Raw genomic sequence first — 57,671 nt, 5'->3', positions numbered from 1 at the left:
TGGAGGCCGTCGGTCACGTGGTGATCGCGTGGATGTGGTTGGAGCAGGTGCTGGTGCTGCCGTCGGATGGGGGCGGCGACGCGTTCCACGCCGGCAAGCGGCAGGCCGCCCGCTACTTCTTCCTGGTCGAGTTGCCCCGGACCGGCCCGCAGTTCGACCTGCTGGAGAGCCGGGACCGGACCACGCTCGACATGCGCCCGGACTGGTTCTGACCGGCCCCGTCGCCGGTCACCGTCGGCGGGACTGGTGGCTCACGGCCTGCCGCCCCTTGACGACGCCCCAGACGATCACGATCACCAGCGCGATCACACCGATGATGATGAGCCAGCGGACCGCCTCGAGGATCAACCCGAGCAGGATCAGCACGCCGGCGACCACGCCGACGACCCAGAGCAGTGCACGCATGTCGACCTCCAGTAACCGGCCGCGCCTGGTGCGGCCGACCCGGTTTATCGTTCCCCGTCCGGCCGACACCATGCGCGAGTGGCGTACTCGAGTCGATCAGGGGCCGGTACGCGCCACGTAGACGGTGTTGGCCGACTCCCCACCGGTCAGTGGGTTGGCGAACGGCACGACATGCGCGCGGACGCTCGTGAACACCTCGGCAAGCGCCGCGGTGAACTCGGCGTCCGGCGGGTCGTCCGACCAGAGCGCGAAGACGCCCTCGGGGCGCAGCAGGGCGGCCAGGCGGCGCAACCCGGCCGGCGGGTAGAACGCCGCGTGGCTCGGGTGCAGGACGTTGCGCGGGGAGTGGTCGACGTCGAGCAGCACCGCGTCGAACCGCCGACCGGGCACCTCGGTGTCGAAGCCGGTGTCACCGGCCACCGCCGCGAAGAAGTCGGCCTGCACGAAGCGGGTCCGGGGGTCCTCGGCGAGGCCTGCCGCGAACGGCAGCAGCCCTCGTTGGTGCCAGTCGATCACGTCCTCGATCGCCTCCACCACGAACAGCGAGCGCACCCGGGGGTCGCCCAGCGCCGCGCAGGCGGTGTAGCCCAGCCCGAGACCGCCCACCACCACGTCGAGCGAGTCACCGGCCACCTCGGCGAGACCCAGCCGGGCCAGCTCGATCTCCGCGACCGGGAAGAGGCTGGACATCAGGTACTCGTCGTCGAGCTTGACCTCGTACACCTCGACCTGGAGTGCCGGGTCCTGGCGTCGGCGCAGGCTGATCGCGCCGATCGGGGTCTCCCGCCAGGCCAGCTCTTCGAAACGCGCGCCCACGGGTGCCCTCTCGCCGCCAGATTCGTCCACGGATGGTAGCGGTTGCCCTTCGACGGGCGGCGACGCAGGGTCCGCAGGAGATCGACGCAGCGCATATCCTGTGCCCGGCCGATCCACCGGAGGGGACTCATGCCGTCGCGGCAGGACCAGCTGCACTCTTACCAGTTCAGCGTCCAGCGGGCAGTCGCCGCCCTGGTAATGCGGGAGACCGACCCCGCGCAGTCGCCGTTTCGGCGACTGGCCGGCGCCGGCCTGGCCAGTGTCCTGGTCGCGGCGATCGGGCTCGGTGGTTTCGCCCTCTACGGCCTGTTCGCCGGCGGCGGCAAGGGTTGGCGTGACCCGGGCGCGGTGATCGTGGAGAAGGAATCCGGCGCCCGGTTCGTCTATCGCGAGCAGAAGCTGCATCCGGTGCTCAACTACGCCTCGGCGCTGCTCATCGTCGGCGCGGACCGGTCGAAGACCGTTCTGGTGTCCCGACGCACGATCGACGGGGTCCCGCGCGGGCTGCCGTTGGGCATCGCCGACGCACCCGACTCGCTGCCCGCCCCGGGCCGGCTGGCCGCCTCGGCGTGGACGGTCTGCTCGACGGTCCCGGCCGGCGCGGCCGTCGAGGCGCCCCGCTCGGCGTTGCTGATCGGCACCGAGCCCGACGGCGGTCGGCCGTTGGGCGACGACGCGCTGCTGCTGCGCCATCCCGACGGTGGGCTGCACCTGGTCTGGCACCAGCGGCGCTACCTCGTCCGTGATCCCAGCCGGGTGCTGGCGGCTCTCGCCACCACCCGGGCCCAGGCGGTTCCGGTGGCGCCGGCACTGCTCAACTCGCTGCCCGCCGGCACCGACCTCGCCCCGCTCGATCTGCCCGCGCTGGGTCGGCCCGCCACCCGGGTGCCAGGCGCCGCGATCGGCACTGTCTACCTGGTGAGCAACTCCGGTGGCGGCCGGCAGTACGCAGTGGCGCTCGACGCCGGCCTGGCCGGCATCACCGAGTTGCAGGCGGGGTTGTTGCTGGCCAGCACCGGGCAGGTCGAGCCGGCGCCGATGACGTTGGGTCGGTTCGCGGCGCTGCCCACGGTGCCTGATCTCGCCCCGACCGGCCCGAACGCCCCGCCACCGACCCCGCCCCGGCTCGCGGCCGGCGACGGCGGGGCGCTCTGCACCCGCATCGGCGACGACGGCGGGGTTGGTGAGGTGCGCTGGGGCGTACCGCTGCGGGACCTGACGGCCGTGCCCCGCACCGCGCCGACCGGCGGCGCGGTGCTGGCCGACCACGTGGTGGTGGAACCGGGCCGCGGCGCTGTGGTCGAGGCCGCCGCGGCGCCCGGAGCGACCGGCGGCGCGGTCTCAGTGGTCACCGACCTGGGCCGACGGTACGTGCTGGCCGACCGGGAGGTGCTCCCGATGCTCGGCTACCGCGACGTGCGGCCGGTGCGACTACCGGCCGGGCTGGTCAGCCTGGTGCCTGCCGGCGCCACCCTCGACCCGGCCGCCGCCCGCGCCGTCGCCGCCCCGGACTGAGGACGACCCGGCCCCGCACGGGGCCGGTTGTCAGTCGGCCGGGCGGCGCAGGACGGTGACCGCGAACGGGGCGTCGTCGCGCCACGGGCGCAGGTCCCAGGTGGCGAAGCGCTGCTCCACGCGCAGCCCGGCGGCCACCGCGTCGGCGTCGAACGCGGTCAGCGGGTAGCCGCGCTCGGTGCCGAAGCCCACTGTCAACACGCCATCGGGTCGCAGGTGCGCGGCCACCCGGCGCAGCACCGCCGGTTCGGTGCCGACGGCGACGAAGGCGAGCACGTTGCCGGCCAGCACCGCCGCGTCGAACGGCTCCGCCTCACCCAGTGCCGGCAGATCCAGCTCGGCGAGGTCGGCGACCAGCCACGTCGGGCCGGGATAGTCGGCGCGGGCCGCATCCACCAGCGCGGGATCGGCGTCCACGCCGACCACCGTGTGCCCCCGGTCGGCCAGCGCGGCACCGACGCGGCCGGTGCCGCTACCGGCGTCGAGAATGCGGGAGCCGGGCGCGACGAGGGCGTCGACCAGGCGGGCCTCGCCGGCCAGGTCCGCACCCTCGGCCACGAGCTTGCGGAACCGGTCGATATACCACTGTGAGTGCTCGGGGCCGGTGTCGGTCGCCCAGCGGGTCGGGTTGGCCATGAGGCCACCGTATCCGGGGCGGTGGGGGCCGGGCGGGCGACCCGGACGAGACGATCATCCCTTCTCCGCGCCGCTGGTCAGCCCTTCGGTGAGCAGCCGTTCGCTGGCGAAGAAGAGGATCACGATGGGCAGGGTGAGCACCACCGACCCGGCCATCAGCACCGTCTTGGGGACCTCCACCCCGTCGGCGAGCAGGGACAACCCCAGCGACACCGTCCACCGGTTGGGTTTGTCGACCAGGAACAGCAGGGCGAAGAGGAACTCGTTCCAGGCGATCATGAAGTCGTAGAGCGCGACCGCCATGATCGACGGCATGGCGAGGGGCAGGCTGACGCGCCGGATGATGCCGAGTCGACCGGCGCCGTCGATGGCGGCGGACTCCTCCAGACTGACCGGGATGGTCTCGAAGTAGTTCTTCAGCATGTAGACCGACACCGGCAGCGTCTGCGAGATGTAGACCAGCACCAGACCGAACAGCGAGCCGCGCAGCCCGGCCCGGGTGAAGACCACGAACAGCGGGATCGCGATGACGATCGACGGGAACAGGTAGACCGCCAGGAACAGGAAGTCCACCTGCCGCCGGCCGAAGAACCGCAGCCGGGCCACCGCGTACGCGCCGGGGATCGCGACCAGGAGGGTGAGCACCGTCGCCGCGACGGCGACCAGCCCACTGTTGCGGATGAAGGTGAGGAAGCCCTGGCCGCCGTCGTCGGTGGCCTTGAGCACCTCGGCGTACGTGGCCACTGTCAGCTCACCGAAGCCGACCACCAGCGCGCCGGGGTCGAGCAGCAGCCGCTCGATGGGTCGCACCGAGAGCACCAGCATGTAGTAGAAGGGGAACACCGTGATCACCAGGAAGACGGCGATCACCAGGCGGCGCAGCCAACGCAGGCTCACCGTCTCGACCACGTCCCGGTCCATCAGCCCACCCTCCGTCCGAAGAAGCGCAGATAGATCAGCACGAACACGATGAGCACCACGGCCAGGACGACCGCCTGCGCGGCCGCGGCCCCGATGTCGGTGCGGGCGGTGAGGAACTCGTACACCCGCACGCTGACCACCTCGGTGCCGGCCGCACCGCCGGTGAGCAGGTAGACGTCGTCGAACTTGTTGAACGTCATGATGAAGCGCAGCACGCCCAGCAGGGCGATCACCGGCAGCAGTTGCGGCAGCAGGATGTGCCGGAACCGCTGGGTGGGGGTGGCGCCGTCGACCCGGGCGGCCTCCTCCAACTCGCCGGGCACCGCCTGGAGCCGGGCCAGCAGGAACAGGAACGCGAACGGGAAGTACCGCCACGCCTCGAAGACGATCACCGTGGCCAGCGCTGTCGACTCCTGGGTGAGGAACGGCACCGGGGCGTCCCAGCCCAGCAGGCGTTGACCCCACGCGTTGACGATGCCGAGCTGTGGGTCGAGCATCACCTGCCAGACGAACGTCACAGCGACCACCGGCGCCACGTACGGCAGCAGCATGGACGCCCGGACCAGGGTGCGACCCCGGAACGGCCGGCGGACGACCAGGGCGGCCACCAGGCCGAGCAGTATCGACCCGACGGTGCCGCCGATGCTGTAGATCAGCGTGACCCACAGCGTCTCGGCGAAGCCGGGGGTGTGCAGCACCCGGTCGATGTTGTCCATTGTGAACTCGCCGAACAGACCGGTCTTGCGCAGCGTGGCCAGCCGGACCCGCTGGAAGGCGAGCACCACCGTCCACACGATCGGGATGCCGATGACAGCGATGGTGACGAGCAGGGTCGGTGCGACCAGCGCGAGCCCGGCCCGGGATTCGCGGCGGCGCAGGGTCAGCGGTCGGCGCCGGGGTGGCGCCGACCGCTCCCTGGTGGGGGAGCGGCCGGGGCCGGGCGCGGTGGTGGTCAATTGACGCCCGCCTTGATGGCGTCCACGTCCTTCGTGGCGCGGCCGGCGGTGGCCGCCGCGTCGGACTTGCCGGAGACGAGGTCGCCCAGCACCTTGGGCACCGGCAACTCGCCGAGCATGGCGCCGACGAGTTTGCCCTGCCCCTGGGTGAGGCCCCAGCGCCCGAAGGTGTCCGGGCTGCGGCGCAGCGTGGCCAGCACCTCTTCGCCGTACACGTCGGTGAGGGGCTTCTTCGCGTCCACGCCCGCCTGGCTGGTGTTCCAGGCGGTGAGGTACGCCTCGGGCTCGGCCGTGGTGCCCTTGCGCACCGGGAAGCGGCCCTCCGGGGACATGCCGAACCAGCGCGGGTAGCCGTCGCCGAGCATGTACTCCACGAAGGACTTGGCCGGGTCGGCCGCTGCGCCGTCGAGCACGGCCCACGAGCTGATCTCGCCGTACTGGGCCGGCTCGGTGCCGTTCGGGCCCTTGATCGCGGTCACGAACCCGCTGTTCTTCGCGAGGAACGCCGGGTCCGCCTGGCACTGGGGGCAGGTCGGCTTGGCGTCGTTGCGCAGCCCGGCCAGCTCGTCGAGGATGAACGGCGACCAGATCACCATGGCCGCCTTGCCCGCGAAGTAGGTGGCCCGAGTGGTGTCCACGTCCTGCGCGCCCTTCACCGAGCTGGTGCGGATCAGGTCACCGTAGAAGCGGAACGCCTCGACGCACTGGGGCGAATCGAGTGTCACCTTCCCCGAGTCGTCGGTGAGCTGGCAGCCGTTGGCCAGCGCCAGGTGCTCGAAGGTCTGCTGGGTGAACACGTCGCTGGGGGCGGTCGCCGCGGTGATGCCGGCGACGCCGCCGGTGTTCAGTCGGGCCGCGGCGGCGGTGATCCGCTCGTACGTGTCGGGGGCGGGCAGGCCGGCCGCGGCGAACAGGTCCTTGCGGTAGACGAGCAACTGCCCCCACCCGTCGCTGGGCACGGAGAGCTGTTTGCCGTCGTCGGAGGTGAGCTCCAGCGCTCGCGGGGAGAACGTCTGCCTGCCCAGCTTGTCGACGACCTCCGCGTTCGCCGAGGCGTGTAGCAGCTCGTTGCCGGCGAGCGTACGGATGCCGGCGAGGGAGACCGACCCGACCACGTCGGGCAGGTCACCGGCGGCGGCGTTGGCGGCGATCAGTGAGGGGAACTGGTCCTCGTTGACGGTCACGAGATCGACCTGGATCCCGGTCTTGGCGGTGAAGTCGGCGATGATCGCCTTGGTGGCGGTGACCCGGTCGGCCACGTCTTCCAGGCTCCAGACGGTGATCTTCTTGCTGTTGCTGTCGGATTTATCGTCGCCGCAGGCCAGCAGGGTGGACGTGGTCAGTGCCAGGATCAGTGTGGTGGCGAGTATCCGCCTCGGAGGTGCTGACATCGATGGCACTCCTCTCGAAGGGTACAAGAATGATCCAACACGTTCGATTTATCAATAGCAAGACATATCGCGATTTTTTGCTATCCTGGAGCCCAGTGCTACCGGGATGTGACACATGGGCAACTGGGTGGTCTCTCTCGCCGGGCCTCGACGCATCAGCCTCGAGCCCTGCCCGCCGGATCCGCTCGGCCCCGGCCAGGTCCGAGTCCGCACCTGCTACTCGGGCATCTCCGCCGGCACCGAGCTGACTCTCTACCGGGGCAGCAATCCCCGGCTCAGCAAAGACTGGGACGACGCCGCCCGGATGTTCGTCCCCCGACAGACGCCGGTGCCCTATCCGTTGATCGGCTTCGGCTACGAAGAGGTCGGGGAGGTCATCGAGGTCGCCCCGGAGGTCACCGACCGGCATCCGGGGCAGCTCGTCTGGGGCATCTGGGGGCACCGGGCCGAGGCCGTGCTCGCCGCCGACGCGGTCCGTGCGCTCCCCACCGGGCTGGATCCGCTCGCTGCGGTCTTCGCCCGCCCCGGCGCCATCGCGCTGACCGCCGTGCTCGCCGGTGACCTGCACCTCGGCGACTGGGTCGGCGTCTTCGGCCAGGGCGTCATCGGGCTGCTCGCCACCCGGCTCGCGGTGCTCTCCGGGGCCCGGGTGGTGGCCGTCGACACGGTGCCCGACCGGCTGGAGCACGCCGCCCGCTACGGCGCGCGATCCGCAGTGGACGCGACTGTCACCTCCGCTGCCGCCGTGCTGCGTCAGGCCACCGGCGGTCGGGGGGCCGACGTCTGCCTGGAGCTGTCCGGCGCGTACCCGGCGCTGCACGAGGCGATCCGCTCCACCGCCCACGCCGGCCGGGTCGTGGCCGCAGGCTTCTACCAGGGCCAGGCCGACGCGCTCGGCCTCGGTGAGGAGTTCCATCACAACCGAATCCAGTTGGTGGCCGCCCAGGTCTCCGGGCCCACCCCCGCGCCGAGCATGGCCGGCCGGTGGACCGGAGACCGGGTCGCGCAGACCTTCATGGACCTGGTGGCCGACCGCAGCGTCGACCCGCTGCCGCTGGTCAGCCACATCGTCGACGCCAGCGCGGTCGCCGACGCCCTCGCGCTGCTCGACCGCGGCGCCGGTGACGTCCTCCAAGTCGTGCTGAGGTTCCCATGACCACCATCGCGCTGGCCTGTCAGGAACAACTCCTGCCGGGCACCAACCTGATCCAGAAGTACGCCCTCGCGGCCGCCCTCGGCTACCAGGGCATCGAGCTACGCGGCCGCGGCGACCTGGCGTTCGCCCGTCGGCTGCCCGAGCTGCGCCGGGCCCGCGCCGCCGGGGTGGTGATGCCCACCGTCTGCGTCGAGATGGACCACTTCATCGGCGACTTCGACAGCGCCCGGTCCGCTGACGCCGTCCGCAACCTGCGCTCCCAGCTCTCGGTGATCGCCGAGCTGGGCGGCGTCGGGGTGATGACCCCGGCCGCCTGGGGGATGTTCTCCCGGCGACTGCCGCCGTTCGAGCCGCCCCGCCCGCCGCACGGCGACCGGCAGGTGCTCCTCGACGCCCTCGGCGAGCTGGGCGAACACGCCCAGGCCGAGGGGGTCGCCCTCTTCCTGGAACCCCTCAACCGGTACGAGGACCACATGGTGAACCGTCTCGACGAGGCGGTGGCGCTCTGCGCCGCGCTCGGGCTGCCGTCGGTCCGGGTGGTCGCCGACACCTTCCACATGAACATCGAGGAGGACGACGTGCACCGCGCGCTGCGCGCCGCCGCGCCGTACCTCGGGCACGTCCAGGTCAGCGACTCCAACCGGTACCAGCCCGGCGCCGGGCACCTGGACTGGCCGGCGCTGGTGCGTACCCTGCTGGAGCTGGACTACCGGGGCTGGCTGGCGCTGGAGTGCCGGCTCCGCGGCGACCCGGTCCGGGCCCTGCAACAGGCCGCCACGGTGCTGCGACACGCGCTGCCCCGGCGGGCCGCCGCGTGACCGCCGCCGCAGCCCGCACCGGCGGCCCGACCGACCTGGCGGGGTTGCGTCGGCTCGCTGTCGACACGCTCGACGCCAACTGGGAGCACGACCACACGGTGCCCTCGCGCACGCTCTACCCGCACCAGTGGAGCTGGGACTCCGCGTTCATCGCGATCGGGTTGGCCCAGGTTCGCCCCGACCGCGCCTGGCGGGAGCTGGCGAGCCTGTTCCGGGCGCAGTGGGCCGACGGACGGGTGCCGCACATCGTGTTCAACTCGGCGCTGCGGGTCGGCGCGTACTTCCCCGGGCCGGAGATGTGGCGTTCGGCCGACGCGCCGGGCGCGCCGACGGTCGCCACCTCCGGCCTGGTCCAGCCGCCGGTGCACGCGCTCGCCGCGTTGCTGGCGTACCGGCGGGCGCCCGACCCCACCGGCCTGGCCGCGCTGCGCCGGCTCTACCCCGCGCTGGTCGCCCAACAGCGCTACCTGGCCGACCGGCGGGACGTCGCCGGTGACGGGCTGGTCTGCATCGTGCACCCGTGGGAGTCCGGGTTGGACAACAGCCCGGCGTGGGACGAGCCGATGGCCGCGGTACCGGCCGAGGCGGCCGTCATGCGCGCGTACCGTCGGCACGACACCACGCACGCCGACGCCACGCAGCGCCCCACGGACCTGGACTACGCGCGCTACCTGGCGATCGTCGCCGCCTACCGCGACCAGTGCTACTCCGACCGCGACCTGGCCGCCGGTCACCCGTTCCTGGTGGAGTGCCCGCTGTTCAACGCGGCGTTCGGGGCCGCCGAACACGCCCTCGCCGAGATCGCCGCGCTCGTCGGCGGCGACCCCGGGCCGCACCGGGCCCGCGCGGCCCGCGTCACCGAAGCCCTCCTCCGCCGGCTGTACGACAGTGACACCGGCACGTTCCAGCCTCGTGACCTGCGCACCGACCGGCTGGTGAGCGCCCGTACCGTGCTCGGGCTGACCCCGCTGATCCTGCCCGACCTGCCGACCCGGCAGGCCGACGCGCTGGTCGTCGAGGCCCGGTCGGCGCGCTTCGGGGTGGCCCAACGGATGGACCGGCCGCTGCCGACCTACGACCGCACCGCACCCGACTTCGAGCCGCTGCGCTACTGGCGTGGGCCGAGCTGGCTCAACATCGGCTGGCTGGTCGGGCGGGGGCTGCTCGGGCACGGGCACCCGGAGTTGGCCGCCGGCCTGCGCCGTTCGATGATCGGTCTGGTCGCCGGGGCCGGCTGCCACGAGTACTTCCACCCCGACACCGGCGCCGGGCTGGGCTCACCGGCGTTCAGCTGGACCGCCGCGCTGCTGCTCGACCTGCTCGCCGACTGAGCGCGCCGCCGGGTGGTAGCGTCCCCGATCCCGGCGGCTGAAGGAAGCATCGTGCGCGAGATCGACAAGGTGGCCTGGATCCTCGTCGAGGATGGTCGGGTGCTGAGCACCCGGTCGGTGGGCAAGGACGTCTGGTACCTGCCGGGCGGAAAGCGCGAGCCGGGCGAGAGCGACCTGGAGACCCTGCGTCGGGAGATCGACGAGGAGTTGAGCGTCGAGGTCGACGTGCCCGGTGCCGTGCACCTGGGCACCTTCTCCGCTCAGGCGCACGGCCACACGGCCGGCATCACCGTGCGGATGACCTGCTATCGGGCCGGCTATCGGGGACAGCTCCGGCCGGCCAGCGAGATCGCCGAAATGGCCTGGCTCGGGTACGCCGACCGGCACCGCACCTCGCCGGTCGACCAGGTCATCTTCGACCACCTGCTGGCCGAGGGTCTGCTGCGCTGACGGCCGAGGTTGCCGGCGCAGTTTGGCGGCGCAGTTTGGCGGCGTCGGCCGGGGGTAACCGCCGGGGCGTGACGGACGGCGACGGGTTTCCGCACTTCATCGACGCGGTGTCCCGGCGGTCCGGCCTGCCGACCGAGCAGGCCGCCGCCCTCGCCCGCGCCGTGCTCCAGACGATGGCCGAGCGGGTGACCGACGGCCCGCCCGACGACCTCCCCGGGCACCTTCCGAACTCGGTCGGGGGATACCTCACCGGCTCGGCCCCGGATCCGGCCGGGGCCGTTGGTCCGGATCCGGCCGGGGGCTCACCCCCGGATCCGGGCGGGGCTGGTGGTCCGGATCTCGGCGTGGATCCGCTTCTGAGCGGTGAGCCGGAGCCTGGCGTGGGCGGGCTGAACACCGGAGTGGGCCTGGAGGTGGGTGGTGCGGTTCCACCGCCGGCGGACGCCGGCCCGGCGGAGTTCCTCCGCCGGGTGGGACAGCGCGCCGGGGTGGATGCGGCCACCGCCCGGGCCGGAGCCGGCGCCGTCTTCGCCACGTTGCGGGAGGCGATGACCGTACGGGAGTTCCGCGATATGGTGGCGCGACTGCCGCGCGACGGCGGAGGCGGCGGTGCCGCGTCCGATCCTCCCGTTTGGCCCGACCCGTACCTGCCCTGAGTCGGCCCGTACTCCGTCGTACCCGGCCGCTGCGGCTAGATCCACTCCACATCGCCGACATCGTGGGGCTGGCCAGCAGCCGCGGCGCTCACCATTCGTACGGGCGCTGATCCGCCGTGGACCAGCGGGCTGTCGATCAACCGACCTCACTGTGGCTGTCGCGAAATCCACCCGCGCAAGGATTGTCATGCCGAAAGATTCGCCGGATTTGGTCGCGTTAGGTGAAAATCCGCCGCAGGGCCAGGGGGGATGATCGGACGAAGTTCGACGTCCCTCGTCCGAGCCCCGAGTCGACCCTTTGGTCCGACTCTAATAGATGATCTTCCTCAACGGCCATCGAACTCTATGCTCCTTCCATTGTGAAGTCCTGGGGGGGGATAATGATCACTGTCATCTATCGCTGTGCGTATGTCCGTTGTAGACGCCCGCGCGCGTTCTGAGATGAAGACCTCGGCACTGGTCCACCGCTTCGTCGACGTCGCAGCCACCCGTTCCGACCAGCCTGCCGTGCTCGGCGACACCGGCCCGCTCGACTACGCCACCCTCGCCGGCCTCGCCGGTGGGCACGTCGACCTGCTGACCGCAGCGGGCGTCCAGCCCGGCGACCGGTTAGCCCTGCTGACCGCACACGGGGCCGCCACCATCGCCGCCATCCTCGGCACGCTCGCCACCGGCGCCACCTACGTGCCGCTGGACCCCGGCTTGCCCGAGCAGCGGCTGCGCCAACTGCTCGACGGCGCAGACGCCACCGCCCTGCTCTGCGGGGGCGAGCACACCGAGTTGGCCCGACGGCTCGCCGCCGACCGGCCGGGCCTGCGGATCGTCCCGGCCATCGACGTGCGACCCGCGCCGCTGCGCCCGGTGCGGGTAGACCCGGACGCGCTCGCGTACGTGCTGTTCACCTCCGGGTCCACCGGGCGCCCCAAGGCCGTCGGGCAAAGCCACCGCAACCTCACGCACGTGGTGAACAACCAGATCGCCACCCTCGACCTGCGGCCGGGCGACCGGCTCAGCCTGCTCGCCTCGTTCAGCTTCGACGCGTCCATCCCCGACCTGTACCCGGCGCTGCTCACCGGTGCCGCCGTCGTCCCGGTCGACCTGCGACGGCACGGCCTGGCGTACGCCGTCGAGCACCTGGCCCGCCACGATGTCACCGTCTACCACTCCACCCCGACCGTCTACCGGTACCTGCTGGACACCCCGGGCGTCGAACGGCTCGACCGGGTCCGGGTGGTGCTGCTCGGCGGCGAGCAGGCCACCTACGCCGACGCCGCCCGGTCCCGAGGTCGCTTCGCCCCGGGCTGCGTCCTGGTCAACGGCTACGGGGCCACCGAGATGACCTTCGCGGCCCGATACGCGCTGCCGCTCGCCGACGTCGACCCGGCAGCCACGGGCCCGCTGCCGATCGGGACGGCCCTACCCGGGTACGCGCTGCGACTGGCACCGGACGGCGAGATCGTGGTCCGCAGTCAACACCTCGCGCCGGGCTACCTCGGTCAGGCCAGCGACACCTTCGGCCGCGACCCCGACGGCGTGCGGACGTACCGCACCGGTGACCTGGGTGAGCTGCTGCCCACCGGCGAGCTGCGCTGCCTCGGCCGGCTCGATCGGCAGGTCAAGGTGCGGGGGTTCCGGGTCGAGCTGACCGAGATCGAGGCGGTGCTCGCCGCCGCGCCGGGCGTCGCGGAGGTGCGCGCCATCGCCCGCGACGGTGATGTGTTGGCCTACGTCCGGTCGGCCGGGCCGCCGGTGGACCCGGCCGTGCTCCGGGCCACCCTGGCCCGGCACCTGCCCGAGTACGCGTTGCCGCGCGCCGTCGTGCCGGTCGCCGAGTTCCCGCTGACCGTCAGCGGGAAGGTCGACGAGCGGGCCCTTCCCGACCCTGCCCGAGCCGGGTCGGTGGGGGACCAGCCGGCTACCCCTACCGAGCGGATCGTGCACGACATCTGGTGTGCCGTGCTCGGGCGGGAGGCCGTCGGCCGCTCCGACAGCTTCTTCGACATCGGCGGGCAGTCCCTGCTGCTCGGCCAGGTGCAGCAGCAGCTGGCCGAACGGTTCGGCGTCCGGCCGCCGCTGCTCCGGCTCTTCGAGCATCCGACGGTCGCCGCCCAGGCTCGGCTGGTCGACCCACCCGCACCGGCCGTCGAGCCGGTACAGGCCGTCGGACCCGCACCGGCCGTCGTGGCCTTGGCCGCCGTGCCCCCGATGCCCGCCGGCCCGTCCGCCGCAACCGTCGGCGTACGCGAGTACACCGGCGACGAGATCGCCGTGATCGGTCTGGCCGGGCGATTCCCCGGCGCGGCGGACGTGGCCACGTTCTGGTGGAACCTGTGCGCCGGCGTGGACGCCATCCACGACCACAGTGACGAGGAGTTGGCGGCGCTGGGGGTCGGCCCCGGACTTCGCGCCGACCCCCGGCACGTCAAGGCCACCGGCCGGCTCGACGGGGTCGCCGACTTCGACGCCGAGTTCTTCGCCTTCGGCGACCAGGAGGCCGCCCGCACCGACCCTCAGCACCGACTGTTCCTGGAGACCGCGTGGGAGGCGCTGGAAGATGCCGGTCACGACCCGGCCCGGTTCCCCGGCCCGGTCGGCGTGTACGCCGCCACCTCCGTCAACCGCTACTTCCTGTTCCACCTCATGGACAACCCGGCCGTGGTCGGCGACGTCGACCCGGACGACTGGGAGGCACGGTTGGTCGGTCGGCAGCTCGCCGACCACCTGCCCGGGCAGGTCGCGTACCGGCTTGGGCTGACCGGGCCGGCGGTGGCGGTGCAGAGCGCCTGCTCCAGCTCGCTGGTCGCCGTGTGTCTCGCCGCGCAGAGCCTCGCCGACTACCAGTGCGACATCGCCCTGGCCGGCGGAGTGAGCGTGATGTGGCCTCGACACCGGCACATCCCGGGTGGTCTGGCCTCGCCGGACGGCCGCTGCAGGGCCTTCGACGAGGCCGCCCAGGGCGCGGGCTTCGGCTCCGGAGTCGGAGTGGTGGCGCTGCGCCGCCTCGGCGACGCGCAGGCCGACGGTGACCGCGTCCTCGCGATCCTGCCCGGCTGGGCGGTCACCAACGACGGCGCCGACCGGGCCGGCTTCGCCGTCCCCGGCCCGGCCGGGCAGGCCGCCGCGGTGGCCGGCGCGCTCGCCGCCGCCGAGGTCACCCCGGGCGAGGTCCGCTTCATTGAGGCGCACGGCAGCGGCACCCCGCTCGGCGACGCGATCGAGGTGGCCGCGCTGCACGAGGTGTACGAGGGCACCGCGCCCGCCGAGACCTGCGCGCTCGGCTCGGTGAAGACCAACATCGGCCACCTCGACGCCGCGGCCGGCATCGCCGGTCTGATCAAGGCGGTGCTCGCCGTGCAGCACGGCGTCATCCCGCCGAACCTGCACTTCACCCGGCCGCACCCGGAGATCGACCTGGCCAACGGCCCGTTCTACGTGCCGACGAAGGTCCAGGAGTGGCCGAACGCGCCGCGTCGCGTCGCCGGGGTCAGCTCGTTCGGGCTGGGCGGCACCAACGCGCACGTCGTGGTGGAACAGCCGCCCCCGGCGGAACCGCCCGACGCGGGGCCGAGCGGGGCGCAGGTGCTGCCGGTCTCGGCGCGTACCCCGGTGGCCCTTCGGGCGGCGTTGACCCGGCTGCGGCGGCACCTGGCCGGCTCCGCGCCTGCCCTCGCCGAGGTCGCCGCGACGCTGGCGCTGGGCCGGCGCGAGTTCGGCTGCCGGGCCGCCGTGGTCGCCACCGACGCGGCCGGCGCCGTCGCCGCGCTGGACGAGCTGCTGAGCACCGACGCCCGGGTCGCCGGCCCGGCCGGCGCGCTCCGCGAGCTGGCCGCCAGTTGGGTGGCCGGCCAACACCTGGACTGGACGGCCCTGCACCCGGCCGACGCCATCCGACGCACCTCGCTGCCCACCTACCCCTTCCAGCGGCGGCGGTACTGGATCGACCCCCCTCAGAAAGGCGAGCGGTGACCTGGTTCCTCTCCGCTGGCAGCCGCGATCCGGCGCCGGTGCAACTGTTCTGCCTGCCCTACGCCGGCGCCGGCGCCAGCGCGTTCCGCCACTTCCCGGGCCGTTTCGCCCCGGACGTCGAGGTGCTGCCCGTGCAGCTACCCGGCCGGGAGAACCGGATCAGTGAGGCCCCCCGCTTCCGGGTGGCCGACGTGGCCACCGCCATCGCCGAGCGGGCCGACGGTCCGTACGCGATCTACGGCCACTCGATGGGCGGCCGGCTCGGCTTCGAGGTGATCCGCGAGCTGCGCCGAAGCGGAGGTCCGCTGCCGCTGCGGCTCTACGTGGGTGGCGCCCGCGCCCCGCACATCAACGCGCCCAGCGTCTTCGACGGGCTGTCGCAGGTGGACGATGAGGAGCTGCTGCGCCGGCTGCGGGTCAGCGGCGGGTTGCCCGGCGAGGTGCTGGGGCACCCCGAGCTGGTCGAGCTGCTGCTGCCGCTGCTGCGCGCCGACTTCGAGCGGGTGGACGGCTACCGCTACGGACCCGAGGAGCCGCTGCCGGTGCCGATCGTGGCGTTCAGCGGGCGTCACGACGGGGCGGTCAGCCGGGAGCAGAGTGACGCCTGGCGGGAGCACACCTGCGCCGGTTTCACCCTGCACGAGCTGGACGGCGGGCACTTCTTCCTGCACGACGCGCTGCCCGGGCTGGCCGCGGCGATCCGCGCCGACCTGCGCGCCGCGCTCGACCGGGAGACCGCTCGCTCCCCGACGACGGGCGGGCCGGCGCGCGCCGCGGCGGACGGGCACCGGGTGCCGCTGGGCGACACCGGCTGGTCGGTGTGGCGCGACGCCATCCTGCGCAGCACTGGCTTCCCCGCCGAGGGCTTGACCATGTTCGCCGCCCCGCAGGCCGCCGCCGCGGCCGACGAACTGCTCGCCAGCGGCACCGGTGCCGACCTGTTCGACAAGGAGTTCGCCGCGGCGATCACCGCCACCGGCCGGGGGCTGAGCGAGCTGGCCGCCGACCCGCTGCTGCGCGAGGCGGTCACCTGGCAGAATCGGAGTGCGCTGGTCGCCCTCGACGGCCTGGCCCGGGGCGGCCCCGATGCCGCCCGCAACGTGCGACGCCGGGAACGGGAACGCGCCCTGCTCAAGTACTGGCAGCGGTACTGCGGCAAGAACGAGACGGTCGGCTTCTTCGGGCCGAGCTGCTGGGTCACCATCGACGCCGAGCTGCCGGTGGCGGCACGGGTGCGCCCCGGCGCCGCGCTGACCCGCAGCCGCTGGGTGTGGTTCGAGTCCTGGGCGCTGACCGCGTACGCCGAGCGGATCGGTCAGGACTTGGCGGTGCGCCGTTGGTGGTCGCCCCGGCTCGCCCCGCACCTGTGCCTCGTCGGCCGGGAGGTGCGTCGGCCGGGCCGGCCCCCCGTCCCGCTGTCCCCGGTGGAGGCGGCCCTGCTCACCGCCGCCGACGGAAACCGCACCGCGCGCGACGTGGTGACCGACCCGAGCATCGGGCTGCGCCGACCGGAGGACGGGTACGCGCTGCTGGACCGGCTGGTGCAGCGCGAGTTGGTCACCTGGGACGCCGAACTGCCGGTCAGTCCGGCCGCCGAGGAGGTGCTGCGGCAGCGGATCGCCGCCGTCGGCGACGCCCCGGCCCGGGCCGCCGCCCAGGCCGGCTTCGACCGGCTCTGCGCCGCCCGGGACGCGGTGGTCGCGGTGGCCGGAGACCCGGACCGACTGCGGGTGGCGCTCGACGCGCTCGACGCGACGTTCACCGACCTGACCGGGCAGGCCGCACAACGCCGGGCCGGACAGATGTACGCCGGCCGGACCCTCTGCTACGAGGACACCAGCAGGGACCTGGACGTGGTCTTCGGAGCGCCGCTGCTGGACTCCGTCGCCGCGCCGCTGGCCGTGCTGCTGCGGGCCGCCCGCTGGCTGGCCGTCGCGCTCGAGGACGCGTACGGGGCGGTGTTCCGGGAGCTGTACGAGGAACTGCGCGCCGAGGCTGGCGACGCCCCGGTCGCCCTGTCCGACCTGTGGTTCCTGGTCCAAGGGCTCTTCTGGGGCACCGGGGAGCGCCCGGTGGACACGGTCGCCGCTCAGTTCGCCGCCCGCTGGGCGGAGCTGTTCGAGCTGGATCAGCAGCCTCCCGGCACCACCGAGGTGCGTCTCGACGTGGCGAACCTGGCCGCTCGGGTCGACGAGGCCTTCCCGGCCGTGCGGACGGACTGGTCCAACGCCCGGCTGCACAGCCCGGACCTGCAGATCTGCGCGGCCGACGCGGCCGCGCTGGCCCGGGGCGACTACACAGTGGTGCTCGGCGAGCTGCACGCCGCCTGGCCGTCGTTCGACTGTCAGGTGTTCACCCCGTCGCACCCGGACGTGGAGCGGCTGCGCGACGCGCTGGCCGCCGACCTCGGTCCGCACCGGATCCGGCTGCTCTTCCCCACCGACTGGCCGCGGCGCACGAGCCGGGTCGCGGAAGCGCTGATCGGCCCGACCGACCGGCAGTTGGCCTTCGCCCCGGCGCCCAACGCCGACCCGGACCGGGTGCTGCCCACCGTGGCGCTGACCGTGCACGACGAGGCGGGTCGGCTGGTGGTCGCCGCCGCCGACGGACAGCGTTGGTCGCTGACCGAGGTCTGCGCCGGGCTGCTCAGCACACACGCGGTCGACGGCTTCAAACTGGTCGCCGCCGCGCCGTACACCCCGCGGATCACCCTCGACCGGCTGGTGGTGGCCCGGCAGACCTGGCGGACCACGGTCGGCGCGTGCGGCCTGGGCGCGGTGACCGCGGAGCGGGCCCGCTTCCTGGCCGTGCGGGCCTGGCGGCGCCGGTTGGGCCTGCCGGAGCAGGTGTACATCAAGCTCGGCACCGAGACCAAGCCCTGCTTCGTCGACCTGAGCAGTCCCGCCTTCGCCACGATGTTCTGCGCGATGGTGCGTGCGGCCCGCCGGGACGGCGGCGACGCCACGACGCTGGTGGTCAGCGAGATGCTTCCCACCCCGCAGGACGCCTGGGTGCCCGACGCGGCGGGCCGGCGCTACTTCAGCGAACTACGACTGCACATCGTGGACACCGACAAGCCGGAGCTGATTCGATGAACCACCTGTTGCCCCTCGGCACGACGGGCTGGTCGGTCTGGCGCGACGTGGTGCTGCGTACCGCCGGCTTCCCGGCCGACGGCCTGGCCGCCTTCGCCGCCCCGGAGGCCGCCGCCGCCGCGGACGCGCTACCGCCCGGCGAGGACACCGCCGACCTGTTCGACAAGACGTTCGCCGAGGCCCTGGCCGGGGCCTCGGTGACCGCCGGCGAGATCGCCGCCGACCCGCTGCTGCGCGAGGCGGTCACCTGGCAGAACCCGGCCATGTTGACCGCCCTGGACGGGTTGCTGCGTACCGACCCGTCGGTGCGCAACCACTGGCGGCGCCGGCGCGAACTGAGCCTGCTGCGCTACTGGCAGCGCTACTGCGGCAAGGCCGAGACGATCGGCTTCTTCGGCCCGGTCTGCTGGGGCGTTCTCGACCCCGCTGAGGAGTCGACCCGGCTGCGCCCGGGGCCGGGGCTGCTGTCGGGCCGGCTGGTGCGCTTCGAGGCGTGGGCGTTGATCGCCTACGCCGATCGGCTCGCCGACGACCTGGACGTGCGTCGCTGGTGGGCGCCAGCGCTGGCGCCGCACCTGACGGTGGAGGGCCGGCGGCTGCACCGGCCGCTGCACCCCCCGGTGGAGGTGTCCACGCTGGAGGCCCGGCTGCTGGCCGGGTGCGACGGGCGTACGCCGGCACTGCGGCTGGTCGAGGGGATCCTTGCCGACGGCGACGCCGGCATGCGCTCCGCCGCCGACGCGTACCTGCTGCTCGACCGACTGGTCGAGCGTGGCCTGCTGACCTGGGACGCCGGTCTGCCGATCAGCCCCCGGGCCGAGCAGGTGCTGCGGGAGCGGCTGGACGCGATCGGCGCGGCCGACCTGCGCGCCGAGGTGATCGACGGCTTCGACCGGCTCTGTGCGCGCCGCGACGACGTCGCCGCGGCGGCTGGCGACCCGGACCGGTTGGGCGCCGCGCTGGAGGCGCTGAACGCTGAATTCACCGAGGTCACCGGTCGGCCCGCCACCCGGCAGGCCGGTCAGATGTACGTCGGCCGGACCGTGGTGTACGAGGAGACCGCGCGGGATCTCAGCGTGACCGTCGGCGCGGGGGTGCTCGATGCCCTCGCCGCGCCGCTGGCCGTGCTGCTCCAGGCCGCGCGGTGGCTGACCGCGGAGATCGGCGCCGCCTGCGAACGACTCCTCGGCGAGCTGTACGAGGAGTTGCGCGCCGACGGCCCGGTGCGGTTGGCCGACGTCTGGTCCCTGGCCCAGGGGCTGCTGCTCGCCCCGGAGGGGCCACTGGCAGCCGCCGGAGCCGGCTTCACAGCCCGCTGGGCGGAGTTGTTCGACCTGGCCGCGCTGCCGCCGGGGCAGTCGGAGCTGCGGCTCAGCGCCGCGGAGCTGACCGAGCGGGCCCACCGGGTGTTCCCGGCGACCGCGCCGGGTTGGCCGTCCGGCCGGATCCACAGCCCGGACGTGCAGATCAGCGCCGTCGACCTGGACGCGTTGAACCGGGGTGAGTTCCTGCTGGTGCTGGGCGAGCTGCACCCGGCTCACGTGCCCTTCGACAGCGCGGTCTTCGTGCCGTTCCACCCGGACCCGGTGGCGCTGCGCGCCGGGCTGGACGAAGACCTCGGCCCGGCCCGGGTCCGGGTCCTCTACCCCGAGGGCTTCCCGAGGGTGACCACCCGCACCACGTACGGGCTGAACAGCGCGGCCGACCGGCAGCTCGGCATCGACACCGCCCGCGGCGGTGAGATCGACCGGTTGGTCCCCGCCACCGAGGTGCGGGTGGTGCCGGCGGGTGACCGGCTGGAGGCGGTGCTGCCCGACGGCAGCCGCTGGCCGCTGGTGGAGGTCTTCGCCAACCTGCTCGGGTCGTTGCTGTTGGACAGCTTCAAGTTGCTCGACCCGGCGCCGCACACGCCCCGGATCACCATCGACCGCCTGGTGGTGGCCCGGCGGACGTGGCGGACCACTGTGGGGGACAGCGGTCTGGCCGGGGTGAAGGGGGAGGCCGGCCGGTTCCTCGCGGTGCGCCGGTGGCGGGCCCGGCTCGGCCTGCCGGAGCAGGTGTTCGTGAAGCTCGGCACCGAGGTCAAGCCCTGCTATGTAGACCTGACCGGCCCGCTCCACGCCCAGTCGCTGTGCGCGATGGTCGACGCCGCCGCCCGGACCGGGCCGGACGTCGCGATCGTGGTCACCGAGTTGCTGCCGACACCCGACGACAGCTGGGTGACCGACGCGGAGGGCCGCGGGTACGTCAACGAGCTCCGCCTGCAGGTCACCGATCCGAGCAGCTACCCCGGGGGGAACGGGTGACCGGCATCCTGTCCGTCAGCGCCGTACGGGGCGAGTCGCTGCCCTGGCCGGACGCGACGCTCGCCGAGCTGGTCGTGGCGCAGGCCGCCCGCACCCCGGACGCGGTGGCCGTGCGCCAGTGGGACACCCGGCTCAGCTATGCCGAGCTGCTGTCCCGGGCCGCCGGGGTGGCCGCCACGCTGCGTGCCCGGGGGGTCGGTCGGCAGACCCGGGTGGGTGTGTGCGGCACCCGCCGACCCGACTTGGTGGCCACCGTGCTCGGTGTGCTGCTGGCCGGCGGTTGTTACGTGCCGCTGGAGCCGGGCGGCCCGCGTCGGCGGTTGCGCGGGATCGCCGCCGACGCGGGCCTGTCGCTGGTGGTGGGCGATGCCGCGGAGGCCGAGTTCGGCGCCGCGCCCGGCGTCGAGGCGATCGGCCTGCCCGGTCCGGCTCCCCTCGCGCCGTGCCCGGCTCGCCCCGGCGATCCGGCGTACGTGCTGTTCACCTCCGGCTCTACCGGCCGACCCAAGGGCGTGCTCACCACTCACCGCAACGTGGTCGAGTTCGTCAGCGGCGTGGTCGCGCTCAGCGGCGCGGACGCCGGCGTGCGCAGCCTGGGCATCGCCTCGCTGGGCTTCGACGCGGCGACCATGGACCTGTTCGTCCCGCTGCTGCTCGGCGGCACGGTGCAGCTGCTCGGCGCCGAGGACCGCGCCGACCCGGTGCGCCTGGCCCGGTTCATCGTCGCGCACGAGGTGAACTGGGGCTTCATCACGCCCACCGTGCTGGCCATGCTCGACCCGGAGGAGGTGCCCGACTGGCGCACGGTGCTGTGCGGTGGCGAGGCGGTCCCGGCCGCGCTGGCCGCGCGCTGGGCGCCCGGCCGGCGCTTCCTCAACGGGTACGGGCCGACGGAGACCACTGTGCTGGCGGTCAGCGGCCCGTTGAGCGCCACCGAGACCGACCCGGTGCCGATCGGCCGGCCGCTGCCCAACCACCGCGCGTACGTGGTGGACGCCGCGCTGAACCCGGTGCTGGTGGGGGAGACCGGTGAGCTGCTGATCGGCGGGCCCGGGCTGGCCGACGGATACCTGGGCCGGCCCGCGCTGACCGCCGAGCGTTTCGTCCCGGACCCGTTCTCCGGCCTGCCCGGTGAGCGCCTGTACCGCACCGGTGACCTGGTCCGCCACGACCCGGACGGGCGGATCGTCTACCTCGGCCGGGCCGACCGGCAGGTCAAGATCCGGGGGCAGCGGATCGAGCTGGGTGAGGTCGAGGCGGTGCTGGCCGACCTGCCCGGCGTCGCCTCGGTGGCCGTTGAGGCGGTGGCCGGGCCAGCCGGCACCGAGCTGGTCGCGTTCCTCACCCCGACGGACGCGCCCGACGACGCGCGGCTGCGCGCGTACGCCGGCAGTCGGCTGACCGCCGCGATGCTGCCGGCCCGGGTGCTGCGCCGCGCCGCGCTGCCGGTGAGCCCGACCAGCGGCAAGCTGGACCGGCCGGCGTTGCGGGCGCTGGCCGTCACCGCCCTCACCACCCCACCGGCCGAGCCGGGCGGCGCGCCCGCCGACGCGGCGGTGCCCGCCGAACTGACCGACGACCCGGTCGCGGCGGCGGTGGCCGGGATCTGGACCCGGCTGCTGGGCACGCCGCCGGGCCCGGACACCGACTTCCTCGCCGCCGGTGGCAACTCCATCGCGGCGATGCGGCTGGTGGCCGCCCTGCGCGCCGAGCTGGGCCGGCAGGTGGACACCCGGGAGGTGTTCGCGCTGCGCGGCTTCGGCCGGTTGGTCGAGCAGGTCGCCGTCGCGCCGAGCGCCGGCGACGAGTTGAGCACCGGCAACCCGCCGACGCTCTCCCCGCCGCAGCGCCGGCTCTGGTTCGTCGACCAGCTCGCGCCGTCCAGCGCGCCGTACAACATCGCGGTGGCGCACCGGTTGCGCGGGCCGCTGGACACGGCCGCGCTCGGCGCCGCGCTGCGGGCCGTGGCCGTCCGGCACGACGTGCTGCGGTGGCGCATCCCGCAGACCGGCGGCGTGCCGTACGCGGTCTGCGCGGAGCCCACCGACGTGGCGGTGCCGGTGGTCGACCTGACCGACAGCGCCGATCGGGAGGCGGAGCTGGCCCGGATGCTCGCCGCCGGCGCCGCTCACCCGTTCGACCTGGCCACCGGGCCGCCCTGGCAGGTGACCGTCTACCGGCTCGGGCCGGACGAGCACGTGCTGGCGGTCACCTGGCACCACGCGGTCTTCGACGGCTGGTCCGAGCGGGTCTGCTACGACGATGTGGCCACCGGGTACGGCCGGGCGGTGGCCGGCCAGCCGCCCACGCTGCCGGAGCTGCGCGCCCGCTACGCCGACTACGCGGTGTGGCGGGACGCGCGGGACGGGCGTCGGGGCGAGGCCGATCTGGCCTGGTGGGCCAGGCACCTGAGTGGCGCGCCGACCGTCCTGGAGCTGCCCCGCGACCGGCCCCGGCCGGCGGTGCAGACCTACGCGGGCGCGGAGGCGTCCGTCCGGTTGTCGGCGCCGGCCGACCACGCCGTGCGGGAGGTGGCCGAGCGGCGCGGCACGACGGTCGCCGCGGTGCTGCTCGCCGCCTTCGGTGAGCTGATCGCCCGGCTCACCGGCGGCGACGACCACGTGCTCGGGGCGATCGTCGCCGATCGGCGGCTGGCCGCCTTCGACGACGTGGTCGGCTTGTTCATCGACACCGTGCCGGTCCGGGTACGGACTGCCGGCGCGAGCTTCGCCGAGCTGGTCGACCGGTGCGCCGGCGAGCTGCACGAGGCCACGGCGCACCCCGGCGCGCCACTGGAACGCATCGTCGAGGCACTGGGCGTCGGCCGGGACACCGCCCGGGCGCCGCTGGTGCAGGTGCTGTTCAACGTGCTCAACTTCGCCCCGCCCCGGCTGGAATTGAGCGGGCTGAGCGCCGAGCCGGTGGCCGTGCCGAAGCCCGGCTCGCCGTTCGACATCACCGTCTACGTGGTGGAGCGCGACGGCCGGGCCGGGGTCGAGGTGGTCTACAACCCCGACCTGTTCGACGCCACCCGGATCGAGGACCTGCTCGCCGACCTGGCGGATCTGGTGGACGCGCTGGCCGCCACGCCGCACGCGCCGGCCCGTGCGGTGGCCGGGGACCTGCCCCGGCCCACCGTGCGGGTGCCGCAGCTCGGCGCCATGACGGTCGCCGGTGCGGAGGCCGCCGGCCCGCCGCCCGGTCTGCTGCCCGCCGGACCGGACGGGCTCACCGAGACCGAGGAGCTGATCGCCGGCATCTGGCGGGAGGTCCTCGAGCGGGACCGGGTCGGCGTCACCGACAACTTCTTCGACATCGGCGGCCACTCGCTGGCGCTCGCCGCCGTGCACGCCCGGCTGATCGCCGCCACCGGCCGCTCGATCCGGATGCTCGACCTGTTCCGCCACCCCACCGTCCGGGCCCTCGCCGCCAGCCTGGACGGCGCCGCCGACCGGCCGGAGCTGGCCCGGGCCGCGATGCGGGCCGCCGCCCGCCGTGGCCGTACCCGCCGTATCCCTCCCCGCCGCCCTGGCGGCACCGCGTGACGAAGGACAGCCTGATGAGCAACCCGACCACACGGCCCGACGACGCCATTGACCTGGCGGACGAGGGCATCGAACCGATCGCGATCGTCGGCCTCGCCGCGCGCCTACCCGGCGCCGCCGACGTGCACGAGTTCTGGCGCAACCTGGTCGACGGGGTCGAGTCGGTCACCGAGCTCACCCGCGAGGAGCAGTTGGCCCGGGGCGCGACAGTCGACGAGGTCGACGATCCGGGCTGGGTCAACCGCGTCCCGCTGGTCGACGGGTACGACGAGTTCGACGCCGGGTTGTTCGGGATGACCCGCCGGGAGGCCGAGCTGACCGACCCACAGCACCGGCTGTTCCTGGAGACCTGCCACACCGCGCTGGAGGACGCCGGCTACGACCCGTCGCGCTACGACGGCGCGGTCGGCGTGTACGCGGGCACCGGCGGCAACACGTACCTGCAGCGCAACGTGCTGCGTAACCAGCGGGCCGGCGGCAACCCGCACACCGCTGTGTCCATCGCCACCGGCAACTCGCCGAACTACGTGGCCACCAACGTGTCGTACCGGCTGGACCTGCGTGGGCCCAGCATGACCGTGCACACCGCCTGCTCCACCTCGTTGGTCGCCTTCCACCTGGCCTGCGAGGCGCTGCGCAACGGCGAGTGCGACATGGCCCTGGCCGGCGCGGCGAACATCGAGCTGCCGCACGTCGGCTACCTGGGGATGGAGGGCTTCACCTCGCCTGACGGCCGGTGCCGCCCGTTCGACGCCGACGCGAACGGCACGGTGTGGGGCAGCGGAGTCGGGGTGACAGTGCTCAAGCGGCTCTCCGACGCCATCGCCGACGGCGACACCGTACGCGCCGTGGTGCTCGGCAATGCGATCAACAACGATGGCGCCGGCAAGGTCGGCTTCACCGCGCCGAGCGTCGACGGGCAGATGGCGGTGGTCGCCCAGGCCGTGGCGATGGCCGACGTCGACCCGCGCACCATCACCTACGTCGAGGCACACGGCACCGGCACGGCGATGGGCGACCCGATCGAGGTGGCCGCGCTCTCCGCTGTCTACTCGAAGGACACCGACGAGCGGGGCTGGTGCGGCATCGGCTCGGTGAAGTCGAACATCGGGCACCTCAGCCAGCCGTCGGGCATCGTCAGCGTGATCAAGACGGTGCTGGCCATGGAGCACGGTCTGATTCCACCGACGATCAACTGCGAGACGCCGAACCCGGCGGTCGAGTTCGCCGACACCCCGTTCTTCGTGGCGAACATGCTGACCAAGTGGGACGCCGACGGCGGGCCGCGCCGGGCGGGAATCAGCTCGTTCGGCATCGGCGGCACCAACGCGCACGTGGTGCTGGAGGAGGCGCCGGCCGCGTACCGGGACGACCGGCGGGTGCGCCCGGCGCACCTGCTCCAGGTCTCCGCGGCCACCCCCACCGCCCTGGACGCGGCGGTGCGGCGCCTCGCCGATCACCTGGACGGCGCGGCCGACGCCGGGCCGGAGTACCTCGCCGACATCGCGCACACCCTGCGCGTCGGCCGCCGGCAGTACCTGCACCGCCGCGCTGTGGTCGCCACCGACCTGGCTTCGGCTGCCGCCGCCCTGCGGGCCCGCAAGCGCGGGCCGGAGCCGGTGACCGACAGTCCCGCCCCGAAGGTGGGCTTCCTGTTCAGCGGTCAGGGAGCCCAGTACGCCGGCATGGGCGCGCAGCTCTACGCCGAGCAGCCCAGCTTCGCGGCCGCCGTTGACGAGTGCGCCGAGCTGCTCCGCCCCGAACTCGGCCTGGACCTGCGTGACCTGATCCTCGGCCGCGACCCGGCGGCGGGGGAGCGCCTCGTCGAGACCCGCTACACCCAGCCGGCCCTGTTCACCGTCGAGTACGCCCTGGCCGTTCTCTGGCAGGCCGCCGGGGTGCGGCCGGCCGCGATGATCGGCCACTCCATCGGCGAGTACGTCGCCGCCACCATCGCCGGCGTGCTGAGCCTGCCCGACGCGCTGCGGGTGGTCGCCGGCCGGGGCCGGCTCATGCAGTCGGTGCCGACCGGGTCGATGCTGGCGGTGGCGCTGGACGAGTCGGTGGTCGCCGCGCAACTGCCCGCGGAGCTGGCGGTCGCCACCGTCAACGGCACGGGCACCTGCGTGGTGGCCGGCCCGACCGCCGCGGTCGAGACGTTCGCCGCCACGCTGGACGGCAAGAGCAAGATGCTGCGCACCTCGCACGCCTTCCACTCGCCGATGATGGACCCGATCCTGGCCGAGTTCACGGCGCTGATGGGCACGGTCACGCTGCGCCCGCCGACACTGCCGTTCCTGTCCAACGTCACCGGCACCTGGATCACCGCCGAGCAGGCCACCGACCCGGCGTACTGGACGGCGCACCTGCGGCAGCCGGTCCGGTTCGGCGACTGCGTCGCCACCCTGCTGGCGGCGGGCACCTGGCAGCTGCTCGAGTGCGGCCCCGGCCGGCAGTTGGCCAGCCTGGCCCGGATGCAGGTGGCCAGGGCCGCACCGAAGCAGCGCCCGCTCGCCCCGCTGAGCAGCCTGCCCGGGCCGGGCGACGGCACCGGCGACCTGGCCACCCTGCTCGGCGCCGCTGGCGCGCTCTGGTCCGCCGCCGTGCCCGTGCGCTTCGACGACGACCCGGCGGCCCGGCGGGTGCCGCTGCCCACGTACCCCTTCGAGCGCCGCCGCTTCTGGATCGACCCGGATCCGGAGCAGCCGGTCGTGACCGCCCCGGTCGAGGTGGGGCCGCGACCGCTGCCGCAGTGGTTCGCGGTGCCGGTCTGGCAGCAGGCCGCGCCGCTGCCGGCGGCCGAGCCGCTGGGCCGCTGCCTGGTGCTGACCGCCGGCCCGCGCGGGGACGCGCTGGTCGCCGGCCTGCGGGCCGCCGGCGCCGACCCGATCGTGGTACGCCCCGGCGACTCCTTCGCCGGGACCGACACCGGCTACCACCTGCGCCCCGGTGTGCGCGCCGACTACGACGACCTCGTCGCGGCGCTCACCGCCGACGCGGTGCCGGCCCGGTTGGTGCACGCGTTCACGCTGGACGGCCCGCCGGCCGGCACCGACATCGCGGCGGTCCGGGCCGCGCAGGAGCGGGGCTTCTTCAGCGCCCTGCACCTGGTGCAGGCCCTCGCTGGCGCCGGCCTGACCAGCGAGAACGACGGCCTCGCCCTGGACCTGGTAACCGCCGGGGTCGGCGACGTCCGCGGCGACGACCTGCGTCGCCCAGAGCACGCCACACTGGCCGGGCTGGTCCGGGTGCTGCCGGCCGAGCTGCCCGGGCTGGCCGTGCGGCTGGTCGACGGGGACCCGGCCGAGGACGACGTCGCCGCCGTGGTCGCCGAGCTGCGCCGCCTCCGGGACCCGGAGCGGGCCGAGGTGGCGCTGCGGGGGCGGCGGCGCTGGCTGCCCGGCTTCGAGCAGGTGACGGTGGACTCCGAGGCGGAGGCGGGAGCCCTGCGTGACGGTGGCCGGTACGTGATCACCGGTGGCCTCGGCGGCATCGGCATCACCCTGGCCGAGGACTTCGCCACCCGGGCCCGGGCCAGGCTGGTGCTGCTGGCCCGCTCCGGGCTGCCGGAGCGTGAGCGGTGGGACGACCACCTCGCGGTGCACGGCGACGACCGGGCCGGCCGGGCCATCGCGGCGATCCGTCGGATGGAGGCCGCGGGCGCCGAGGTGCTGGTGCTCGCCGCCGACGTCACCGACCCGGCCGACCTGCGCCGGGTCCGCGACGCCGCGCAGGCCGCGTACGGCGGCATCGACGGCATCGTGCACGCGGCTGGCCTGCCCGGCGGGGGAATGGCCGAGGTGAAGGAGCGGGCCGAGGCCGAGCGGGTGCTCGCCCCGAAGGTCGCCGGCACGCTCGCCCTCGCCCAGGTCTTCGGTGACCTGCCACTGGACTTCGTGGTGCTGTGCTCGTCGATCACCGCCGTGGTCGGCGGCTTCGGACAGGTCGACTACTGCGCCGCGAACGCGTTCCTCGACGCGCACGCGCGCTCGGGCGCAGGCTGGCGGGCACCGGTGCTGTCGCAGAACTGGGGCGGCTGGGCCGAGGTCGGTATGGCCGTGGAGACCGCCGCGCCGGCCGGCTTCCGGGCGGCCGGCCGGGACACCGTCACCGCGGCGGTCGACCACCCGGTGCTCACCACGAAGGTCACCGGGCCAGACGGCACCGTGCTGCACGGGCTGGTCTCCGCGGCCACCCACTGGCTGCTCGACGAGCACCGGATCGGGGGTGTGCCGGTGGTGCCGGGCACCGCCCACCTGGAGTCGGTCCGGGCCGCGGTGGCCGCCGCGCTGCCCGCGCCCGGCCCGGCTGCGGCGGTGGAGCTGCGCGACGTGGTCTTCCTCGAGCCGTTCGCGGTGCCCGAAGGCACCGTCGCCCAGTATCGGGTGGAGCTGACCGGCACCGACGACGGCGGCACCGAGTTCGCGGTGCGGAGCCTCGCCGGCGGCCGGCTGCGGACCCACGTGCGGGGCGGCGCGGGCTGGACCGACGAGCCGGCACCGCCACCGCAACCGGTCACGGTCGTGGGTCGCCGGGTGGACGACGACGCGTCGTTCGGGCGGGGCCGGACCAGCATGCTGACGTTCGGGCCGCGCTGGGCCGCGCTGCGGGAGCACCACCTGGCCGACGGCGAGGAGTTGGCGGTCGTCGAAGCTCCCGCCGCGGCGGCCGACGACCTGCCCGTCTGGGGCCTGCACCCGGCACTGCTGGACGTGGCGACCGCGTTCGGCCGGGGCCAGGGCAGTGGCACCTACCTGCCGCTGTCCTACGGCCGAATCGTCGTGCGCGGTCCGCTGCCGGCCCGGTTCACCAGCCGGTTGCGGCACCGCACCGGCGGCACCGACGAGGTCGTCGCCGCGGACCTGTCGCTGCGCGACCCGGACGGCCGGGAGCTGGTCGAGATCAGCGACTTCGTGCTGCGCAGGGTGGACCAGGGCGCCGTCACCGGTGGCCTGAGCGGGCCCGCCGGCGACGACGCCGGAGCGGTGCCGGCCCCGTCCACCGAGGACATCCGGCCGGTGGACGGCGCGGAGGCGTTTCGCCGAAGCCTCACCGCCGGTCTCGGCGCCCAGGTGGTGATCGCCACCCGGACGGTGGAGGACATTCGGCACCGTGCCGGCCGGGTCACCTCCGGCAACCTGGCCGGCGACGAGGCGGCCACCGGGCCGGCCGTGACCGGGGCGTCGGCCGGCACCGCCGCGCCGGGCACCGAGTTGGAACTGGCCATCGCCCGGGTCTGGCAGGACCGGCTCGGGGTGCCCGAGGTGGGCGTCGACGACGACTTCTTCGCCCTGGGCGGCAACTCCCTGGTCGCGGTCCAGCTGATCGCGGCCATGCGCAAGGCGACCGGGGTGCGCCTGCCGATGCGCAGCCTCTTCGAGACCCCCACCGTGGCCGGGCTGGCAGCCCGGATCGAGGAACTGCGCGTCGCCGCGGCCGACACCGACGAGCCGGCCACCCCGGCACCAGTCCCCGCCATTCCGCGACTGCCCCGCGCGTGACGAGAAACCAGGAGTGGAGAGAACAATGAGCGACACGATCGCCACGCTGCCCGTGGTCGTCGCATCCGACGGCCGGACACTGACCGAGCTGATCACCGAGCGCCGCGCCGAGCTGCGGGCCACAGTGGCCGAGCAGGGCGGGTTGTTGTTCCGCGGCTTCGACGTGGGCGGGGTGGACGGCTTCGACCGGGTGGTCCGGGCGCTTGCCGGTGAGCCGCTGACCTACACCGAGCGGTCCTCACCGAGACACGCCATCAAGGGCCGGGTGTACACCTCGACCGACTACCCGCCGGACGAGGAGATCTTCCTGCACAACGAGAACTCGTACCAGGCGCGCTGGCCGTTGACGCTGTTCTTCTACTGCATCACCGCGCCGCAGACACTGGGCGCCACTCCGCTGGCCGACATCCGCCGGGTCTACCGGGAGATCGACCCCACGGTACGCGAGGAGTTCGTCCGCCGCCGCTGGATGCTGGTGCGCAACTTCCACGGAGATTTCGGCGCGAGCTGGCAGCACGTGTTCGGCACCGACGACCGCGCCGAGGTCGAGGCGTACGCGGCGGCGAACCGGATCACGCTGGAGTGGGTGGGCCGCGACGGGCTGCGTACCCGTGCGGTCCGCGACGTCGTGCACCAGCGGCCCGGCTCGGACATCCCCCGCTGGTTCAACCACGCCACGTTCTTCCACGTGAGCAGCCTGGCCAAGGACCTCCAGGAGGGGCTGCTGGCCATGTTCGGCGCGGACGGGCTGCCGTCGAACACCTACTACGGCGACGGCGGCGAGATCCCCGTCGATGTCATGGACCACCTGCGCTCCGCCTACCGGGCCGCCAGCGTCCGCTTCGACTACCAGCGCGACGACGTGCTGGTGGTCGACAACATGACCGCCGCACACGGCCGGGAGCCGTTCACCGGCCCCCGCAAGATCGCCGTCGCGATGGCCGAATCGCACACCCCCGACACCGATGGAGCACTGTGATGGTCGAGCCCCGATTCCTGGTCGTGCGCAACGACGAGGAGCAGTACTCCATCTGGCCGGCCGGACGGGACCTACCGGCGGGCTGGTACGACGTGGGGTTCGCCGGCACCCGCGAGGAGTGCCTGGCGCACATCGACACCGTGTGGATCGACATGCGCCCCCGTTCGGTGCGGGAGTCGGCGTCATGACCCAGGAGTGGACCTTCCCGGCCTCCTTCGCCCAGGAGCGGGTGTGGACGGCCAACCAGCTCGACCCCGGTTCGCCGGTCTTCAACATCTCCGTGCCGTTCGGGTTTCCGGCCGGCGTCACCGCGACCCAGGTCGCCGAGGCGCTCACGAAGGTGATCGCCCGGCACGAGGCACTGCGCACCCACCTGGGGATGGCCGACGGGGTGCTGACGCAGGTCGTCCGGGCCGTCGAGCCGGTGGAGCTGCCGGAGCTGGACCTGACCGACCTGCCCGCGGACGAGCAGCAAGCCCGCGCCACCGACACGCTGGCCGAGCTGGCGCGGACGCCGATCCCGCTGGACGCCCCGCCACTGTGGCGGGCCCGGCTGGTCCGCTTCGCCGCCGACCGGCTCGGGTTGCAGTTCGTGGTGCACCACGCGGTCTTCGACAGCCACTCCGCGGTGCTCTTCGACGCCGAACTGGCCGAGTTCACGCGGGCCGCGCTGACCGGCGCGCCGGCCGACGTACCCGAGCTGCCCATCCAGTATGCCGACTTCGCCGTCTGGCAGCGCGACCAGCTCACCGACGACGAGCTGGACCGGCAGTTCGCCTTCTGGCGCGACAGCCTGGCCGGTGCGCCGACGGTGACCGGCCTGCCGCTGGACCGGCCGCGCCCCGCCCAGCTCGGCTTCGCCGGTGACGAGGTGCGCTTCGACCTTCCCGACGGGCTGCTGGACCGGGTCGGGCAGCTCGCCGCTGGCACGACTGCGACTCCGTACATGGTGCTGTTGGCCACCTTCGCCGCGCTGCTGTCCCGAATCTCGGGTGACCCGCAGGTGGTGGTCGGTGTATCCACCGCCGGCCGGGACGCCGCCGAGCTGGCCCCGTTGATCGGTATGTTCGTCAACCCGGTCGCGGTGTCCTGCGACCTGACCGGCGACCCGAGCGGCACCGAGCTCATCGGCCGGGTCCGGGCCGGTCTGGTGGACGCGATGGAACATGGGCAGACGCCGTTCCAGCGGATCGTCGAGGCAGTCGTCGCCCACCGCGACCCGTCGGTGCAGCCGGTGTTTCAGACCGCCCTGAACTTCATCCCGGACTCCGGCCTGGACGTGGTGGCGCTGGGCACCACCAAGGACGACCTGGCGTTCGACTTGACGCGCGGCACCAGCCGCCTGGTCTACCGCACCGACCTGTTCGACCGGGCCACCGCCGAGACGGTCGTCGCCCGCTACCTGCGGTTGCTCACCGCCGTCGTCGCCGACCCGGCCACCAGGCTGTCCGCGCTGCCGTTGCTCGACGACGCCGAACGCGACCTGCTGCGCACGTGGGCCGGCACCGGTGGCGAGGTGGTGCCGACCACTGTGGTCGCCGAGGTGCAGCGGCAGGCCGCCGCCACCCCGGCGGCGACCGCGCTGCTCTGCGACGGGGTGGAGTTGAGCTACGCCGAGATGTCCGCCCGAGCCAACCGTCTGGCCCGGTTGCTGGTCGAGCGGGGTGCCGGCCCGGAGACCCGGGTCGCGTTGCTGCTGCCCCGATCGGTGGAGCTGCTGGTGGCGATCCTTGCGGTGCTCAAGGCCGGTGCGGCCTACCTGCCCGTGGACACCGACCACCCGGCGAACCGGATCGGCTACCTACTCACCGACGCGGAGCCGACGCTGGTGCTGGCCACCCCGCAGACGGCCGCGCTGGCCCCGGCCGACGCGCTGGTGCTCGACTCCACGACCGCCGCCGACTTCGACGACACCGACCTGCTCGATGACGACCGCCGGTCGCCGCTGCGCCCGGAGCACCCGGCGTACGTGCTCTACACCTCCGGTTCCACCGGCCGGCCGAAGGGTGTACTGGTGGAGCACCGCGCGGTCACCGCGTACCTGGCCTGGGCCCGGGACACCTACCCGGGGCTGGCCGGCACGGCCCTGCTGCACTCGCCCGTCACGTTCGACCTGACCGTGACCGGGCTGCTCGGCCCGCTCACCGTCGGCGGCACGATCCGGCTGGCGGGGATCGACACGCCGGCCGCCCGAGCGGGTGGGCCGCCCACCTTCCTCAAGGTCACCCCCAGCCATCTGCCGCTGCTCGACGACGCGCTGTCGCCCACCACCGACCTGGTGATCGGCGGGGAGGCGTTTACCGGAGAGCAGGTGGCCGGCTGGCGGACGGCGCACCCGCAGGTCGCCGTCATCAACGAGTACGGGCCGACCGAGGCGACCGTCGGGTGTGTCGCCGCGCGGATCGCGCCCGGGCAGTCGGTGCCCGCCGGGCCGGTGCCGATCGGTCAGGCCACCTGGACCACCCGGGTCCACCTGCTCGACGCGGCGTTGAATCCGGTGCCGCCCGGTGTGGTCGGCGAGCTGTATGTCGCCGGGGCGCAACTGGCCCGGGGCTACCTACGCCGACCGGCCCTCACCGCCGAGCGATTCCTGCCCTGTCCGTACGGGCCGCCGGGGGAGCGGATGTACCGCACCGGTGACCTGGCCCGCTGGCGAGCCGACGGGACGCTGGAGTACCTGGGCCGCCGCGACAACCAGGTCAAGGTCCGGGGGATGCGGATCGAGCTGGGCGAGATCGAGTCGGTGCTGCGCGCCCGCCCGGACGTGGACGCGGCAACGGTCGTGGTCCGCGCCGACGGCGTTGAGCCGACGCTGGTCGGTTACCTGGTCGGCCCGGTCGACACGGAGGCGCTCGCCGCCGACCTGGCCCTCGAGTTGCCCGCGCACATGGTGCCGACTGCATTCGTCGTGCTGGACGCGCTGCCGCTGACGCCGAACGGCAAGCTGGACGCCGCCGCGCTGCCGGCCCCGGCGGTCGCCACCACCGACGGGTTCCTCGCTCCGCGTACCGACGCCGAGGCCCTGGTCGCCGAGGTCTACGCCGACGTCCTCCAGGTGGAGAAGGTCGGCGTCCTCGACGACTTCTTCGCTCTCGGCGGCAACTCGCTACATGGCATGCGGGCGATGGCCCGCATCCGCGCCGAGGTGGACGTGGAGTTGCCGATGCGAGCGCTGTTCAGCAGCCCGGTGGTGGCCGAACTGGCGGCCCAGATCGAACAGCGGATCGCCGCCGAGCTCGACGAGCTTTCCGAAACCGAGGTCGCCGCGCTGCTCGTGGCGGAGAAGGACACCCCCTCATGACGGACGTGAAGGACACGCCCCGCGATCCCGCCCGGCAGGCGCTGATCGCCCAACGGCTGCGCCGACGGTCGGGCGGCGCGCCCGCCGCGCGGATCACCCCCCGCCCGCCGGACGCCGAGGTGCCGCTCTCGTACGCCCAGGAGCGGGTCTGGTTCATGGACCAGCTCGCGCCCGGCGAGGCGGCGTACCACATCGCGGTGCCGCTGCGGGTGCGCGGCCCGCTCGATGTCGCGGCGCTGCGCCGCGCGTTGGCCGACCTGACCCGCCGGCACGAATCGCTGCGCACGCGGTTCCCGGCCGACCCCGACGGTCGGCCCACTGTGGTGCTCGACGACCTGGTCGAGGTGCCGCTGACCGTGGTCGACGCCGCCGACGAGGCCGCCGCGCAGGAGTTGATCGACCGGGAGGCCGCCGAGCCGTTCGACCTGGCCAGCGGGCCACTGCTGCGCGCCCTGCTGATCCGGTTGACGGCGAGGGAGCACGTGCTGTTGCTCGGCCAGCACCACATCGTCGGTGACGGCTGGTCGGTGGACGTGCTGCTGCGTGACCTGATCAGCCGCTACCGTGACCGGGAGCTGCCCAGCCTACCGGTGCAGTACGGCGACTTCGCCGTCTGGGAGGCGCGGGAGCTGGCCGCCCCGGGCACCCGCCGGCACCTGGACTGGTGGAAGGACCGGCTCGCCGGCATCACCCCGCTGGAACTGCCATTGGACCTGCCCCGTCCGGCCACCCAGACCTACCGGGGGGACTTCGTCGAGTTCACCGTTGATCGGGTCACCACCGAAGGGCTGGCCGCGCTGACGCGCTCCTACGGCGGCACCCTGTTCATGACGCTGCTCGCCGCGTACCAGGTGTTCCTGGCCCGGCACACCGGGCAGGACGACGTCGTGGTCGGCGCTTCGGTGGCCGGGCGGTCGGCACCCGAGCTGGAGAACGTGGTCGGCATGTTCGTCAACATGCTGCCGCTGCGCGCCGAGCTGGCCGGCGAACCGAGCTTCATCGAGCTGCTCCAGCAGACCCGCAGGGCGGTGCTGGACGGGCTGGAGCACGCCGAGGTGCCCTTCGCCCGGGTGGTGCACGAGTTGGGGCTGCCGCGCGACGTCAGCCGCTCGCCGGTCTTCCAGGCGATGTTCGTGTTGCAGAACTACGAGATGGGCCGTTTCGCCGGGGTCGCCGACGACGCCGGGGTCGGCTTCGAGTGGCAACCGATGGAGTTGCGAGCCACCCGCTTCGACTTCGAGCTGCACGCGGTCGAGACCGGTGACGGCCTCTGGGGCAAGCTGGTCTTCAACACCGATCTGTTCACCAGGGACACCGTCGAGCGGATGGCGCACCGGCTGACCACCCTGCTGCGCACTGTGGTCGCCACGCCGGACCTGCCGGTCTCCGCACTGGATCTGCTCGCGCCGGCCGAGCGGGAGCTGCTGGCCGGGTGGAATGACACCGCCGGCGACTTCCCCCGGCAGGAGACCCTGCACGCCCCGATCGAGGAGCGCGCCGCCCGTACACCGGACGCGGTCGCGTTGCGGTTCGCCGGCCGATCGACGACGTACGCCGAGCTGAACACGGCGGCGAATCGGGTGGCGCACCGGCTGCGCGCCGCCGGGGTGGGCCCGGAGACCCTGGTCGGGGTCTGCGCGGAACGCTCGGCGGAGCTGGTCGCGGGCCTGCTTGGAGTGCTCAAGGCCGGCGGCGCCTACCTGCCGCTTGACCCGGAGTACCCGCCGGACCGGCTGGCGTTCATGGTCGCCGACGCCGCCGCGCCGGTGGTGCTGGTGCAGGGGCATCTGCGTGACGTGTTGCCCGCGACCGACGCCAGCGTGTTCGTCCTGGACGACGAGTCGGCCTGGGCCGACCAGCAGGCGTTTGACCCGACTCCGATGGGCGGCCCGGCCAACCTGGCGTACGTCATCTACACATCCGGCTCCACCGGCCGGCCCAAGGGCGTGCCGAACACCCATCGGGGCATCGTCAACCGCCTCGACTGGATGCAACGCACCTACCGGCTCGGTGCCGATGACGCGGTGTTGCAGAAGACCCCGGCCAGCTTCGACGTGTCGGTGTGGGAGTTCTTCTGGCCGCTGCGTGAGGGCGCCCGGCTGGTGCTGGCCGAGCCGGGCGGTCACAAGGACGCCGGTTACCTGCGTGACCTGCTGGTCGCCGAGCGGGTCACCACCGCCCACTTCGTACCGTCGATGTTGACGGTCTTCCTCGCCGAGGACGGCGTCGAGGCGGCCACCGCGCTGCGCCGGGTGATCTGCAGCGGTGAGGAGTTGCCGCTCGCCGCGGCCCGGGACTTCACCGCCCGACTGCCCGGCTGCGGCCTGCACAACCTGTACGGCCCGACGGAGGCGGCGATCGACGTCACCGCGTGGGCGTGCGACCCGGCGCTGCTGGCCGGGCTGACCAGCGTGCCGATCGGCGCGCCGATCAGCAACCTGCGCCTGCACGTGCTGGACGCCCGGGGCAACCCGTGCCCGGTCGGTGTCGCCGGTGAGCTGCACATCGGCGGGGTCGGGCTGGCGCGTGGCTACCACCGCCGGCCGGCGTTGACCGCCGAGCGGTTCGTGCCGGACCCGTTCGCCGCCGAGCCGGGAGCCCGGCTGTACCGCACCGGCGACCTGGCCCGCTGGCGGGTCGCGACCGGCGGCCAGCCTGGCGGGGTGCTGGAGTTCCTCGGGCGGATCGACCACCAGGTCAAGCTGCGCGGCCTGCGCATCGAGTTGGGCGAGATCGAGAGCGCGTTGCGCGCCCAGCCCGGCGTGACCGAGGCCGTCGTGCTGGTCCGTGAGGACACCCCCGGCGACAAGCGCCTCACCGGGTACGTGGTCGGCGCGGCCGAGCACGACGCGTTGAAGGTGGCGCTGAAGGAGACCCTGCCCGAGTACATGGTGCCGGCGGCGTTCGTCACCCTGGACGTGTTCCCGCTGACCCCGAACGGCAAGCTGGACCGTCGGGCGTTGCCCGCGCCGGTGGTCACCCGCGCCGAGTCGGTGGCGCTCGTCGAGCCGCGCGACGACACCGAGCGGATGCTCGCCGGGATCTGGTCCGACATCCTCGGCGTGGACGCCCTCGGCATCGACGACGACTTCTTCGACCTGGGCGGGCACTCGATGCTCGCGACCCAGGTGGTGGCGCGGATCCGCAAGACCGAGCACGGCGGCCGGCCGGTCGGCGTGATGGATCTGTTCCAGCAGCGGACCATCCGCGACCTGGCCGCCTTCATGTCCGGTGACGGCGCTGGCGACGGCCCCCGTCGGCTGCTCTACGAGCTGACGAAACCGATCCCGGCGGCGCAGCGGGTGATCACGTACGTCTGCGTGCCGTACGGCGGTGGCAGCGCGATCGTCTACCAGCCGCTCGCGGACGCGTTGCCGGCCGGGCACGCGCTCTGGTCCCTGGCCATCCCCGGGCACGACGTGGGGCTCACCGAGGCCGCGCTGCCGTTCGACGAGCTGACCACCCGGGTCGCCGAGGAGATCCTGGAACGTGTCGAGGGCCCCCTCGCGCTGTACGGGCACTGCGGGGTAGGCAGTGCGATCGTCGCCGAGGTGGCTCGCAAGGTGGAGGCCGCCGGCAGGGAACTGACGGCCCTCTACATCGGTGCGATGTTCCCGTTCGCCCGCCCGAAGGGCCTGTTCGCGGCAGTGCGTACCCGGCTTGAGAAGTTGCGCAGCAACCGGCACTACGCGAGTTGGCTCAAGTCGATGGGGGTCGACACCAACGAATTGGACCCGGAGCAGGCCGATCGGATCATCAGCAACATGCGGGCCGACTCCCGAGCCTCGGAGGAATACTTCACCGACCTGCTCGACCGGCGTGCGGTGAAGCTGCGCGCCCCGATCATCTCGGTGGTCGGCTCGGAGGACCCGGTCACGGACTACCACACCGAGCGCTACGCCGAGTGGCAGTTCCTCAGCGACCGGCTGGGGCTGGTGGTGCTGGATCAAGCGGGGCACTTCTTCCTCAAGTATCGGGCGCAGGAGTTGGCCGAGATCGTCACCCAGGTGCATCCGGCGCTGGTCGACGGTGACGTGTCCGCGTTGACGACGCGGGCCCGCGGTGAGGACGCCGCGTGGGTGGTGGACGACGCCCGGGGCGTCGACGCCGTCACCACCCCTGCGCAGCCGGTGGTCCAACCGAGCATGGCCCGGTTCGTGGCGGTGACCGTCGGGCAGTTGGTCTCCACCACGGGCTCGGCCCTGACCGCGTTCGCCCTGCCGATCTGGCTGTTCACCCGTACCGGCTCGGTAGCGAACCTGGGTCTGCTCTGGGCGCTGGCGCTGATCTGCGGGGTGCTGATGCTGCCGGTTGCCGGCGCGATCACCGACCGGGTCAGCCGGCGAAAGATCATGATGATCGCCAGTAGCAGCGCCGGCACGATCCAGCTGGTGCTCGCCGCGCTGCTCTGGACCGGCAACCTCGCGCTCTGGCACATCTACGTTCTGGTGGCGCTGAGTCAGGTGGCTGCGTCGTTCCAGCGCATCGCGTTCCAGTCGGCGGTGCCGCAACTGGTGCCCAAACGCTACCTGGGGCACGCGATGGGCATCACTCAACTCTCCAACGGCTTCGCCCTGCTGCTGATGCCGGTCTTCGCCGCGGGCCTGCTCGCCACCATCGACCTCAGGGGCATCCTGCTGCTGGACGTGGCCAGCTACCTGGTCGCGGTGGTCACCCTGGCCGTGGTCCGCTTTCCCGACCTGCTCGGCTGGCGGCCCAAGGAGCGGCTGCTCGTGGCGATCGTCAACGGCCTGCGCTATTCGTGGCGACACCGTGGCTTCCGTCTGATGCTGGGATACTTCGCGCTGGGCAACATCTTCCTGGCCCCGGCCCTGGTGCTCGTCACCCCGCTGGTGCTCTCCTTCGGCAGCGCCACGCAGGTGGCCCAGGTGGCCCTCGCCGAGGCGCTCGGCGCGGTTGCCGGTGGCGTACTCATGGCGCTGTGGGGCGGCCCTCGACACCGGCGCATGGTCGGTGTGCTGATCGGTAACCTCGGCACCGCGCTCGGCTGCGTCCTCGTCGGCTTGGACGCGTCGGTCGTGATGATCAGCGTCGGGGCCTTCTGGTTGGCCATGTCGATGACCACCGCGCAGTCCATCTACGCCACCATCGTCCAGGTCAAGGTGCCGCAGCGCTTCCATGGCCGGGTGTTCAGCCTCAACCAGACCATCTCCTGGTCGACACTGCCGATTGGTTTTGCGTTGCTCGCTCCGGCGGCCACCAGCCTGTTCGAGCCGATGCTCGCCCCCGACGGGGTGCTCGCCGGGTCGGTAGGCGCGGTGATCGGCACCGGGGAGGGTCGGGGCATCGGCTTCGCGTACGTCTGCTTCGGTGTGGCGCTGATCCTGATCACCCTGGGCGGTTTCTCGATCCGGCTGCTGCGCCGCTTCGACCTGGAGGTGCCGGACTCGCTGCCCGACGACCTGATCGGCGCCCAGGAGCGGGAACGCCGGCTCGCGGCCCGCGCCGCGCAGCGCGAGGAGGAGCAGGTGCCGGCAGGGGACTGAGTGGAACTTCGGCGGCGCCTGCCCGGGTTCGCGGCCGGAGTGGCCGGGCGGGGCGGCTGCGGCTCCGGGCGCGGGTCAGCCCAGGAGAGCCTTTGTGACGTCGGTCCGATTCAACGCCGCCACGCACCAGGCGAAGTGGCCGTCCTGACCCGTCGGGTCGTAGGCGTTGGCCGTGATCAGCGAGTAGGCGGCCCGGTGGACGAGCAGCGCCGCGCGGTCGTAGCCCAACCGCGCCTCCATCCGGTCGAGGAGGTCGCGTTCGACCTGCAGCGCCTCCGACCCGTACATGTCGAAGATCGCGGCGGTGACCGCCGCGTCGAACGCCGGGTCACCCTCGGTGGTCAGGAAGCCCCAGTCCAGCACCGCGCTCGGCCGGCCCGAGGCGTCGACCAGGATGTTCCCCGGGATCAGGTCGCCGTGCAGCACCGCACGCCGGCCACTGTCGACCTCGACCAGCCGGCTGGGAAGCGCCGCGGCTTTCCGGTCGAAGTCGACGACTGCTCCGCTCAGCACCGGCCGGAAACGCTCGACCCGACGTTCGGCGAGGCGCGCGAGTGCTACCGCGAAGCCCTCCCCGACGCTGAACAGCGGGGAATCCTCACCCAGGACGGCCAACTCGCGGGCCGCCGGGAGACCACCGCCGGCCGCGAGCGCGGCCATGATGTCGACAACGATCGTGTACGCGTCCTCGCGGGACACCGTGCCGGCCGCGAGAGCGGCGGCCAGTGTGGTGCCGGTCAGCCGCCGCTCGATGGTCACGACTCGACCTCCCACCGACTCCACCTGCGTGATCCGTGGCACCTGGAACGCCAGCGGCTTCGCGGCCATCGCGTCGTAGAACGCTGCCGCCCGGCGGGACGACTCGACCGCACCGGCGAACCAGATCTTCGCCACCCGCGAGTCGTCGACCTCGTAGACCGCGCCCTCCATTCCCTCGCCCAGCAACTTCGGGGTGGTCGTGCCGATCCATTGCCGGAGCACACCGGCCACCTGCTCCTCCGGGAGGTGACTCATGCCTCGGGCACGTCCTCGGGCTCGGCGACCCAGGCGGAGAAGACCGGCACCCCGTGCCAGGGGCCGGTGACGCCGTCGGCCCGGGTGTCGGTGGCGACGGCCACCACGGCGTACGGGTGGCCGAAGCGCAGCTCGGCGGTGCGGGCCTCGCCCTCCGGCGGCATGCTGGTGATCCCGGCCATGCCGGTCACCGCCGCCGCCTCGAAGCCGTACCTGTCGAACCGGGCCACAGCCGTCTGTCGTGCGTCGAATTCGTCCGCCCGCAGCATCATCGCCGTCGCCAGCAGGTCCACCGCGGCCCCGAAGCCAAGCGCCGGGGCGGTCAGGTCATGGTCGTTGCGAGCGGACCAGCAGGGGAGGACGGCGGTGTGCCGCTCTTCGCGGCCGTGGCGGGCCCAGGTGTGTACGCGCTCCTCGGTCAGCGTCCACAGCGGAGTCTCACCGCGCGGCAGGTCGAACAGCGATCGGCTGCCCGCCGGTTGCGCGCCGTCGGCGGCGCCGGCGCTCAGGTCGTACGCAATGGCCAGCACCTCGGCCGGTGGCACCTGCGGCGCGGCTGCCACCGAGAGGACGACCAGCCCTGCGCCGTCGGTCGTCTGGGCGGGTGCGGCGTGCACGATCACGTCACCGGCCCGCGCGGTGGACACGATGGCGCAGCGGTGGCCCTCGCTCGGGCTGCGCAGTGCCCGTCTCAGTTGGCCGGCCCACGGGCTGTCGGCGCCGAGCGCGCGTGCGTCGGCGACGTCGAACGGGGTCGCCCAGGACACCCGGGTGGCCAACGCGCTGGCCAGGATGAACTCCACGTTCGACTTGACCGTCAGGGGAAACGTCTCGATCAGGCCGAGGGTGTGCTCGCGCGCCCAGGCGTCCAACCCGGCCTGATCGGGCAGTGCGCCGACCTCGGTCGTGCGGGGCAGCGCGGCCCGCCACGCCGCCGACCCGTCGTCGTCCTGCCCCGACCGGTGCCAGAGCGCGCTGGCGGACCCGACCAGCGGGTGCGGCGCGTCCAACAGTGTTCGGGCCACCTCGGCCGCGCTCGGCAGGTCGGTGCCCAGCGCCTCTGCCAGCTTCGCAGCGGCTCCGTCCGCTAGGGCCGGATCACTGTCGGCCGTCGTGGCGGTGACCGCGAGCAGCAGCCAGGCGCCGAGCGGGGAGGCGACGTGGTGCCCGTCGCCGACCGTTGCGTGCAGTCGCGCGGCGTACGCGGACAACGGGCCGTGCAGATCGCTCCTCATGCCCCCCACTCTGCCCGCCGACCCGGCTCACGACCACAGTTCGAACGGCTCGTCGATCTCCGTTTCGGTGAGAAAGGGGGTGATCAGCCGGGGGAGCTGCCCGGGGTAGAAGCGTTCCCGACTGGCCACCACCTCCGGCAACGGCCACCAGCGGAAGCTGAAGTAGTCCTCCAGCTCGTAGTCGAGCCGATGCGTCTCGTCCACGTCCGGACCGGGGCCGCCCAGCCGTACGGCGACGACAACCTCGTCCTGGACGTGCCGCAACTGGCGGTGCAGGAAGCTCGCCCGCCGCCGCCAGTTCGGCGCACCCACCTGGTCGGCGGTGACCACGATACCGGTCTCTTCCCGCAGCTCCCGTACCGCCGTGTCGCGATAGGTCTCACCGGGATCCATGCCGCCGCCGGGCAGCTCCCACCAGGTGCCCAGCCGGGCGTGGTCCGGGTCGCGGGTGTGGAACAGCAACACCCTGTCGGTGCCGTCGACGACGACGACCCGCACCGCGCGTCGCTCCAGGATCGGCAGGTCACGGGGCAACTCGTTCATGGGGCCAGTCTGTCGTACCGCCCGTCTCGGCGGCGGGTAGGCTGCCCGCCGTGGCTGGTCTGTTGAGGAATGTCGCGGCGCGTATCTCTCGGGTCGGCGCGGTGATCCCGTCGCCCCGGCGTACCGGGCCGGCGCCCGCGCAGGTGGCCCGCCGCCGTCAGGTGAGCGCGTTGCAGCGTCGGGAGCTGACCTACGCTCCGGAACGGGACGGTCAGGCCGACCCGGGCGAGATCGTCTGGACGTGGGTGCCGTACGAGGACGACCCGCGCCAGGGCAAGGACCGGCCGGTGCTGGTCGTCGGGCGGCACAGCCGGACCCTGTTCGGGTTGATGCTGTCCAGCCAGGGCGAGCGGGACGGGCAGCGGCACTGGTTCGCGCTCGGGCCGGGTGAGTGGGACCGCGACAATCGGCCGAGCTGGGTCCGGCTGGACCGGGTGCTCACCATGCGCGAGGACAGCATCCGCCGGGAGGGCGCCGTGTTGGATCGGCCCCGGTTCGACCGGGTCGGGCAGGCGTTGCGCGCCGGCTACGGCTGGCGCTGACCGCGCCCGGGGGCGGATCGGTAGCGGGCTGTCCCAGCGATGGGGGAGCCCGGGCAGTGACGCGCTGGCGGTGAGGTCTATTCGCGGCTCGCGGCACCTTTCGCGTCCGGCGGCGGGTACGGCTGGTCGGCGAGGAGCCGGGCCAGGTGTGCGGTGTTGAGCGCCAGGGCCTTCGTGGTGCGGCCGGTGGTGTCGGGCTTGGGGCCGGCGTCGCGGTAGTCCACTGTGTGTAGCGCCTCGCCGACCCAGTAGGTCGCGGCGGCGGCGGCGATGGTGAACCCGACCTCGTTGAGCGCCTGCTGCACCTCGCCGATGGTGTGGTGGGCGCCATCCTCGTTGCCGACCACTGCGACACCGGCGACCTTGCCGTAGGTGCGCAGGCGGCCCTCGGCGTCGGTCTCGGATAGTTCAGCGTCGAGGCGTTCGAGGACCATCTTGCAGACGCTGGAGGGCTGGCCGAGCCAGATCGGCGTGGCGATGATCAGCACCTGGGCTGTCATCAGCTTGGCGCGGATCGTCGGCCAACCGTCGCCGTCGCCCTCGTCGGTGGACACCCCGAAGCGCACGTCGTGATCGACCACCCGGATCATCTCGCCCTCCACGCCCTGCGTGGCCAGCTCGGTGAGCACCTCCCGACCGAGCTGCTCGGCGCTCGACGGCGCCGGCGACGGCTTGAGGGTGCAGTTGAGTACGAGGGCGCGGATGCTCGCCACGTCGGTTCCTCTCGGCGGTCCTGAAGGGGTGCTGGTTTCCCATACCCAGCCGGCCTGCCGGAACACCTCTGCCCGGTTTGGGCGACGAAAGTTCTTGACGCAACCACGACGACCTGTATATTCAACCTCACAGTTGATTAACGAGTTGGTTGAAAGAGACACATGACCGCAGATCCTCTCAGCGCCGTGTTCGCCGCCCTCGCTGATCCGACCAGGCGGGCGATCCTGGCCCGGTTGGCAACCGGCGACGCGACGGTCAACGAGCTGGCGGCGCCGTTCCCGATCAGCGTCCAGGCGATCTCCAAGCACCTCTCGGTGTTGGAGCGTGCCGGGCTGATCGTGCGGACCCGCGAGGCGCAGTGGCGTCGCTGCCGGCTCGACCCGGCGCCGCTGCGGACGCTCGCCGAGTGGGTCGACCAGTACCACCGGCTCTGGAACGACCGTTACGACACCCTGGACGACTACCTACGCGACCTGAAGGAGACCCGCCATGAACAAGGTCCCTGACCTGACGATCGACCTGCCGTCCGACCGGGAGATCACCCTCACCCGGACGTTCGACGCGCCCCGCGAGCTGGTCTACGCCGCGCACACCCGGGCCGAGCACCTCAGGCAGTGGTGGGGGCGGGGCAACCCACTGGACGTCGAGATCGACTTTCGGGTGGGCGGTGGCTACCGGTTCGTCGAGCACGCCACGGACGGCAACGACTACGCCTTCCGCGGTGAGTACCGGGAGATCGTCGTTCCCGAGCGTCTCGTGCAGACCTTCGAGTTCGAGGGAATGCCAGGCCATGTCGCTGTGGAGACGGTGGTCTTCACCGAACAGGAGGGGCGCACCACCATCACGAGCACCACCCGCTTCGACACCACTGCGGAGCGCGACGGGATGGTCGACTCCGGTATGACGCAGGGTGCCGCCGAGTCGTACGCCGCGCTGGACCGCCACCTGGCCACGCTGCGCTGAGCGGCCGCGACAGGCAAAATCGCTGGGTCGGTGGCCGGAGCGCTGGCATGGTGTCCGCATGGTGCAGGACGTCGCACGGCAGGTGGCCGAGCAGGTGCGGACGGGCTTCGGTCTGCGATTGTCCACGATGGAGCACGTCACCTCCGGCGCGGACGAGCACGCTCGCCTGTGGCTGGCCCGGAGCGCCGACGGCGGTCGGTACGCGGTCAAGCTGAGCGGCGGCGGCACCCCGGCCGGCCTGGTCGTGACGACGTACCTGGCCGAGCAGGGGGTGCCGGGCATCGCCGCGCCGCTGCGGGCCGCCGACGGACGGTTGTTCATCGACCACGACGGCCGCCGCCTCTCGGTGGTGCCGTGGGTCTCCGACCAGCGGGCGCTCGAAGGCCCGATGACCGGCGCGCACTGGCGCGCGTACGGCGAGGTGCTGGCCGCCGTGCACGCGGTGCCGGTGACCGACGAGCTGAGCCGGCTGCTACCGGCGGGCGGTGCCGCGTACCCCTCGATCGTGACCGCGACCCGGGCGATCGCCGCGCGGCTGCGCGACCCGGCCCCGGCCGACCTCGCGGACCCGCTGGTGGCGGAGCTGGCAGGGGTGTGGTCGGCGGTGGCCGACCGGCTGGGGGCCCTGACCCGGAAGGTCGAGCGCCGCGCCGTCGACCAACGCGACCGGCCCGGCCCGACAGTCGTCTGTCACGGTGACCCGCACCTGGGCAACCTGCTGCTCGGCGCGGACGGGCAGGTCTGGCTGATCGACTGGGACGACGCTGTGCTCGCCCCGCCCGAGTGCGACATCATGTTCGTCCTCGGCGGGGTGCTCGCCTTCGCGCCGATCACTGTCGAGCAGCAGCAGGCCGTGCTCGCCGGCTATGGCGGGACCGACGTCGACCCGGTGCGCCTGGCCTGGTTCGTCGCGGTCCGCGCGCTCGACGATGTCAGCGACTGGACCCGACAGGCGTTGGACCTCGACGCCGAGGCGGCCGACCGGGCTCGTGCCGCGCGGATCGTGCGGGGTCTGGTGTCACCGGTGGGTCTGGTCACCCTCGCCGACGCGGCGGTGCGCGGTCTCGACCCGCGGCGCGGGCCCGGCATCCGTCCATAGTGGCCACTCTGCGGGGGCGGGGCTGAACGGTCAGCGCTCCGCGAGGAACGCGCTGTCGACCAGTTGGCGGGGCGACCGGGCGCCACCGAGGCTCTTCGCCTGGTACATGGCCGCGTCGGCGCGGCTGAGCGCGTCGGTGAGCTGGGCCGGGCCGGTCACCGGGGCGAGCCCGACGGAGGCGGTGACCCGGACGCTGCACCCGCTCAACCGGATCGGCGCGGCGACGGTCTCACTGAGCCGGCGGGTCGAGTGCTCGATCCAGCGCCGGTCGACGGTGGGGCTGGAGAGCAACCCGGCGAACTCGTCGCCACCGAGGCGGGCCACGAGATTGTCACCGGCGAAGCCGGCGAGCCGCTCGGCCACACTGATCAGCACCTGGTCGCCGGCGGCGTGCCCGTACCGGTCGTTGATCTGCTTGAAGTCGTCCAGGTCGAGCACCACGGCGATCAGCGGCTGGCCGGCGGCGTCGGTGAGCAGGGCGGCCGCCAGGCGGTAGAAGGCGCGGCGATTGGGCAGCCCGGTGAGCGGGTCGTGACTGGCGGCGTGCCGTTCGGCGGCCAACTCGGCCTGGAGGTTGCCGATCTCGGCCTCGGCGCGCACCGCCCGTCGGCGTAGTTGCCAGGAGGAGAGCAGCGCGCCGGCCGCGCAGACGCCGGAGGCGACACTCATCGGATCCGGCACGAACCCTCCCATCGCCGCAACCGCCTCCAGCCTTCGGTTGACGCGGCGCGCCGCGTCGGGCCCAGTTTTGCCTGATCGTTGCCCGTGTGGGGGTAACACAAAGTGAACGGATGGGCACCGATCTTGTGCGTTATCATGCTCGCCGTCGGATGCAGATGCAATAGCAGATGCACGTGCAGAACCGTCCAGTGTCGATACCGCACCCCCTCGCCGTCACCGCTCCTCCCACGGCCACCGGCGGGCTCGTAACAGAAAGACGCCCCCATGCAGCAGCCACCCAATGGCGTACCGATCCACCAGTTGCCTCCGCTGAGCTGGCAGAAGAGTCGCCGCAGCAACCCCAGCGGCAACTGCGTCGAACTGGCCGAACTGCCCGAGGGAGCGGGCATCGCGGTCCGCAACTCCCGACACCCGGAGGGGCCGGCGCTGATCTACACAGTGGACGAGATCGCCGCCTTCGTTCTCGGTGCGCGGGACGGAGATTTCGACCATCTGATCAACTGACCGTCCGGGGGTGGGTCGTCCCGGTGACGGGACTGATTCACCGGCGCGGAGGAGTTCACCTCACTGTCGGTCCATGGCATGCTTACACGTCGGCCGGGCCGGGGCGCCCGGCCGTCGTGGGTCGGTGTCCGGAGGTCCGCACGTGACGATGGTTCCCGCCGAGGGTGGCCCGACAACCGGGCCGACAGTGCTGCGCATGCTGCTCGGCGCCCAACTGCGCCGACTCCGGGAGTCCAGCGGGGTGACCCGGGAGGGCGCCGGCTGGGAGATCCGCTCCTCCGAATCCAAGATCAGTCGGATGGAGCTGGGCCGGGTCGGCTTCAAGGAGCGCGACGTCGCCGACCTGTTGACCCTCTACGGCGTCACCGAGGACCACGAGCGCGACGCGCTGCTCAAGCTCGCACGGGACGCGAACAACCCCGGCTGGTGGCACCGCTACGGCGACGTGTTGCCGTCCTGGTTCCAGTCGTACCTGGGCCTGGAGGCCGCCGCCGCGCTGATCCGCAGCTACGAGGTGCAGTTCGTGCCCGGCCTCCTGCAGACCCGGGAGTACGCCCGGGCGGTCGTGCTGCTCGGGCACGGCGCGGCCGGTCCGGGTGAGATCGACAGGCGCGTCGCGCTGCGGATGCAGCGTCAACAGTTGCTCCAGCGGCAGAACCCGCCGCAGCTCTGGGCCGTGGTGGACGAGGCGGCCCTGCGCCGGCCCATCGGCGGCGCCGAGGTCATGCGTGGCCAGCTCACCGCGCTCATCGAGGCGACCAAGTCGCCGCACATCCGGCTCCAGGTCATCCCGTTCGCCGCCGGTGGCCACGCCGCGGCCGGTGGCGCCTTCACCATCCTGCGCTTCGGCGACCAGGAGCTTCCGGACATCGTCTACATCGAACAGCTCACCAGCGCCATCTACCTCGACAAGCGCGACGATCTGGACTACTACGCGGTGGCCATGGAGCGGCTCTGCGTCGAGGCCGAGCCGCCGGAGCGTACGGCGGAGATCCTCGGCGGCCTGCTGGACGACCTCTACCCGGCCTGACGCCAGACCGCGACGGCCCCAGCATGGTCGACGACCGTGGACATCACCTCGGTCGCCGAGTGGCGGGCCGAGAGCGAGTCGCGGCGGCGCCCGTCGGCGGTCGACGTGAGCATGTACGGTGCCGTCGCCCGTCTGCCCTGACCGCCCCGGCACCCGCAGCGCGCTTCCGGCTCACGTATTGACCGACGCCGCAGCCATCGCCGGGCTGTTCGACCAACCCGCACCGCCGACCGCCGTGCTGGCCGGCTCCGACGTCCTCGCGCTCGGTGTGCTGGACGCCCTGGCGGCACGGCCGGCCCATGATCGCCCCACCGTCTCGGTGACCGGCTTCGACGACGTCGCCGAGGCCGCCGCGGCCGGCCTCACCACCGTTCGGCAACCGGCCGAGGAGAAGGGCCGCATCGCCGCCGAACTGCTGCTCGACCCGCCCGCGGACGCTGCGGCAGGTCACGTGCTGCTGCCCACCGAACTTGTCGTCCGGGGCTCCACCGGACCCGTCCCGAGGAGTTGACCATGGAACTTCCCACCGGATACATCACCGCGCTCGACGCCATGAACCGGCACATCACCTCGGCCCGACCGGACGCTCCGGTCCAGGTCGAACACCCCCGTCGGGCACTGCTCGCCCCGACCCGGCAGGCCACCGCCCTCGCCCTGCGCCGGCTCGCCGACCGCATCCAGCCGCGACCGCTGCCCGCCAGCCCGCGCTGCTCCTGACCCGCACCAATCCCATTCCGGTACGCACGGGACGAACAGTGTGGGTCCGGGCACGCAGAGTGGTCGAGGGCGGTGTTGCCAGGCAGACTGGTGAAGCCATGTCGCCGCTCACGCCCACTCTCCGCCTCCACGACCGCTACGTACTGCACGAGCGGATCGGTCTCGGTGGCATGTCCGAGGTGTGGCGAGGCGACGACGAGGTGCTCGGTCGGCCGGTCGCGATCAAGGTGCTCGCCGGTCAGTTCGCCACCGACCCACAGCTGCGGGCCACCATCCAACGCGAGGCCCGCGCGGCCGCCCGGCTGACCCACCCACACGTGACCCAGGTGTACGACTACGCCGAGGCGACCCTGGCCGGCGGCGTCGTGGTCCCGTACCTGGTGATGGAACTCGTCGACGGTCACAACCTGGCCGACCGGCTGCGGAACGGGCCGCTGCCCTGGCCGGAGGCGGTCCGGGTGGCCGGGCAGATCGCCGCCGCGCTGGCCGCCGCGCACCGCATCGGCGTCGTGCACCGCGACGTCAAGCCCGGCAACGTCATGCTCACCGACACCGGCGCCAAGGTGCTCGACTTCGGCATCGCCGCGCTCGGCGGCCTCGACAGCCAGTCCGGCGAACCGCTGATGGGCACCCCCGCCTACTTCGCCCCGGAACGACTGACCGCCGGCCCGCCCGACCCGGCGAGCGACGTGTACGCCCTCGGCGCACTGCTCTACCGCACCCTCACCGGGCGGGCGCCGCTGCCCGTGCAGAGCTGGGAGGACGCGCTGGAGGTGCACCGGCGGGGCACCCCGGTGCCGCCGCTGCGGGTGCCCGGCCTTCCCGCCGACATCGCCGAGCTGACCGTCGCCTGCCTGGCCGCCAATCCGGCCGACCGGCCGAGCGCCGCGCATCTGGCCCGCCGCTTCGGCGCCGGTCAGCCGGTCGAGCCGCCCACCGAGCTGCTGCGCATCCGGCCGGCCGCCCACCCGCCCACCCTGATCGACCGGTCGGTGGTGGCCCGCCCCGCCCCGGTAACCGCCGCACCGGCCCGACGCCGATCGCGTCGGCCCCTCGCCGTGCTCGTCGCGGCCGTGCTCGCCGTGCTGATCGGCGTCGGCGTCCTGTTCGTGGAGAATCCGCTCGGCAACCCGGGCACACCCGACCCGGCCGAGATCGCGGCCGCGCCGTCGACCTCCGCCCCGGCCCCCGCGCCCACGACACACTCGCCGACGCCGGCCGCACCGCCCCCACCACGCCCCACCGCCAGCACCGCGCCCCCGACCGTCGGGCAGCAGCTACCGGTCAGCTTTCGCGAGGTGAGCAGCGAGTTCGCCGCCGTCCTCGCCACCGCGGTCGCCCGCGGCGACGTCGACCCCAAGACCGCCGAGGATCTGCGTGACGACCTCGCCGACCTCAACCGCCGCACCAGGGACCGCGCCGAGCGCGTCGCCGACCTCCGGGACCACATCGCCGAGCTGGTGCGGCGGGGCCGCCTACCAGCGCAGACGGGCGCGAAACTGGACGCTCTGCTCAACCAGGCCGGCAGCTTCTCCACCAGCCGTACGGACGACTGATATCCCCGTCGATACCGCTGGCATGATGTCCCGATGCGGACACGTCTGATCTTCGTGCGACACGGTGAGTCGGTCCACCAGCTCGAAGGAATCGTCGGTGGGCCACGTGGCTGTCGGGGTCTCACCGCCCTCGGCCACGAGCAGGCAACCGACCTGGCCAACCGGCTCACCAGTGAGGTCACCGCCGCCGGGCCGGTGGCGGTCTACTCGTCCGTGCTGCGCAGGGCCGTCGAGACCGCGCAACCGATCGGCGCGGCGTTCGGCGTCCGACCCGTGGCCGACTGCGGTCTCTGCACCTGGCACACGCCCCCGTACGCCGACGGCCTGCCGACCGCCCTCTTCCGCACCGACCACGCGGTGGCCGGTGGCGGCGTGTTCCGACCCTTCGAGGAGGGCAACGAGAGCTGGGCCGAACTGGTGGTCCGCGTCAGCCGCGCGATCATGGAGATCGCCCACCGGCACCGGGGCTCCACAGTGGTCCTGGTCGGCCACAGCGAGACCGTGGAGGGCGCCTTCCACGCGCTCGGCGCGCAGCCGGTCTTCCGGGCGTTCGACCTGGACGTGCCCCCGGCCTCGATCACCGAATGGACCACCGACCACGACCCCGGCGGTTGGCCGCCGGCCCGCTGGACGCTGCGTCGCTTCGCCGACAACGGCGGGTGGGCTAAAGCGTGATCCAGTACCGCCGTGCCGGGCCGAGGTCGGTGTCCCGGATGCCCTCCAGGACACCGCCGCAACGCTCGATCGTCCTCGACGACGCGGCGTTGCCCGCCTCGCAGACCAGCAGCACCCGATCCAACCCGAGCGCCCGCGCCTCAGCGAGGATCAGGCCGAGCGCCCAGCTTGCCAGCCCTCGACGTCGCGCGGACGGTCGGATGCCGTAACCGATCTGGCCGGCAACCCGCAGCAGGTAGTCGTCGAGCTCGTGGCGTAGCGCGATCCCGCCGAGCACCCGGTCGTCCTCGACGATCCACCGGTACGTGCACGGCACGCGACCCGCATCCAACGACGCCGCCGGATCCGACTGGTCGGCCAGCCGGGTCACCCAGGCCGCGAACCCCTCCGGCGAGCGCACGTCGTCGGTCGACCGCAGCCCGAAACCGTCCTCGTGGAGACCGGGGCCCCACTCGTCGTGCGCCTCCAGCCAGGCGGCGTGCAGGCGGACGGTGGGCTCGACCACCTCGGGCATTCGGCGTGCTATTCGGCGGCCAGGATCTGCTCGCGCAGGATCTCGGCGTGCCCGCAGTGCTGGGCCATCTCGCGCAGCACGTGCAGGTAGACCCAGCGCAGCGGCAGCGGCCCGCGCCGGTTGCCGCGCAGCACGTCGTCCAGGCCCAGCGACGCCGTCGCGCGGCGAGAGGCCTCGCACGCCTCGCGGTGCGCTCGCTGGATCGAGGCGATCGTGTCGTCGTCGTCGAGGATGAACGACTCGTCCGGCGTGGCCGGGATGCCGATCTCGGAGCGTGGCCGGCAGGTGACGGCCTCGTCGAACCAGACCTTCTCCACGAACGCGGCGTGCTTCACCAGACCCAGCAGCGTCGTCCGGGACGGCACCAACGACCGGCGCGCCTGCTCCTCGGTCAGCCCGTCCAGGTAGCCGTTGAGCGCCCCGCGGTGCTCGTCGATGAACGCCTCGAATTGCGTCTGGGCTGACTGTCCGACGACATCGTCGGCGAAGGTCGGGGGAAAGGAGGTCATTCCCGAAGCATTTCAAGGTCCATCGCCGCCGCGCAAACAGAACAGCACACTCAGCCAAAGGAGAGAAGGGCGCCGCGCTCGTCGAAGCGGGCGGTGCCCGCCCAGGCGATCTCCCAGCGGTTGCCCTCCGGGTCGGCGATGTAGCCCGAGCGCCCACCCCAGGACCGGTCGGTCGGCTGCGCCACCACAGTCGCCCCCGCCGCGACGGCCGCCGCGAAGGCCGCGTCGACCTGCTCGGGGCTGTCGACATTGCAGGCCAGGGTGACGCCGGACCAACCACCGGCCGGAGCCGGCGCTCCCGGCGCGGCCTCGGCGGCCAACTCCGGCAGCGGGTACGGTGCCAGGCGTCGTCGTTCAGTCGGCACGGCCGGAGAAGTGGTCGGCAAGCACCAGTCAGCCGATGCTGGCGCTGACCGACTCGCCCGGCTCGGTGCCCGCGCGGGCGTACACCTCGCCGTTCGGCGTCCAGACGCCCGAGAGCCCCGCCGCCTCGATGTAGCCACCGCCGGTCGACCCGGCGAAGCTCGCCACCGCCACCCAGACCCGGTGCGCGGTGGCGATCCGGTGCGCCCGCTGGTCCGTCACGGCGGCGTCGCGGGCCGACTCCAGGACGCCCGCCGCGTACACGTCGATCCCGAGCGCGGCAGTCCGCTCCGCGTGCGCGGCCACGCCGGTGTCCTTGCAGATCGCCAGCCCCACCCGCCAACCGTCGACAACGAGCACGACCGGGGCATCGCCGGGCCGGAACCGGCGGGCCTCCGCGTCCCCCAGCCACATCTTCCGGTACGCCACCGTCGCACCGCCGCCGGTCACCGCCAGCATCGCGATGTGGTCGCCGACGACCGGCGCGCCGACCAGGGCCAGCGCACCCGCGTCGGCGCACGCCTCCACCAGCGGCGCCAACCGCGGGTCATCGGCCGACACGACCGGCGCTTCCAACTCGTACCCCGTCAGCGACAGCTCTGGAAAGACCACCACCCGGGCGCGCGCCGCGCGGACCGCGGCGGCGTGCGCCCGCGCGTTTGCCACGACATCCAGGGGTAGGCACGGCGGCTGGACCACCGCGAGCCGCAGCGGGGTGCGGCTTTCCGCACCCTTGCCGGTGTGGTCTACCCGCGCGGTCGGGCGGTCGGCCCCATGGTCGGCTCTCAGGATGACTTCGTAACGTGGGCGCATGATTCGAACGTCCCACGCCGTGTTCGCCACCGGAACCCCCGCCGCCGCAGCGGAGCCACCACAGGACGGGATCGTCGGCTACGTCACTGACCTGGTGGAACGACTCGGTGGGCCCGGTGCCGGCCTGGCGGTGGCGTTGGAGAACCTCTTCCCGCCGATCCCCAGTGAGGTGATCCTGCCGCTGGCCGGTTTCGTCGCCGCGCAGGGACGGATGAGTCTGGTCGGTGCGATCTTCTGGACCACGCTGGGCTCGGTGGTGGGCGCGCTCGCGCTCTATCTGATCGGCGCGGCCCTGGGGCGTGACCGGATGCGCGCCATCGTGTCCCGGCTTCCACTGGTCAAGCTGAGCGACGTGGATCGGACCGAGGCGTGGTTCCTGCGGCACGGTGTGAAGGCGGTCTTCTTCGGCCGGATGATCCCGATCTTCCGGAGTCTGATCTCCATTCCGGCCGGCGTGGAGCGGATGCCGGTGACCACGTTCCTGCTCTACACCACGCTGGGCAGCCTGATCTGGAACACCACCTTCGTGCTCGCCGGCTACCTGCTGGGCGACAACTGGCACCTCGTCGAGGGGTACGTCGGCACGCTCCAGAAAGTGGTGATCGTGGTCTGCGTGGCGGCGGCCGCCTGGTTCGTCGGGTCCCGCGTGCTGAAAGCCCGCCGCGCCGTCCGGAACCCCGAGCCGACCGAGCCCGAGCAGAGCGACCTGAACGGGGTGCCCGACCCGGGCGGTCGCGGCACCCTGTACCGAAGCGGAACCTGGGCCTCGGACGAGCGCTAGCCAGCCCTCCTCTGGTTTCCTCTGCTCGGCTTCACCCCACGCGGCTCGGCTTCACCCCACGCGCCACCCGGGTTTGCCTGTGGGCGGGCGGGTCAGATGACGCAGACCCGGGGGGAACAGACTCGGTGCGGGAGGGGGAGAGGTGGTGGGGGAGCGGCGAACCGACAAATGGTGGCTTCGGCTCCGGCTGCCTCTCGGCGTTGCCGTCGGGATCGCGACGGCCGCCGTCGAGTTCGCCTTCCTCGTCGTCGCGGCCGCCGCAATCAGCGTGCGCGTGCTCGCGCCTGCGGCCGGCCGTCGGGTTGCCGGCCTGACCGACCGGTACGGGAGCCGGCTGGTACGGATGGAACATCGCCGCCTCGCCGGGCTGCTCGCCGCTGAGGATCTGCCCGTGCCGAACGCCGTGGCGACCCGGCGGCAGATCGGCTACCTGGCCGCCCGACTGTTACCCGGCACGCTCGCCCTGCTGGCATACGCGGTGCTCGGCGTCGGCGTGGTGCTGGCCGGGATCGTGCTGCGCGCGGCGGTACGCGGAGAGCTGACCCTTCTCGACGCCCTGTCCCAGATCGCCGTCGGGGCGGTGCTGTTACTGCTCAACGTTCAGGCCGTTGCCAGCATTGCCGCGCTGGACATCCGGCTGGCGCGACGACTGCTCGGGCCGGGCAGTCGGGCGGAGCTGACGCGGCGGGTCCACGAGCTGACCCTCAGTCGGGCCGGGGTCATCGCCGCCGTTGACGCCGAACGGCAGCGCATCGAACGCGACCTGCATGACGGCCTCCAACAGCGGCTGGTCGCCCTCGGCATGCTGCTCGGCCGGGCCCGCCGCGCCCGCGACGCCGACCGCACACACGCACTGCTCGCGCAGGCACACGAGGACGTGCAGCGGGCCATCGAAGAGTTGCGCGAGGTGGCGTGGCGGGTCTACCCGTCAGCACTGGACGACAGCGATCTGGGCGAGGTCCTGGCCATCGTCGCCCGCGGATCCGAGGTGCCGGTGCGGATCCGCTGCGAGCTGCCGGTCCGCCCCGAGCGGCAGGTCGAGACGGTGCTGTACTTCGTGGCCTGCGAGGCGCTCACCAACGCCGCGAAGCACGCCGCCGCTACCCTGGTCACTGTCGAAATCGGAGTACGGGATGGGTGGATCCGGATGCGCGTGCACGACGACGGCGTCGGCGGGGCGGAACCGACCGGGCGCGGGTTGTCCGGGCTGGCGCGGCGGGTCGCCGCGCTGGACGGCCGCCTGCTGGTGAACAGCCCGGCCGGCGGTCCGACGACCGTGCTGGCGCAGCTGCCGTGCGACTAGTCCTCGCCGAAGACTCGACGCTGCTCCGGGAGGGCCTAACGCGGCTGCTCGCCGACGAGGATCATGAGGTGCTCGCGGCGGTGGGGACCGCCGACCAGCTTGTCGAGGCGGTCGGACGATCCCGTCCCGACGTGGTCGTCACCGACGTCCGGATGCCACCCAACCACACCGATGACGGGCTACGGGCCGCCCTGGAGATCCGTCGTCGGTGGCCCGACACCGGCGTCCTCGTGCTCTCCCAGTACGTGGAGCGGCGTTACGCCGGGCGGTTGCTCGCGGACCGTCCCGAGGGGGTCGGCTACCTGCTCAAGGACCGGGTCGCCCAGGTTGACGACTTCCTCGACGCACTCGGCCGGGTCGCCGCCGGAGGCACCGCCCTCGACCCGGAGGTGGTCCGGCAGGTGGTGGCCGGCTCGGACCGGCCCGACCCGTTCGGTCGGCTCACGCCACGGGAACGGGACGTACTGCACGAGATGGCCCAGGGGCACACGAATCTCGCCATCGCCCAGCGGCTGCACGTATCGCAGAGCGCGGTCGAGAAGCATGTCAACGCCATCTTCGACAAAACTTGACCTCACGCGCACCACTGGCTACAGCCGACGAATCCTCGCGGTCCTGCGCTACCTGAGCACCTGATCCGCCGAGCCGCGCGGGCGGAGCCCACCTGATCGACTCGGGTTTCTTGGATGTCGGGGTGTCCGGGCGGCGTCTGGGATGCCCCGACTTCCGTGAACCCGAGTGGATCACACCCGAGTGAGGGCCGGTTCGACGCCGTGGACGCGGCGTGGGTGGTTTGGCCGTTGGTGGGTGGTTGTGGGTGGTGACCGGGCGCACCTCCGGGCCGGAATCATGGCGGGGTCGGGGTCGTTACATATCCTGACGATCGCAGTACCACCGACCCCGGCCCGACCCGCGGGGGTTGGTCGCGCAGGTTGGCATGCCAGCCCGCACACGGTCGTTGCAGTCCCCCCGCGAACGACCGACGGGCACCGCCTCGTTGAGGGTGCCGGCAGGTGGGCCACCCGGAATGACCTCGGCCCCCGGGTCGTTACAGTCCCCACGAACGACCGCCTGGCACCGCCGCGACGACGGCGCCGGCTGGATGGGCCGCCCCCGGAATGACCTCGGCCCCCGGGTCGTTGCAGTCCCCGCGAACGACCGCCTGGCACCGCCTCGTTGAGGGTGCCGGCTGGATGGGCCGCCCCCGGAATGACTCCGGCCCCCGGGTCGTTATATCTGGACCCGGCGCCACGAGCCCCCTGCTCGCCAGGCCGCCGACCCGACGCCTGACAGGCGTCACCCCCTAAAGACTTTCCCCTTGCATGTGCAGCGCCGGACGAGGTGCTCACACCCTGGCGCCGCCCCCTTGGCGGTTCGGGTGTTCTACCCCCGAAGGAGCTACCCCTGATGAACACGATCTTCCGTAAGAGCATGCTGTCCGTTGCTGGTCTCGCGTTCGCCGGTGGTGTGTTCGCCGGTCCGATCGCCGCCCACGCCGCTACTCCGGCCGTGGATGCCAAGCCGGTCGCGGTGACCATGCAGCAGTCGGCGCCGAAGCCGCAGGGCGACCAGTCCCACATCACCCTCACCGACGAGCAGAGCGCCAACGTCAAGGCCATCATCGCCGCCACGAAGAAGGCCGGCCTGCCCGAGCGGGCCGCGGTCATCTCGATCGCGACGAGCCTGCAGGAGTCCAAGCTGGAGAACCTCGGCCACCTCGGCGACATGAACGATCACGACTCGCTGGGCCTGTTCCAGCAGCGCCCGAGCTCGGGTTGGGGCACGCCGGAGCAGATCACCGACCCCGCCTACTCGACGACCGCGTTCCTGAAGGGTCTGAAGCAGGTCGATGGGTGGCAGGACATGCCGCTGACCGACGCGGCGCAGACGGTGCAGGTGTCGGCCTACCCGGACGCCTACGCCCAGTGGGAGCAGCAGGCCACCGACCTGGTCGCCCAGCACTGGAACAGCTGACCCCGCACCACCCGCACGGCGAGAGCACGGCACGACACGGACGCGCACGACAAGCACGCAGCACCACAGCACGACACCGACCGTTGGCCGGCACCCACAACCCGGGTGCCGGCCAGCGGCCTTTGCGTAGTGGCCGGGTCGCCGGTCGCGGTTCATCAGCCGCTGCCCGCTGAACTAGAGGTCCCGCGCGCGGCGTCGGGCCCTCGGCGGATGGGGATCGCGTCATCCAACCCGCATCCGCCCGCAGATCTTGGACACTTTCCGTTGCGTGCGAACGGAAACTGTCCAAGATCTCGCGGGGGGCATGGCCGAAACGCGGCGCGACGGCGGGTGTCGAGGTCGTGAGGCGACCGGCGGTGCAGCGATGGGCCTGAGGGCACCCGGCCCGGCGAGGGCGAGGGCGGGGGCGGGGGCGGGGGCGGGGGAACAACGCGGGTGGCGGGCTGGTTGTGGAGGGTGTCGGTGTGACTCAGTGTCCCCGGGCCTCACCTAATATCGCCTTCGCGGAATACCGTTCGGCTGGAGCCGCGTCGTGCCACTCGCCGAGAGGCGACCTGCACACCGACGCCAGCGCCGCCCCCGTCCTACCGGCCGGGGGCGGCGCTGTCTGCGTCCCCGGTTCGCGAACCTGCCTCAGTTGACCTATGTTCAGAGGGTCGCTCGCGTGGGAGGGGGTGTCGGGGTTGGGTCTACGGACCTTTATCGAGGGTTGGCCGGTCTACCGCCAGCTCACCGGCACGGACCCGCTGGGCCGGGGCGCCGCGGCGAAGTCCGACGGGTCCCGCGCGCTCACTTCCCGTACCGATACCGCCGATTCGATGGCCCGGTCCGTCTGCCCGTACTGCGCTGTGGGTTGTGGTCAGCGGGTGTTCGTGAAGGACGGGCAGGTC

45 protein-coding genes and 1 pseudogene (1 of these 46 running past the window's edge) are annotated in these 57,671 nt (G+C 73.0%); 31 read left to right on the top strand and 15 right to left on the bottom strand.

All coding sequences use genetic code 11. The features are described 5' to 3' along the window. A protein-coding gene (locus ABZS40_RS25560; protein ID WP_354946014.1) for an acyl-CoA dehydrogenase crosses the window boundary here: on the top strand, window positions 1-212 show its end. It extends 1,591 nt beyond the left edge of the window; the window shows 212 of its 1,803 coding nt (coding positions 1,592-1,803); its start codon lies off the left edge, out of view; the stop codon is at window positions 210-212. 16 nt (window positions 213-228) lie between these two features. Here the strand turns inward: ABZS40_RS25560 and ABZS40_RS25555 are convergent, their stop codons facing one another. Further along, entirely contained in the window at window positions 229-405 is a 177-nt protein-coding gene (locus ABZS40_RS25555; RefSeq protein WP_238677404.1) for a hypothetical protein, read from the bottom strand. A gap of 96 nt (window positions 406-501) precedes the next feature. Then, entirely contained in the window at window positions 502-1,221 is a 720-nt protein-coding gene (locus tag ABZS40_RS25550; RefSeq protein ID WP_354946013.1) for a spermidine synthase, read from the bottom strand. A gap of 129 nt (window positions 1,222-1,350) precedes the next feature. Here ABZS40_RS25550 and eccB point away from each other — a divergent pair, with 129 nt between their 5' ends. Next, a complete protein-coding gene (gene eccB / locus ABZS40_RS25545; protein ID WP_354946012.1) occupies window positions 1,351-2,736 on the top strand; it encodes a type VII secretion protein EccB in 1,386 nt (461 codons plus the stop codon). Between the two features lie 30 nt (window positions 2,737-2,766). Here the strand turns inward: eccB and ABZS40_RS25540 are convergent, their stop codons facing one another. From ABZS40_RS25540 to ABZS40_RS25525, 4 genes are read right to left on the bottom strand one after another with little or no spacing between them, the layout of a single operon-like run. Continuing rightward, complete coding sequence (locus tag ABZS40_RS25540) at window positions 2,767-3,372, bottom strand: class I SAM-dependent methyltransferase (RefSeq protein WP_354946011.1); 606 nt, start codon at window positions 3,370-3,372, stop codon at window positions 2,767-2,769. 54 nt (window positions 3,373-3,426) lie between these two features. After that, window positions 3,427-4,293, bottom strand: coding sequence for a carbohydrate ABC transporter permease (locus ABZS40_RS25535; protein WP_091406739.1), 867 nt, complete (start codon window positions 4,291-4,293; stop codon window positions 3,427-3,429). Next, the gene (locus tag ABZS40_RS25530; RefSeq protein ID WP_210785044.1) at window positions 4,293-5,249 is read right to left on the bottom strand and encodes a sugar ABC transporter permease; all 957 of its coding nucleotides are present in this window, start codon (window positions 5,247-5,249) and stop codon (window positions 4,293-4,295) included. The genes ABZS40_RS25535 and ABZS40_RS25530 overlap by 1 nt, the downstream gene beginning before the upstream one ends. Further along, a complete protein-coding gene (locus ABZS40_RS25525) occupies window positions 5,246-6,640 on the bottom strand; it encodes an extracellular solute-binding protein (protein ID WP_354946010.1) in 1,395 nt (464 codons plus the stop codon). The genes ABZS40_RS25530 and ABZS40_RS25525 overlap by 4 nt, the downstream gene beginning before the upstream one ends. 115 nt (window positions 6,641-6,755) lie before the next feature. Here ABZS40_RS25525 and ABZS40_RS25520 point away from each other — a divergent pair, with 115 nt between their 5' ends. The 14 genes from ABZS40_RS25520 (at window position 6,756) to ABZS40_RS25455 (ending at window position 39,251) form a co-directional block, all read left to right on the top strand. Continuing rightward, window positions 6,756-7,796, top strand: coding sequence for a zinc-binding dehydrogenase (locus tag ABZS40_RS25520; protein WP_354946008.1), 1,041 nt, complete (start codon window positions 6,756-6,758; stop codon window positions 7,794-7,796). Beyond that, a complete protein-coding gene (locus ABZS40_RS25515) occupies window positions 7,793-8,614 on the top strand; it encodes a sugar phosphate isomerase/epimerase family protein (RefSeq protein WP_354946007.1) in 822 nt (273 codons plus the stop codon). Before ABZS40_RS25520 ends, ABZS40_RS25515 begins: the two co-directional genes overlap by 4 nt. Further along, window positions 8,611-9,945: a hypothetical protein gene (locus ABZS40_RS25510; protein WP_354946006.1), complete on the top strand. Its 1,335-nt coding sequence runs from the start codon at window positions 8,611-8,613 to the stop codon at window positions 9,943-9,945. Before ABZS40_RS25515 ends, ABZS40_RS25510 begins: the two co-directional genes overlap by 4 nt. 51 nt (window positions 9,946-9,996) lie before the next feature. Next, complete coding sequence (locus tag ABZS40_RS25505; protein ID WP_354946004.1) at window positions 9,997-10,395, top strand: NUDIX domain-containing protein; 399 nt, start codon at window positions 9,997-9,999, stop codon at window positions 10,393-10,395. A gap of 68 nt (window positions 10,396-10,463) precedes the next feature. Then, window positions 10,464-11,051, top strand: coding sequence for a DUF2267 domain-containing protein (locus ABZS40_RS25500; RefSeq protein ID WP_354946003.1), 588 nt, complete (start codon window positions 10,464-10,466; stop codon window positions 11,049-11,051). Between the two features lie 441 nt (window positions 11,052-11,492). Then, a complete protein-coding gene (locus tag ABZS40_RS25495) occupies window positions 11,493-15,017 on the top strand; it encodes a beta-ketoacyl synthase N-terminal-like domain-containing protein (protein WP_354946002.1) in 3,525 nt (1,174 codons plus the stop codon). After that, window positions 15,014-18,112: a thioesterase domain-containing protein gene (locus tag ABZS40_RS25490; RefSeq protein ID WP_354946001.1), complete on the top strand. Its 3,099-nt coding sequence runs from the start codon at window positions 15,014-15,016 to the stop codon at window positions 18,110-18,112. The genes ABZS40_RS25495 and ABZS40_RS25490 overlap by 4 nt, the downstream gene beginning before the upstream one ends. Continuing rightward, window positions 18,109-20,418 (top strand): lantibiotic dehydratase, encoded by a 2,310-nt coding sequence (locus ABZS40_RS25485; RefSeq protein ID WP_354946000.1) that lies wholly within the window; start codon window positions 18,109-18,111, stop codon window positions 20,416-20,418. The genes ABZS40_RS25490 and ABZS40_RS25485 overlap by 4 nt, the downstream gene beginning before the upstream one ends. After that, the gene (locus ABZS40_RS25480; RefSeq protein ID WP_354945999.1) at window positions 20,415-23,963 is read left to right on the top strand and encodes an amino acid adenylation domain-containing protein; all 3,549 of its coding nucleotides are present in this window, start codon (window positions 20,415-20,417) and stop codon (window positions 23,961-23,963) included. The genes ABZS40_RS25485 and ABZS40_RS25480 overlap by 4 nt, the downstream gene beginning before the upstream one ends. A 14-nt stretch (window positions 23,964-23,977) precedes the next feature. Next, window positions 23,978-29,464: an SDR family NAD(P)-dependent oxidoreductase gene (locus ABZS40_RS25475; RefSeq protein WP_354945998.1), complete on the top strand. Its 5,487-nt coding sequence runs from the start codon at window positions 23,978-23,980 to the stop codon at window positions 29,462-29,464. A gap of 25 nt (window positions 29,465-29,489) precedes the next feature. Next, the gene (locus tag ABZS40_RS25470; protein ID WP_354945997.1) at window positions 29,490-30,443 is read left to right on the top strand and encodes a TauD/TfdA family dioxygenase; all 954 of its coding nucleotides are present in this window, start codon (window positions 29,490-29,492) and stop codon (window positions 30,441-30,443) included. Next, a complete protein-coding gene (locus ABZS40_RS25465) occupies window positions 30,443-30,631 on the top strand; it encodes an MbtH family protein (RefSeq protein WP_354945996.1) in 189 nt (62 codons plus the stop codon). Before ABZS40_RS25470 ends, ABZS40_RS25465 begins: the two co-directional genes overlap by 1 nt. Beyond that, a complete protein-coding gene (locus ABZS40_RS25460; RefSeq protein ID WP_354945995.1) occupies window positions 30,628-33,744 on the top strand; it encodes an amino acid adenylation domain-containing protein in 3,117 nt (1,038 codons plus the stop codon). Before ABZS40_RS25465 ends, ABZS40_RS25460 begins: the two co-directional genes overlap by 4 nt. Further along, complete coding sequence (locus tag ABZS40_RS25455) at window positions 33,741-39,251, top strand: amino acid adenylation domain-containing protein (protein WP_354945994.1); 5,511 nt, start codon at window positions 33,741-33,743, stop codon at window positions 39,249-39,251. The genes ABZS40_RS25460 and ABZS40_RS25455 overlap by 4 nt, the downstream gene beginning before the upstream one ends. A 75-nt stretch (window positions 39,252-39,326) precedes the next feature. On the opposite strand, the gene ABZS40_RS25450 is transcribed toward ABZS40_RS25455, so the two are convergent. From ABZS40_RS25450 to ABZS40_RS25440, 3 genes are read right to left on the bottom strand one after another with little or no spacing between them, the layout of a single operon-like run. Continuing rightward, the gene (locus tag ABZS40_RS25450) at window positions 39,327-40,265 is read right to left on the bottom strand and encodes an aminoglycoside phosphotransferase family protein (protein ID WP_354945993.1); all 939 of its coding nucleotides are present in this window, start codon (window positions 40,263-40,265) and stop codon (window positions 39,327-39,329) included. Next, the gene (locus tag ABZS40_RS25445; RefSeq protein ID WP_354945991.1) at window positions 40,262-41,500 is read right to left on the bottom strand and encodes a hypothetical protein; all 1,239 of its coding nucleotides are present in this window, start codon (window positions 41,498-41,500) and stop codon (window positions 40,262-40,264) included. Before ABZS40_RS25445 ends, ABZS40_RS25450 begins: the two co-directional genes overlap by 4 nt. 27 nt (window positions 41,501-41,527) lie before the next feature. Further along, window positions 41,528-42,043, bottom strand: a complete 516-nt coding sequence (locus tag ABZS40_RS25440; RefSeq protein WP_354945990.1) for an NUDIX domain-containing protein — start codon at window positions 42,041-42,043, stop codon at window positions 41,528-41,530. 50 nt (window positions 42,044-42,093) lie between these two features. On the opposite strand from ABZS40_RS25440, the gene ABZS40_RS25435 reads away from it, so the two are divergent. After that, window positions 42,094-42,585: a type II toxin-antitoxin system PemK/MazF family toxin gene (locus ABZS40_RS25435; RefSeq protein ID WP_354945989.1), complete on the top strand. Its 492-nt coding sequence runs from the start codon at window positions 42,094-42,096 to the stop codon at window positions 42,583-42,585. A gap of 77 nt (window positions 42,586-42,662) precedes the next feature. Here ABZS40_RS25435 and ABZS40_RS25430 read toward each other — a convergent pair whose 3' ends face one another. Next, window positions 42,663-43,298, bottom strand: a complete 636-nt coding sequence (locus tag ABZS40_RS25430) for an NAD(P)H-dependent oxidoreductase (RefSeq protein WP_354945988.1) — start codon at window positions 43,296-43,298, stop codon at window positions 42,663-42,665. Between the two features lie 162 nt (window positions 43,299-43,460). On the opposite strand from ABZS40_RS25430, the gene ABZS40_RS25425 reads away from it, so the two are divergent. Genes ABZS40_RS25425 through ABZS40_RS25415 form a run of 3 tightly spaced genes read left to right on the top strand, consistent with a single transcriptional unit; the run spans window position 43,461 to window position 45,361 of the window. After that, a complete protein-coding gene (locus ABZS40_RS25425) occupies window positions 43,461-43,805 on the top strand; it encodes a metalloregulator ArsR/SmtB family transcription factor (RefSeq protein WP_354945986.1) in 345 nt (114 codons plus the stop codon). Further along, window positions 43,789-44,262, top strand: a complete 474-nt coding sequence (locus tag ABZS40_RS25420; RefSeq protein ID WP_354945985.1) for an SRPBCC family protein — start codon at window positions 43,789-43,791, stop codon at window positions 44,260-44,262. The genes ABZS40_RS25425 and ABZS40_RS25420 overlap by 17 nt, the downstream gene beginning before the upstream one ends. Before the next feature lie 58 nt (window positions 44,263-44,320). Next, window positions 44,321-45,361: a phosphotransferase gene (locus ABZS40_RS25415; RefSeq protein WP_354945984.1), complete on the top strand. Its 1,041-nt coding sequence runs from the start codon at window positions 44,321-44,323 to the stop codon at window positions 45,359-45,361. 30 nt (window positions 45,362-45,391) lie between these two features. Here the strand turns inward: ABZS40_RS25415 and ABZS40_RS25410 are convergent, their stop codons facing one another. Then, on the bottom strand, window positions 45,392-46,042 hold the full coding sequence (locus tag ABZS40_RS25410; RefSeq protein ID WP_354945983.1) for a GGDEF domain-containing protein: 651 nt from the start codon (window positions 46,040-46,042) through the stop codon (window positions 45,392-45,394). A 264-nt stretch (window positions 46,043-46,306) separates the two neighbouring features. Between ABZS40_RS25410 and ABZS40_RS25405 the strand changes: the two genes are divergently transcribed. From ABZS40_RS25405 to ABZS40_RS25380, 6 genes are all read left to right on the top strand, one after another. Beyond that, the gene (locus tag ABZS40_RS25405; protein WP_091406718.1) at window positions 46,307-46,546 is read left to right on the top strand and encodes a DUF397 domain-containing protein; all 240 of its coding nucleotides are present in this window, start codon (window positions 46,307-46,309) and stop codon (window positions 46,544-46,546) included. 142 nt (window positions 46,547-46,688) lie between these two features. Then, window positions 46,689-47,576 carry a helix-turn-helix transcriptional regulator gene (locus ABZS40_RS25400; protein ID WP_354945982.1) on the top strand — a complete coding sequence of 296 codons (888 nt, stop codon included), beginning with the start codon at window positions 46,689-46,691 and terminating at the stop codon, window positions 47,574-47,576. A 178-nt stretch (window positions 47,577-47,754) separates the two neighbouring features. Beyond that, complete coding sequence (locus ABZS40_RS25395) at window positions 47,755-48,087, top strand: substrate-binding domain-containing protein (protein WP_354945981.1); 333 nt, start codon at window positions 47,755-47,757, stop codon at window positions 48,085-48,087. A 2-nt stretch (window positions 48,088-48,089) separates the two neighbouring features. Further along, window positions 48,090-48,293 (top strand): hypothetical protein, encoded by a 204-nt coding sequence (locus ABZS40_RS25390; protein ID WP_354945980.1) that lies wholly within the window; start codon window positions 48,090-48,092, stop codon window positions 48,291-48,293. Between the two features lie 98 nt (window positions 48,294-48,391). Further along, window positions 48,392-49,849, top strand: coding sequence for a serine/threonine-protein kinase (locus ABZS40_RS25385; protein WP_354945979.1), 1,458 nt, complete (start codon window positions 48,392-48,394; stop codon window positions 49,847-49,849). Between the two features lie 33 nt (window positions 49,850-49,882). Continuing rightward, window positions 49,883-50,524: a histidine phosphatase family protein gene (locus ABZS40_RS25380; RefSeq protein WP_354945978.1), complete on the top strand. Its 642-nt coding sequence runs from the start codon at window positions 49,883-49,885 to the stop codon at window positions 50,522-50,524. Here ABZS40_RS25380 and ABZS40_RS25375 read toward each other — a convergent pair. The 4 genes from ABZS40_RS25375 to ABZS40_RS25360 are packed head-to-tail and all read right to left on the bottom strand — an operon-like array spanning window position 50,514 to window position 52,621. After that, window positions 50,514-51,038 (bottom strand): GNAT family N-acetyltransferase, encoded by a 525-nt coding sequence (locus tag ABZS40_RS25375; RefSeq protein WP_354945977.1) that lies wholly within the window; start codon window positions 51,036-51,038, stop codon window positions 50,514-50,516. The genes ABZS40_RS25380 and ABZS40_RS25375 overlap by 11 nt on opposite strands. Before the next feature lie 8 nt (window positions 51,039-51,046). Beyond that, window positions 51,047-51,547, bottom strand: a complete 501-nt coding sequence (locus ABZS40_RS25370) for a DinB family protein (protein ID WP_354945975.1) — start codon at window positions 51,545-51,547, stop codon at window positions 51,047-51,049. Between the two features lie 50 nt (window positions 51,548-51,597). Then, entirely contained in the window at window positions 51,598-51,912 is a 315-nt protein-coding gene (locus ABZS40_RS25365; protein WP_354945973.1) for a VOC family protein, read from the bottom strand. A 28-nt stretch (window positions 51,913-51,940) separates the two neighbouring features. Beyond that, window positions 51,941-52,621 carry a carbon-nitrogen hydrolase family protein gene (locus ABZS40_RS25360; protein ID WP_354946067.1) on the bottom strand — a complete coding sequence of 227 codons (681 nt, stop codon included), beginning with the start codon at window positions 52,619-52,621 and terminating at the stop codon, window positions 51,941-51,943. Between the two features lie 100 nt (window positions 52,622-52,721). Between ABZS40_RS25360 and ABZS40_RS25355 the strand changes: the two genes are divergently transcribed. From ABZS40_RS25355 to ABZS40_RS25335, 5 genes and pseudogenes are all read left to right on the top strand, one after another. Next, complete coding sequence (locus ABZS40_RS25355) at window positions 52,722-53,504, top strand: DedA family protein (RefSeq protein WP_354945972.1); 783 nt, start codon at window positions 52,722-52,724, stop codon at window positions 53,502-53,504. Between the two features lie 145 nt (window positions 53,505-53,649). Further along, complete coding sequence (locus ABZS40_RS25350; RefSeq protein WP_354945971.1) at window positions 53,650-54,807, top strand: histidine kinase; 1,158 nt, start codon at window positions 53,650-53,652, stop codon at window positions 54,805-54,807. Then, window positions 54,798-55,443 (top strand): annotated as a pseudogene (locus ABZS40_RS25345) (response regulator transcription factor). The gene ABZS40_RS25350 and the pseudogene ABZS40_RS25345 overlap by 10 nt, the downstream one beginning before the upstream one ends. A 771-nt stretch (window positions 55,444-56,214) precedes the next feature. After that, window positions 56,215-56,781 carry a hypothetical protein gene (locus ABZS40_RS25340; protein ID WP_354945970.1) on the top strand — a complete coding sequence of 189 codons (567 nt, stop codon included), beginning with the start codon at window positions 56,215-56,217 and terminating at the stop codon, window positions 56,779-56,781. 683 nt (window positions 56,782-57,464) lie between these two features. Continuing rightward, window positions 57,465-57,671, top strand: a 207-nt coding sequence (locus ABZS40_RS25335) for a hypothetical protein (RefSeq protein ID WP_354945968.1), incomplete at its 3' end; no start/stop codon positions are given.

Source organism: Micromonospora sp. NPDC005324 (assembly GCF_040607155.1).
GTDB classification, from domain to species: domain Bacteria; phylum Actinomycetota; class Actinomycetes; order Mycobacteriales; family Micromonosporaceae; genus Micromonospora; species Micromonospora trifolii.
The sequence above is the reverse complement of the archived record's forward strand: the minus strand, read 5'-3'. Positions and strand labels throughout refer to the sequence as shown.

Excerpts from the sequence above, each read along its gene's own strand:
- ABZS40_RS25555 (WP_238677404.1), bottom strand. The coding sequence starts at position 405 with ATGCGTGCACTGCTCTGGGTCGTCGGCGTGGTCGCCGGCGTGCTGATC.
- eccB (WP_354946012.1), top strand. The coding sequence starts at position 1,351 with ATGCCGTCGCGGCAGGACCAGCTGCACTCTTACCAGTTCAGCGTCCAG.
- ABZS40_RS25540 (WP_354946011.1), bottom strand. The coding sequence starts at position 3,372 with ATGGCCAACCCGACCCGCTGGGCGACCGACACCGGCCCCGAGCACTCA.
- ABZS40_RS25535 (WP_091406739.1), bottom strand. The coding sequence starts at position 4,293 with ATGGACCGGGACGTGGTCGAGACGGTGAGCCTGCGTTGGCTGCGCCGC.
- ABZS40_RS25525 (WP_354946010.1), bottom strand. The coding sequence starts at position 6,640 with ATGTCAGCACCTCCGAGGCGGATACTCGCCACCACACTGATCCTGGCA.
- ABZS40_RS25520 (WP_354946008.1), top strand. The coding sequence starts at position 6,756 with ATGGGCAACTGGGTGGTCTCTCTCGCCGGGCCTCGACGCATCAGCCTC.
- ABZS40_RS25515 (WP_354946007.1), top strand. The coding sequence starts at position 7,793 with ATGACCACCATCGCGCTGGCCTGTCAGGAACAACTCCTGCCGGGCACC.
- ABZS40_RS25495 (WP_354946002.1), top strand. The coding sequence starts at position 11,493 with ATGAAGACCTCGGCACTGGTCCACCGCTTCGTCGACGTCGCAGCCACC.
- ABZS40_RS25485 (WP_354946000.1), top strand. The coding sequence starts at position 18,109 with ATGAACCACCTGTTGCCCCTCGGCACGACGGGCTGGTCGGTCTGGCGC.
- ABZS40_RS25475 (WP_354945998.1), top strand. The coding sequence starts at position 23,978 with ATGAGCAACCCGACCACACGGCCCGACGACGCCATTGACCTGGCGGAC.
- ABZS40_RS25470 (WP_354945997.1), top strand. The coding sequence starts at position 29,490 with ATGAGCGACACGATCGCCACGCTGCCCGTGGTCGTCGCATCCGACGGC.
- ABZS40_RS25465 (WP_354945996.1), top strand. The coding sequence starts at position 30,443 with ATGGTCGAGCCCCGATTCCTGGTCGTGCGCAACGACGAGGAGCAGTAC.
- ABZS40_RS25460 (WP_354945995.1), top strand. The coding sequence starts at position 30,628 with ATGACCCAGGAGTGGACCTTCCCGGCCTCCTTCGCCCAGGAGCGGGTG.
- ABZS40_RS25455 (WP_354945994.1), top strand. The coding sequence starts at position 33,741 with ATGACGGACGTGAAGGACACGCCCCGCGATCCCGCCCGGCAGGCGCTG.
- ABZS40_RS25450 (WP_354945993.1), bottom strand. The coding sequence starts at position 40,265 with ATGAGTCACCTCCCGGAGGAGCAGGTGGCCGGTGTGCTCCGGCAATGG.
- ABZS40_RS25445 (WP_354945991.1), bottom strand. The coding sequence starts at position 41,500 with ATGAGGAGCGATCTGCACGGCCCGTTGTCCGCGTACGCCGCGCGACTG.
- ABZS40_RS25440 (WP_354945990.1), bottom strand. The coding sequence starts at position 42,043 with ATGAACGAGTTGCCCCGTGACCTGCCGATCCTGGAGCGACGCGCGGTG.
- ABZS40_RS25425 (WP_354945986.1), top strand. The coding sequence starts at position 43,461 with ATGACCGCAGATCCTCTCAGCGCCGTGTTCGCCGCCCTCGCTGATCCG.
- ABZS40_RS25420 (WP_354945985.1), top strand. The coding sequence starts at position 43,789 with ATGAACAAGGTCCCTGACCTGACGATCGACCTGCCGTCCGACCGGGAG.
- ABZS40_RS25415 (WP_354945984.1), top strand. The coding sequence starts at position 44,321 with ATGGTGCAGGACGTCGCACGGCAGGTGGCCGAGCAGGTGCGGACGGGC.
- ABZS40_RS25405 (WP_091406718.1), top strand. The coding sequence starts at position 46,307 with ATGCAGCAGCCACCCAATGGCGTACCGATCCACCAGTTGCCTCCGCTG.
- ABZS40_RS25390 (WP_354945980.1), top strand. The coding sequence starts at position 48,090 with ATGGAACTTCCCACCGGATACATCACCGCGCTCGACGCCATGAACCGG.
- ABZS40_RS25385 (WP_354945979.1), top strand. The coding sequence starts at position 48,392 with ATGTCGCCGCTCACGCCCACTCTCCGCCTCCACGACCGCTACGTACTG.
- ABZS40_RS25380 (WP_354945978.1), top strand. The coding sequence starts at position 49,883 with ATGCGGACACGTCTGATCTTCGTGCGACACGGTGAGTCGGTCCACCAG.
- ABZS40_RS25375 (WP_354945977.1), bottom strand. The coding sequence starts at position 51,038 with ATGCCCGAGGTGGTCGAGCCCACCGTCCGCCTGCACGCCGCCTGGCTG.
- ABZS40_RS25370 (WP_354945975.1), bottom strand. The coding sequence starts at position 51,547 with ATGACCTCCTTTCCCCCGACCTTCGCCGACGATGTCGTCGGACAGTCA.
- ABZS40_RS25355 (WP_354945972.1), top strand. The coding sequence starts at position 52,722 with ATGATTCGAACGTCCCACGCCGTGTTCGCCACCGGAACCCCCGCCGCC.
- ABZS40_RS25340 (WP_354945970.1), top strand. The coding sequence starts at position 56,215 with ATGAACACGATCTTCCGTAAGAGCATGCTGTCCGTTGCTGGTCTCGCG.